Source organism: Micromonospora tarapacensis, assembly GCF_019697375.1.
GTDB lineage: Bacteria > Actinomycetota > Actinomycetes > Mycobacteriales > Micromonosporaceae > Micromonospora > Micromonospora tarapacensis.
In genome coordinates, this window is record NZ_JAHCDI010000004.1 from 1 (window position 1) to 57,671 (window position 57,671).

General features: G+C 71.6%; 42 protein-coding genes, 3 rRNA genes and 5 pseudogenes (1 of these 50 running past the window's edge). 36 read left to right on the plus strand and 14 right to left on the minus strand.

Annotated features, from left to right (window positions below; all coding sequences use genetic code 11):
• The 3 genes from KIF24_RS06080 to rrf all read left to right on the plus strand — a co-directional run.
• Positions 1-1,435: ribosomal RNA gene (locus KIF24_RS06080) — 16S ribosomal RNA — on the plus strand; the annotation flags it as partial.
• Positions 1,436-1,821: 386 nt separating this feature from the next.
• A 23S ribosomal RNA gene (locus KIF24_RS06085) occupies positions 1,822-4,933 on the plus strand.
• A gap of 92 nt (positions 4,934-5,025) precedes the next feature.
• A 5S ribosomal RNA gene (gene rrf, locus KIF24_RS06090) occupies positions 5,026-5,142 on the plus strand.
• A gap of 168 nt (positions 5,143-5,310) precedes the next feature.
• Here rrf and KIF24_RS06095 read toward each other — a convergent pair.
• On the minus strand, positions 5,311-5,994 hold the full coding sequence (locus KIF24_RS06095; RefSeq protein WP_221083206.1) for a hypothetical protein: 684 nt from the start codon (positions 5,992-5,994) through the stop codon (positions 5,311-5,313).
• Between the two features lie 70 nt (positions 5,995-6,064).
• Here KIF24_RS06095 and KIF24_RS06100 point away from each other — a divergent pair, with 70 nt between their 5' ends.
• From KIF24_RS06100 to KIF24_RS06110, 3 genes are all read left to right on the plus strand, one after another.
• Positions 6,065-8,683, plus strand: a complete 2,619-nt coding sequence (locus KIF24_RS06100) for a valine--tRNA ligase (RefSeq protein ID WP_221083207.1) — start codon at positions 6,065-6,067, stop codon at positions 8,681-8,683.
• Positions 8,684-8,790: 107 nt separating this feature from the next.
• Complete coding sequence (locus KIF24_RS06105) at positions 8,791-10,062, plus strand: bifunctional folylpolyglutamate synthase/dihydrofolate synthase (protein WP_230416024.1); 1,272 nt, start codon at positions 8,791-8,793, stop codon at positions 10,060-10,062.
• Positions 10,059-10,460, plus strand: a complete 402-nt coding sequence (locus KIF24_RS06110; RefSeq protein WP_221083208.1) for a DUF4233 domain-containing protein — start codon at positions 10,059-10,061, stop codon at positions 10,458-10,460. The genes KIF24_RS06105 and KIF24_RS06110 overlap by 4 nt, the downstream gene beginning before the upstream one ends.
• Positions 10,461-10,481: 21 nt before the next feature.
• On the opposite strand, the pseudogene KIF24_RS06115 reads toward KIF24_RS06110, so the two are convergent.
• Positions 10,482-11,908, minus strand: a pseudogene (locus KIF24_RS06115) (VOC family protein).
• Between the two features lie 142 nt (positions 11,909-12,050).
• Here KIF24_RS06115 and ndk point away from each other — a divergent pair.
• The gene (gene ndk / locus KIF24_RS06120; RefSeq protein ID WP_221083209.1) at positions 12,051-12,476 is read left to right on the plus strand and encodes a nucleoside-diphosphate kinase; all 426 of its coding nucleotides are present in this window, start codon (positions 12,051-12,053) and stop codon (positions 12,474-12,476) included.
• A gap of 44 nt (positions 12,477-12,520) precedes the next feature.
• Here the strand turns inward: ndk and sigJ are convergent, their stop codons facing one another.
• Positions 12,521-13,447: an RNA polymerase sigma factor SigJ gene (gene sigJ, locus KIF24_RS06125; RefSeq protein ID WP_331461018.1), complete on the minus strand. Its 927-nt coding sequence runs from the start codon at positions 13,445-13,447 to the stop codon at positions 12,521-12,523.
• 172 nt (positions 13,448-13,619) lie between these two features.
• Here sigJ and KIF24_RS06130 point away from each other — a divergent pair, with 172 nt between their 5' ends.
• The 3 genes from KIF24_RS06130 to KIF24_RS06140 all read left to right on the plus strand — a co-directional run bounded on the left by KIF24_RS06130 (position 13,620) and on the right by KIF24_RS06140 (position 19,497).
• Positions 13,620-15,170 carry an alkaline phosphatase D family protein gene (locus KIF24_RS06130; protein WP_221083210.1) on the plus strand — a complete coding sequence of 517 codons (1,551 nt, stop codon included), beginning with the start codon at positions 13,620-13,622 and terminating at the stop codon, positions 15,168-15,170.
• Positions 15,171-15,529: 359 nt separating this feature from the next.
• On the plus strand, positions 15,530-18,703 hold the full coding sequence (gene ileS, locus KIF24_RS06135; RefSeq protein ID WP_221083211.1) for an isoleucine--tRNA ligase: 3,174 nt from the start codon (positions 15,530-15,532) through the stop codon (positions 18,701-18,703).
• Between the two features lie 95 nt (positions 18,704-18,798).
• Positions 18,799-19,497 (plus strand): lysophospholipid acyltransferase family protein, encoded by a 699-nt coding sequence (locus KIF24_RS06140; protein WP_221087204.1) that lies wholly within the window; start codon positions 18,799-18,801, stop codon positions 19,495-19,497.
• Here the strand turns inward: KIF24_RS06140 and KIF24_RS06145 are convergent.
• From KIF24_RS06145 to KIF24_RS06155, 3 genes are all read right to left on the minus strand, one after another.
• The gene (locus KIF24_RS06145) at positions 19,418-20,161 is read right to left on the minus strand and encodes a cryptochrome/photolyase family protein (RefSeq protein WP_331461019.1); all 744 of its coding nucleotides are present in this window, start codon (positions 20,159-20,161) and stop codon (positions 19,418-19,420) included. The two genes, KIF24_RS06140 and KIF24_RS06145, sit on opposite strands and share 80 nt — an antisense overlap.
• A gap of 189 nt (positions 20,162-20,350) precedes the next feature.
• On the minus strand, positions 20,351-20,878 hold the full coding sequence (locus KIF24_RS06150; protein ID WP_221083212.1) for a hypothetical protein: 528 nt from the start codon (positions 20,876-20,878) through the stop codon (positions 20,351-20,353).
• A 454-nt stretch (positions 20,879-21,332) separates the two neighbouring features.
• Positions 21,333-21,713 (minus strand): hypothetical protein, encoded by a 381-nt coding sequence (locus KIF24_RS06155; RefSeq protein ID WP_221083213.1) that lies wholly within the window; start codon positions 21,711-21,713, stop codon positions 21,333-21,335.
• A gap of 560 nt (positions 21,714-22,273) precedes the next feature.
• On the opposite strand from KIF24_RS06155, the gene KIF24_RS06160 reads away from it, so the two are divergent.
• The 8 genes and pseudogenes from KIF24_RS06160 to KIF24_RS06195 all read left to right on the plus strand — a co-directional run bounded on the left by KIF24_RS06160 (position 22,274) and on the right by KIF24_RS06195 (position 31,423).
• The gene (locus tag KIF24_RS06160) at positions 22,274-24,259 is read left to right on the plus strand and encodes a TIGR03960 family B12-binding radical SAM protein (RefSeq protein WP_221083214.1); all 1,986 of its coding nucleotides are present in this window, start codon (positions 22,274-22,276) and stop codon (positions 24,257-24,259) included.
• Positions 24,260-24,358: 99 nt separating this feature from the next.
• Complete coding sequence (locus tag KIF24_RS06165; RefSeq protein ID WP_221087205.1) at positions 24,359-25,078, plus strand: TIGR03936 family radical SAM-associated protein; 720 nt, start codon at positions 24,359-24,361, stop codon at positions 25,076-25,078.
• A gap of 131 nt (positions 25,079-25,209) precedes the next feature.
• Positions 25,210-28,182, plus strand: a pseudogene (locus tag KIF24_RS34325) (Rne/Rng family ribonuclease).
• 441 nt (positions 28,183-28,623) lie between these two features.
• Positions 28,624-28,890, plus strand: coding sequence for a hypothetical protein (locus KIF24_RS06175; RefSeq protein ID WP_221083215.1), 267 nt, complete (start codon positions 28,624-28,626; stop codon positions 28,888-28,890).
• Between the two features lie 165 nt (positions 28,891-29,055).
• Positions 29,056-29,370: a 50S ribosomal protein L21 gene (gene rplU / locus KIF24_RS06180; RefSeq protein ID WP_221083216.1), complete on the plus strand. Its 315-nt coding sequence runs from the start codon at positions 29,056-29,058 to the stop codon at positions 29,368-29,370.
• Between the two features lie 11 nt (positions 29,371-29,381).
• Positions 29,382-29,636 (plus strand): 50S ribosomal protein L27, encoded by a 255-nt coding sequence (gene rpmA / locus KIF24_RS06185; protein WP_221083217.1) that lies wholly within the window; start codon positions 29,382-29,384, stop codon positions 29,634-29,636.
• A gap of 94 nt (positions 29,637-29,730) precedes the next feature.
• Positions 29,731-31,181: pseudogene (obgE, locus tag KIF24_RS06190) on the plus strand (GTPase ObgE).
• A 32-nt stretch (positions 31,182-31,213) separates the two neighbouring features.
• Entirely contained in the window at positions 31,214-31,423 is a 210-nt protein-coding gene (locus tag KIF24_RS06195; protein WP_221083218.1) for a hypothetical protein, read from the plus strand.
• A 26-nt stretch (positions 31,424-31,449) separates the two neighbouring features.
• On the opposite strand, the gene KIF24_RS06200 is transcribed toward KIF24_RS06195, so the two are convergent.
• A complete protein-coding gene (locus tag KIF24_RS06200) occupies positions 31,450-32,694 on the minus strand; it encodes a cytochrome P450 (RefSeq protein ID WP_221083219.1) in 1,245 nt (414 codons plus the stop codon).
• 294 nt (positions 32,695-32,988) lie between these two features.
• Between KIF24_RS06200 and KIF24_RS06205 the strand changes: the two genes are divergently transcribed.
• The gene (locus KIF24_RS06205; RefSeq protein WP_221083220.1) at positions 32,989-33,372 is read left to right on the plus strand and encodes a hypothetical protein; all 384 of its coding nucleotides are present in this window, start codon (positions 32,989-32,991) and stop codon (positions 33,370-33,372) included.
• Between the two features lie 14 nt (positions 33,373-33,386).
• Here the strand turns inward: KIF24_RS06205 and KIF24_RS06210 are convergent, their stop codons facing one another.
• Entirely contained in the window at positions 33,387-33,605 is a 219-nt protein-coding gene (locus KIF24_RS06210) for a DUF397 domain-containing protein (protein ID WP_221083221.1), read from the minus strand.
• 70 nt (positions 33,606-33,675) lie between these two features.
• On the opposite strand from KIF24_RS06210, the pseudogene pepN reads away from it, so the two are divergent.
• The 10 genes and pseudogenes from pepN to KIF24_RS06260 all read left to right on the plus strand — a co-directional run bounded on the left by pepN (position 33,676) and on the right by KIF24_RS06260 (position 45,161).
• Positions 33,676-36,241, plus strand: a pseudogene (gene pepN, locus KIF24_RS06215) (aminopeptidase N).
• Between the two features lie 73 nt (positions 36,242-36,314).
• Entirely contained in the window at positions 36,315-36,911 is a 597-nt protein-coding gene (gene nadD / locus KIF24_RS06220; protein WP_221083222.1) for a nicotinate-nucleotide adenylyltransferase, read from the plus strand.
• A 110-nt stretch (positions 36,912-37,021) separates the two neighbouring features.
• Positions 37,022-37,426 (plus strand): ribosome silencing factor, encoded by a 405-nt coding sequence (gene rsfS, locus KIF24_RS06225; protein ID WP_221083223.1) that lies wholly within the window; start codon positions 37,022-37,024, stop codon positions 37,424-37,426.
• Entirely contained in the window at positions 37,423-38,088 is a 666-nt protein-coding gene (locus KIF24_RS06230) for a histidine phosphatase family protein (RefSeq protein ID WP_221083224.1), read from the plus strand. Before rsfS ends, KIF24_RS06230 begins: the two co-directional genes overlap by 4 nt.
• A 47-nt stretch (positions 38,089-38,135) precedes the next feature.
• Entirely contained in the window at positions 38,136-39,149 is a 1,014-nt protein-coding gene (locus KIF24_RS06235) for a DegV family protein (RefSeq protein WP_221083225.1), read from the plus strand.
• A gap of 73 nt (positions 39,150-39,222) precedes the next feature.
• Entirely contained in the window at positions 39,223-39,942 is a 720-nt protein-coding gene (locus KIF24_RS06240; protein ID WP_221083226.1) for an SDR family NAD(P)-dependent oxidoreductase, read from the plus strand.
• A gap of 364 nt (positions 39,943-40,306) precedes the next feature.
• Complete coding sequence (locus KIF24_RS06245; RefSeq protein ID WP_221083227.1) at positions 40,307-41,068, plus strand: ComEA family DNA-binding protein; 762 nt, start codon at positions 40,307-40,309, stop codon at positions 41,066-41,068.
• A 110-nt stretch (positions 41,069-41,178) separates the two neighbouring features.
• Positions 41,179-43,560, plus strand: a complete 2,382-nt coding sequence (locus tag KIF24_RS06250) for a ComEC/Rec2 family competence protein (protein WP_221087206.1) — start codon at positions 41,179-41,181, stop codon at positions 43,558-43,560.
• A gap of 120 nt (positions 43,561-43,680) precedes the next feature.
• Complete coding sequence (gene holA, locus KIF24_RS06255) at positions 43,681-44,661, plus strand: DNA polymerase III subunit delta (protein ID WP_221083228.1); 981 nt, start codon at positions 43,681-43,683, stop codon at positions 44,659-44,661.
• The gene (locus KIF24_RS06260; RefSeq protein WP_331461020.1) at positions 44,658-45,161 is read left to right on the plus strand and encodes a hypothetical protein; all 504 of its coding nucleotides are present in this window, start codon (positions 44,658-44,660) and stop codon (positions 45,159-45,161) included. The genes holA and KIF24_RS06260 overlap by 4 nt, the downstream gene beginning before the upstream one ends.
• Before the next feature lie 205 nt (positions 45,162-45,366).
• Here KIF24_RS06260 and rpsT read toward each other — a convergent pair whose 3' ends face one another.
• Both rpsT and KIF24_RS06270 read right to left on the minus strand, forming a co-directional pair.
• The gene (gene rpsT / locus KIF24_RS06265) at positions 45,367-45,633 is read right to left on the minus strand and encodes a 30S ribosomal protein S20 (RefSeq protein WP_221083229.1); all 267 of its coding nucleotides are present in this window, start codon (positions 45,631-45,633) and stop codon (positions 45,367-45,369) included.
• A 272-nt stretch (positions 45,634-45,905) separates the two neighbouring features.
• Positions 45,906-46,889, minus strand: coding sequence for a phosphotransferase family protein (locus KIF24_RS06270; RefSeq protein WP_221083230.1), 984 nt, complete (start codon positions 46,887-46,889; stop codon positions 45,906-45,908).
• 89 nt (positions 46,890-46,978) lie between these two features.
• On the opposite strand from KIF24_RS06270, the gene KIF24_RS06275 reads away from it, so the two are divergent.
• From KIF24_RS06275 to KIF24_RS06290, 4 genes are all read left to right on the plus strand, one after another.
• Positions 46,979-47,512, plus strand: coding sequence for a DUF4240 domain-containing protein (locus KIF24_RS06275; RefSeq protein ID WP_221083231.1), 534 nt, complete (start codon positions 46,979-46,981; stop codon positions 47,510-47,512).
• 108 nt (positions 47,513-47,620) lie between these two features.
• A complete protein-coding gene (lepA, locus tag KIF24_RS06280) occupies positions 47,621-49,498 on the plus strand; it encodes a translation elongation factor 4 (RefSeq protein WP_221083232.1) in 1,878 nt (625 codons plus the stop codon).
• 164 nt (positions 49,499-49,662) lie between these two features.
• Entirely contained in the window at positions 49,663-49,950 is a 288-nt protein-coding gene (locus tag KIF24_RS06285; protein ID WP_221083233.1) for a GlsB/YeaQ/YmgE family stress response membrane protein, read from the plus strand.
• A gap of 181 nt (positions 49,951-50,131) precedes the next feature.
• Positions 50,132-50,776 carry an MOSC domain-containing protein gene (locus KIF24_RS06290; protein WP_221083234.1) on the plus strand — a complete coding sequence of 215 codons (645 nt, stop codon included), beginning with the start codon at positions 50,132-50,134 and terminating at the stop codon, positions 50,774-50,776.
• A 104-nt stretch (positions 50,777-50,880) separates the two neighbouring features.
• On the opposite strand, the gene KIF24_RS06295 is transcribed toward KIF24_RS06290, so the two are convergent.
• The 3 genes from KIF24_RS06295 to KIF24_RS06305 form a co-directional block, all read right to left on the minus strand.
• Positions 50,881-51,816, minus strand: a complete 936-nt coding sequence (locus KIF24_RS06295; RefSeq protein ID WP_221083235.1) for a phytanoyl-CoA dioxygenase family protein — start codon at positions 51,814-51,816, stop codon at positions 50,881-50,883.
• 189 nt (positions 51,817-52,005) lie between these two features.
• Entirely contained in the window at positions 52,006-52,905 is a 900-nt protein-coding gene (locus KIF24_RS06300) for a hypothetical protein (protein ID WP_230415314.1), read from the minus strand.
• A 78-nt stretch (positions 52,906-52,983) separates the two neighbouring features.
• Complete coding sequence (locus KIF24_RS06305; protein WP_221083236.1) at positions 52,984-53,772, minus strand: enoyl-CoA hydratase-related protein; 789 nt, start codon at positions 53,770-53,772, stop codon at positions 52,984-52,986.
• Positions 53,773-53,792: 20 nt separating this feature from the next.
• Between KIF24_RS06305 and hemW the strand changes: the two genes are divergently transcribed.
• Positions 53,793-55,016, plus strand: coding sequence for a radical SAM family heme chaperone HemW (gene hemW, locus KIF24_RS06310; RefSeq protein ID WP_221083237.1), 1,224 nt, complete (start codon positions 53,793-53,795; stop codon positions 55,014-55,016).
• Between the two features lie 23 nt (positions 55,017-55,039).
• Here the strand turns inward: hemW and KIF24_RS06315 are convergent, their stop codons facing one another.
• Entirely contained in the window at positions 55,040-55,636 is a 597-nt protein-coding gene (locus KIF24_RS06315; RefSeq protein WP_221083238.1) for a DUF4870 domain-containing protein, read from the minus strand.
• A gap of 209 nt (positions 55,637-55,845) precedes the next feature.
• Between KIF24_RS06315 and hrcA the strand changes: the two genes are divergently transcribed.
• Positions 55,846-56,868, plus strand: coding sequence for a heat-inducible transcriptional repressor HrcA (hrcA, locus tag KIF24_RS06320; RefSeq protein ID WP_221083239.1), 1,023 nt, complete (start codon positions 55,846-55,848; stop codon positions 56,866-56,868).
• A gap of 73 nt (positions 56,869-56,941) precedes the next feature.
• A pseudogene (dnaJ, locus tag KIF24_RS06325) lies at positions 56,942-57,671 on the plus strand (molecular chaperone DnaJ) (it continues 415 nt past the right edge of the window).

A 57,671-nucleotide genomic window follows, 5' to 3' on the forward strand; every position in this document is an offset into this window, starting at 1 on the left:
GTACTCGAGCGGCGAACGGGTGAGTAACACGTGAGCAACCTGCCCTAGGCTTTGGGATAACCCCGGGAAACCGGGGCTAATACCGAATATTCACTGTTGGCCGCATGGTTGGTGGTGGAAAGTTTTTCGGCTTGGGATGGGCTCGCGGCCTATCAGCTTGTTGGTGGGGTGATGGCCTACCAAGGCGACGACGGGTAGCCGGCCTGAGAGGGCGACCGGCCACACTGGGACTGAGACACGGCCCAGACTCCTACGGGAGGCAGCAGTGGGGAATATTGCACAATGGGCGGAAGCCTGATGCAGCGACGCCGCGTGAGGGATGACGGCCTTCGGGTTGTAAACCTCTTTCAGCAGGGACGAAGCGTGAGTGACGGTACCTGCAGAAGAAGCGCCGGCCAACTACGTGCCAGCAGCCGCGGTAAGACGTAGGGCGCGAGCGTTGTCCGGATTTATTGGGCGTAAAGAGCTCGTAGGCGGCTTGTCGCGTCGACTGTGAAAACCCGTGGCTCAACTGCGGGCTTGCAGTCGATACGGGCAGGCTAGAGTTCGGTAGGGGAGACTGGAATTCCTGGTGTAGCGGTGAAATGCGCAGATATCAGGAGGAACACCGGTGGCGAAGGCGGGTCTCTGGGCCGATACTGACGCTGAGGAGCGAAAGCGTGGGGAGCGAACAGGATTAGATACCCTGGTAGTCCACGCTGTAAACGTTGGGCGCTAGGTGTGGGGGGCCTCTCCGGTTCTCTGTGCCGCAGCTAACGCATTAAGCGCCCCGCCTGGGGAGTACGGCCGCAAGGCTAAAACTCAAAGGAATTGACGGGGGCCCGCACAAGCGGCGGAGCATGCGGATTAATTCGATGCAACGCGAAGAACCTTACCTGGGTTTGACATCGCCGGAAATCCTGCAGAGATGTGGGGTCCTTCGGGGCCGGTGACAGGTGGTGCATGGCTGTCGTCAGCTCGTGTCGTGAGATGTTGGGTTAAGTCCCGCAACGAGCGCAACCCTCGTTCGATGTTGCCAGCGCGTTATGGCGGGGACTCATCGAAGACTGCCGGGGTCAACTCGGAGGAAGGTGGGGATGACGTCAAGTCATCATGCCCCTTATGTCCAGGGCTTCACGCATGCTACAATGGCCGGTACAATGGGCTGCGATACCGTGAGGTGGAGCGAATCCCAAAAAGCCGGTCTCAGTTCGGATCGGGGTCTGCAACTCGACCCCGTGAAGTCGGAGTCGCTAGTAATCGCAGATCAGCAACGCTGCGGTGAATACGTTCCCGGGCCTTGTACACACCGCCCGTCACGTCACGAAAGTCGGCAACACCCGAAGCCGGTGGCCCAACCCCTTGTGGGAGGGAGCCGTCGAAGGTGGGGCTGGCGATTGGGACGAAGTCGTAACAAGGTAGCCGTACCGGAAGGTGCGGCTGGATCACCTCCTTTCTAAGGAGCACCATCCGGCGAAAGCTGGTATGGGGCCCGCGGCCTGCGGATGTTGGGTCGGGGTGCTCGGATGGCGGAGACACTGGTGAGTTTTTCTTCGGCAACGGCCGGGTTCTTCTAGTACTGCTGATCTTTCGGGGTTGGTGTGGAACGGGGGGTTTGGTGCGGCTGGGGATGGCGGAGAGCACCCTGTTGGGTCCTGAAGGAACAATCCTGTGGGGTTGGTTTCTTCGGAACCGATGCTGAGGCCCTTTTTGTGGTTTTGGTGTGGTTGCCAGGCATGGCCTTGTCTCGCATACCGCCGGCGGTTGTCGGGCTGGTGTGGGGTGGTGGGTTGTGGGTTGGTTGTTTGTTGAGAATTGCACAGTGGACGCGAGCATCTTTGTGGTCAAGTTGTCAAGGGCGAACGGTGGATGCCTTGGCACCAGGAGCCGATGAAGGACGTGGGAGGCCGCGATAGGCCTGGGGGAGCTGTCAACCGAGCTGTGATCCCAGGGTGTCCGAATGGGGTAACCCGGCATCAGTCATGTGGTGTCACCTGCACCTGAACTCATAGGGTGTGTGGAGGGAACGCGGGGAAGTGAAACATCTCAGTACCCGTAGGAAGAGAAAACAAATAGTGATTCCGTGAGTAGTGGCGAGCGAAAGCGGATTGAGGCTAAACCGGTTGCGTGTGATACCTGTCAGGGGTTGCGTGGTCGGGGTTGTGGGACCCTGCGACACGGGCTGACACTCGTGTGAGGAGTGATAAAGCCAGTTGTTAGCTGAATGGTCTGGAATGGCTGACCGTAGACGGTGATAGTCCGGTAGGTTAAAGCAGCTGGTCTTCTGTGGGTGTTCCCGAGTAGCGGCGGACTCCTGAAATCTGCCGTGAATCTGCCAGGACCACCTGGTAAGCCTAAATACTTCCTGGTGACCGATAGCGGACGAGTACCGTGAGGGAATGGTGAAAAGTACCCCGGGAGGGGAGTGAAATAGTACCTGAAACCGTTCGCCTACAATCCGTCGGAGCCTTGCGGGGTGACGGCGTGCCTTTTGAAGAATGAGCCTGCGAGTTAGTGGCATGTGGCGAGGTTAACCCGTGTGGGGGAGCCGTAGCGAAAGCGAGTCTGAAGAGGGCGTTTGAGTCGCATGTTCTAGACCCGAAGCGGAGTGATCTAGCCATGGGCAGGCTGAAGCGCGGGTAAGACCGTGTGGAGGGCCGAACCCACCAACGTTGAAAAGTTGGGGGATGACCTGTGGTTAGGGGTGAAAGGCCAATCAAACTCCGTGATAGCTGGTTCTCCCCGAAATGCATTTAGGTGCAGCGTCGTGTGTTTCTTGCCGGAGGTAGAGCACTGGATGGTCTAGGGGGCCTACAAGCTTACCGAAATCAGCCAAACTCCGAATGCCGGTAAGTGAGAGCGCGGCAGTGAGACTGCGGGGGATAAGCTTCGTAGTCGAGAGGGAAACAGCCCAGATCACCAGCTAAGGCCCCTAAGCGTGTGCTAAGTGGAAAAGGATGTGGGGTCGCATAGACAACCAGGAGGTTGGCTTAGAAGCAGCCATCCTTTAAAGAGTGCGTAATAGCTCACTGGTCAAGTGGTTCCGCGCCGACAATGTAGCGGGGCTCAAGCACACCGCCGAAGCTGTGGCATTCACATGTGACTTGGTGTGTCTCTTTGGGGGCGCATCCAGGTGTGTGGGTGGGTAGGGGAGCGTCGTGCCGGGGGTGAAGCAGCGGGGTGACCCAGTTGTGGACGCGGCACGAGTGAGAATGCAGGCATGAGTAGCGAAAGAAGGGTGAGAAACCCTTCCGCCGGATGACCAAGGGTTCCAGGGCCAGGTTAATCCGCCCTGGGTGAGTCGGGACCTAAGGCGAGGCCGAGAGGCGTAGTCGATGGACAACGGGTTGATATTCCCGTACCCGCGAAGGAGCGCCCGTGATGAACTTCGTTGTGCTAACCATCCGAACTGTCCAAGGCCTTCGGGTTGAGGGTGGGGAGCGTGGGAACCTGGCGGGTAGTAGTCAAGCGATGGGGTGACGCAGGAAGGTAGCTGAGCCCGGCCGGTGGTTGTGCCGGGGTAAGCGTGTAGGCCGCATCATAGGCAAATCCGTGGTGCATGAAGGCTGAGACGTGATGCCGAGCCGATTCAGGTGAAGTCAGTGATCCTATGCTGCCGAGAAAAGCCTCTAGCGAGTTCTGAGCGGCCCGTACCCCAAACCGACACAGGTGGTCAGGTAGAGAATACCGAGGCGATCGGGCGAACTGTGGTTAAGGAACTCGGCAAATTGCCCCCGTAACTTAGGGAGAAGGGGGGCCGGAGACGTGAAGCCCCGTGCGGGTGGAGCGTTGTATGGCCGCAGAGAGCAGGGGGAAGCGACTGTTTACTAAAAACACAGGTCCATGCGAAGAAGTAATTCGATGTATATGGACTGACGCCTGCCCGGTGCTGGAACGTTAAGGGGACCTGTTAGTTCTTTCGGGGGCGAAGCGGAGAACTTAAGCGCCAGTAAACGGCGGTGGTAACTATAACCATCCTAAGGTAGCGAAATTCCTTGTCGGGTAAGTTCCGACCTGCACGAATGGCGTAACGACTTCCCCACTGTCTCAACCACAGGCCCGGCGAAATTGCAGTACGAGTAAAGATGCTCGTTACGCGCGGCAGGACGGAAAGACCCCGGGACCTTTACTATAGCTTGACATTGGTATCTGAGTTAGCTTGTGTAGGATAGGTGGGAGCCGGTGAAGTGCATACGCCAGTATGTGTGGAGGCAATCTTGAAATACCACTCTGGTTGATTCGGGTTTCTAACTTCGGACCGTTATCCGGTTCAGGGACAGTGTCTGGTGGGTAGTTTAACTGGGGCGGTTGCCTCCTAAAAGGTAACGGAGGCGCCCAAAGGTTCCCTCAGCCTGGTTGGCAATCAGGTGTTGAGTGCAAGTACACAAGGGAGCTTGACTGTGAGACTGACGGGTCGAGCAGGGACGAAAGTCGGGACTAGTGATCCGGCACTTGCGTGTGGAAGCGGTGTCGCTCAACGGATAAAAGGTACCCCGGGGATAACAGGCTGATCTTCCCCAAGAGTCCATATCGACGGGATGGTTTGGCACCTCGATGTCGGCTCGTCGCATCCTGGGGCTGTAGCAGGTCCCAAGGGTTGGGCTGTTCGCCCATTAAAGCGGTACGCGAGCTGGGTTTAGAACGTCGTGAGACAGTTCGGTCCCTATCCGCCGTGCGCGTAGGATACTTGAGAAGGGCTGTCCCTAGTACGAGAGGACCGGGACGGACGAACCTCTGGTGTGCCAGTTGTCCCGCCAGGGGCACGGCTGGTTAGCTACGTTCGGAAGGGATAACCGCTGAAAGCATCTAAGCGGGAAGCCTGCTTCAAGATGAGGTATCCCACCCACCTTTGGTGGGGTAAGGCCCCAGCTAGACGACTGGGTTGATAGGCCGGAAATGTAAGCCCGGTAACGGGTTCAGTTGACCGGTACTAATAGGCCGAGGACTTGCTCACGAAGATTCTGCTCGCGTCCACTGTGTAACTCACAACAAACAAACAAACCCGCCGGCAGGTTGGTGTGGTGTTGTTTGACATGTTGATAAGGTTACGGCGGTCATGGCGGAGGGGAAACGCCCGGTCACATTCCGAACCCGGAAGCTAAGCCCTCCAGCGCCGATGGTACTGCACCCGGGAGGGTGTGGGAGAGTAGGACACCGCCGGACACACTTCCCGTTCAGGGCCACCCCACCAAAGGGGTGGCCCTGAACGCATTCCCACACAAAATACCGGAACACCAAACGAGCGGAACGAGCGGAACGAGCGGAACGAGCGGCTGGTGCCGGGAGTTGCCACCCGACCGCGGCGCCCTGACCACACCACCACCGACGCCGTCAGTCGCGGGTCTGCACCGCCGCGCGGATCTCCCGCAGCAGCCCGGCGGCGTCGTCGACGGACCGGCCGGGGAACATGGCCATCACCACACTGCCGTGGTCGGCCCAGCCGCAGACCGCGAAGTCGCCGCCCTCGCCGCTGGTGCTGCCGCACTTCATCACGCCGCCCAGCGGACCCGGCGGCACGCCGCGCAGGCCGGTCACCGCCGCGGTCTCGTCGGCCATCAGCTCGAACAGGCTCTCCAGATCACGTTCCGGCTGCCACAGCAGGGTCGTCCCGCCGAAGAACAGTACCGACCGCCGGGCGTCCGCCGGATCCTGGTAGACCGCGCCGAAGCTGCTGTCCAGCCGGATGTCGGCGGCGAGACCGCTGCGCAGGTAGTCCGCGGTGCTCGACGCCCGGTCGCTGTCGTCCAGGCGGAGGCCGGCGACCTGGTCGGGCGTGGTGATCCGGGTGTCCTTCTGCTGGAAGATCCGCCACCCCCAGGTGCCGAACGCCCCGGTGCCGGCCAGCGCGAGGAGCGCCAGCAGTGCGACCACCACCCGCCGGCGGCGAGTCCGGGTCGCCGCCGGGTCGCCGCCGTCCGCCGGCTCGCGGTCGCCCAGCTCGATCGGCTCGCCGGTCAGGTTGACCAGCGGTGCGCCGTCGTCGAGCTGACGGGCGGTGAGATGTGCGTCGGACATAGCCGACACCGTACGCGAACCACCGGTGGCGCACGTCGGCTCCGTCGAAGCGCTCCGTAGACTTTCTTAGGTGACCGAGAGACTGGATGCCCGACGCCCCGACGCCCCGACCCTCGCCGGCCAGTACCAGCCCGGCGAGGTAGAAGAGCGGCGGTACGAGCAGTGGGTAGCCGACGGTCGGTTCCGGGCGTCGGCGGACAGCGACCGGGAGCCCTTCACCATCGTCATCCCGCCGCCGAACGTGACCGGCTCGCTGCACATGGGCCACGCCCTCGACCACACGGTCCAGGACGCCCTGGTGCGGCGCCGGCGGATGCAGGGCTTCGAGGCGCTCTGGTTGCCGGGCATGGACCACGCCGGCATCGCCACCCAGAACGTGGTCGAGCGGCAGCTGGCCGCGCAGGGCCTGTCCCGCCACGACCTCGGCCGGGATAAGTTCGTCGAGCGGGTGTGGCAGTGGAAGGCCACCTCCGGCGGCGCGATCCTCGGCCAGATGCGCCGCCTCGGCGACTCGGTGGACTGGGACCGCGAGCGCTTCACCATGGACGAGGGCCTGTCGCGCGCCGTGCAGACCATGTTCAAGAAGCTGTACGACGACGGTCTCATCTACCGCGCGAACCGGATCATCAACTGGTGCCCGCGCTGCCTGACCGCGCTGTCCGACATCGAGGTGGAACACACCGACGACGACGGCGAACTGGTGTCGATCCGCTACAGCGACGACGTGGTGGTGGCCACCACCCGGGCCGAAACGATGCTGGGCGACACGGCGGTGGCGGTGCACCCGGACGACGAACGGTACCGGCATCTGATCGGCACCGAGGTCGAACTGCCGCTGACGGGTCGGCGGATCCCGATCGTGGGTGATCCGCACGTCGACCCGGCCTTCGGCACGGGCATGGTGAAGGTGACCCCGGCGCACGACCCGAACGACTTCGAGATCGGCCAGCGGCACGACCTGCCGGCGTTGACGGTCATGGACGAGCGGGGTGTCATCACCGCGCCCGGCCCGTTCGAAGGGCTGGATCGCTTCGAGGCCCGCCCGGCGATCGTCGCGGCGTTGCGCGCCGAGGGGCGCATCGTCGCGGAGAAGCGGCCGTACGTGCATGCCGTGGGGCACTGCTCGCGGTGCCGGACCACGGTCGAGCCCCGGCTCTCCCTGCAGTGGTTCGTCAACACCTCTCCGCTGGCGAAGGCGGCCGGCGACGCGGTGCGCGACGGTCGGGTCCGCATCGAGCCGGCCGAGTTGGCCAAGCGCTACTTCGCCTGGGTCGACAACATGCACGACTGGTGCATCTCCCGGCAGCTGTGGTGGGGGCACCGCATCCCGGTCTGGTACGGCCCGGACGGCGAGGTCGTCTGCGTCGGCCCGGACGACGAGCCGCCGGCCGGAGCGGGCTGGCATCAGGACGAGGACGTCCTGGACACCTGGTTCTCCAGCGGGCTCTGGCCGTTCTCCACCCTCGGCTGGCCCGAGCAGACTCCGGACCTCGCCAAGTTCTATCCGACCAGTGTGCTGGTCACCGGGTACGACATCCTCTTCTTCTGGGTCGCCCGGATGATGATGTTCGGGCTGTACGCGATGGACGGCAGGCAGCCGTTCGACGTGATCGCACTGCACGGCATGGTCCGCGACGAGCACGGCAAGAAGATGTCCAAGTCGTTCGGCAACGTCGTCGACCCGCTGGACTGGATCGACCGCTACGGTGCCGACGCGACCCGGTTCACCCTGGCCCGGGGCGCCAACCCCGGTGGCGACGTGCCGGTCAGCGAGGAGTGGTGCCAGGGGTCGCGCAACTTCTGCAACAAGCTGTGGAACGCCACCCGGTTCGCGCTGATCAACGGCGCGCACACCGGCGGCCCGCTGCCGTCCGCCGACCGGCTCTCGACCGTGGACCGGTGGATCCTGTCCCGGCTGGCCCACGTCACCGCGGAGGTCGACGAGCAGTTCGAGACGTACGAGTTCGCCAAGGTCTGCGACCTGTTGTACCACTTCGCCTGGGACGACGTCTGCGACTGGTATGTCGAGCTGAGCAAGCCGGTCCTCGCCGGCGGTGGCGAGCCGGCCGAGGTCAGCCGCCGGGTTCTCGGCCACGTGCTGGACCAGTTGCTGCGGCTGCTGCACCCGGTGATCCCGTTCGTCACCGAGGAACTGTGGACCGCCCTGACCGGCGGCGAGACGGTGCTGACCGCGCCCTGGCCCACCAGCGACCGGGCGCTGATCGACGACGCCGCCGAGGCGGAGGTGGCCACCCTGCAGCGGGTCGTCACCGAGGTCCGCCGATTCCGCTCCGACCAGGGGCTGCGCCCGACCCAGCGGGTCGCCGCCCGGCTCGACGGGCTGGCCGGCGCCGGTGTCGCAGCGCACGAGCCGCTGATCCGGTCCCTCGCGCGGCTCGATCCGGCCGGCGACGACTTCCAGGCCAGCGCGACGCTGGCCATGCCCGGTGAGGTCAGCGTGGCCCTGGACACCCGTGGCTCGATCGACGTGGCCGCCGAACGCGCCCGGCTCGCCAAGGACCGCGCGGCGGCGGAGAAGGAGGCCGGGCAGGCCCGGGCGAAGCTGGACAACCCGGCCTTCGTCGGCAAGGCCCCCGAACACGTCGTCGTCAAGATCCGCGAGCGGCTGGCCGTCGCCGAGGCCGACCTGGCCCGCATCGACGCCGCCTTGGAGGCGCTTTCCTCGTGACCGACCGCCCAGACCGCGCCCGCGGGGACGCGGACCGCACCAACCGTGCCGAGCATGCCGCCTTCGTCGAGGTCGAGGCCGAACTGGCCGCGCGCGGCTTCACCCGGATGGTCTTCGAGCTGGACCGCATCTCGTCCCTGCTCGACCTGCTGGGCAGCCCGCAGCGGGCGTACCCGTCGATCCACCTGACCGGGACCAACGGCAAGACCTCCACCGCCCGCATGATCGACTCGCTGCTGCGGGCCTTCGGGTTGCACACCGGGCGGTACACCAGCCCGCACCTGGAGACCGTCCGGGAGCGGATCAGTCTCGACGGCGAGCCGGTGGACGAGGCCCGCTTCACCACGGTGTACCAGGAGCTGAAGCCGTTGGCCGAGCTGGTCGACGACCGCTCAGCCGAACCGTTGACCTACTTCGACCTGACCACCGCGCTGGCGTTCGCCACCTTCGCCGACGCCCCGGTGGACGTGGCCGTGGTCGAGGTCGGCCTCGGCGGTGCCGAGGACGCCACGAACGTGATCCAGGCCGGGGTGTGCGTACTGACTCCGATCGGGCTGGACCACACCGAGTGGCTCGGCGACACCCTCCAGGACATCGCGGTCGCCAAGTCCGGGATCATCCACCCCGGCGCGACGGTCATCTGCGCCGCGCAGGAGGAGGAGGCCGCCCGGCCGATCCTGCAACGCTGCGCCGAGGTGGGCGCGACCGTTGCCCGTGAGGGGTCGGAGTTCGGCGTGCTCGGCCGGGCCGTCGCCGTCGGCGGGCAGGTGCTCAGCCTGCAGGGCCTGGGCGGGGTGTACGAAGACGTGTTCCTTCCGCTGCACGGCGCTCACCAGGCACAGAACGCAGCGGTGGCGCTCGCCGCCGTCGAGGCGTTCCTGGGTGCCGGCGCCCGGCGGCAACTCGACGTGGAGGCGGTGCGGGAGGGCTTCGCCGCCACCAGTTCCCCCGGCCGGCTGGAGCGGGTCCGTAGCGCCCCGACGATCCTGCTCGACGGCGCGCACAACCCGCAGGGGATGGCGGCGACCGTCACCGCCCTGCAGGAGGAGTTCGCGTTCAGCAAGCTGGTCGCCGTGCTGGCCACGCTGGCCGACAAGGACGCCGTCGGCATGCTGGAGCTGTTGGAGCCGGTGGTCGATCAGCTGGTGGTGACCCGGAACAGCTCACCCCGGGCGCTGCCGGCGAAGGAACTGGCCGCGCTCGCCGCGGAGGTCTTCGGCGCGGACCGGGTCGAGATCGCCGAGGAGATGCCGGACGCGATCGAGGCGGCGGTGGTGCTCGCCGAGGAGGACGTGCCCGGCGAACTGGCCGGGGTAGGTGTGCTGATCACCGGCTCGGTGGTGACCGTGGCCGACGCCCGCCGGCTGCTGAAACGATGACCGCACAACAGCCGGAGCGCGGCGGCGCATCCGGCCCTTCGGCCGACGACCCGCAGCCGCGCCGGTCGGGCCTGCGTGACCCGGTGCGGGCCGTACGCGGGCTCGGCGCGGGCGCCCTCACCCTGGAGGCGCTGGTGCTGCTGCTGGCGATCCAGCCGATCCGGTTGGTCGGCGGTGAGTTCGGCGGCGCCGCGATCGCGGTGGTCGTGGCGCTGGCCGTGGCCGCCGCGGTACTGGCCGGCATGATGCGTCGGCCGTGGGCGTGGCATGCCGGCACCGTGTTGCAGGGACTGCTGCTGCTCTCCGGGCTGCTGCACTGGTCGCTGTTCGCGTTGGGTGTCACGTTCGCTCTGGTGTGGGCGTACGCGTCGCATGTGCGCCGGGTGGTCCTGGGCTGAGTCGCCGGGTCACGGCGGTCCTCACGCGTCGGCGCGTTCCCGCCACTGGGTCAGCGCGATGCCGTGCCCGTCGGGATCGCGGAACGCCGCCGCCCACACCTCCAGCTTGCTGCCCCGGTTGACGATCCGGGGAGCGTAGGTGAACCGGACGCCGGAGTCGCGCAACCGCTCGTAGGCCGACTGGATGTCGTCCACGTCGAGGTTCACGTGCACCAGCCGCCGACTGATCGGCTGGGCGCCGGTCACCTCCCGGAGCACCAGCCGGGTCGCCCCGGAGGCGAGGACGGCGTTGCCCGACCCCCGGTCGACCTCGGTGAAGCCGAGCCGGTCCCGGTAGAACTCCAGGGAGCGGGGCAGCTCGGTGACCAGCAGGGTGATCCCGACCCCGCTGATCGGCGCGGCCGGATCGGCAGCGGCCGGGTCGGTGGTCTCGGGGTCGAAGCCGAAGATCGCCTCGTCCAGTTCTCTCGCACCGACCGCCGCCTCGCCGTCCCCGGCGGGCCGGTCGGCGGTGGGGCGCGGCTCCGGGTCGTCCAGCGGCAGGTCGAGCGGGTCGAGTGGGCCGAGTGGATCCGGCGGAGCACTCGCGCCCGGCGGGGCGGCGCTCGGGGCGGCCGGCCGGTCGGCGCGTCGCCCGGCCTGTTGCGGTTCCGTGAACGGCCCGTCGGGCGCGTCCGCGGCAGTGGTCGGCGCCGCGGCGAATCGTTCCTCGGCCGGCGTGCGGGGCGCGGGTGTGGCCCGGCGGGGAGCGGCCGGTCGGTGGAGCGTTCGACCACGGTCCCCTCGAGCACGACCGGCCGGCCCGGGCGTTGGCGTACCCGCACCGTCTCGCGTTGCTCGACGGGCTCCGTGGGGGCCTCGTGCGGCGGGCCGCCCGGCGGGTCGCCCAGCGGGTCGTGGAAGTCGTCCTCGGGCGCCCGGTCGGCCCACGGCGGCGCCTTCTGCCCGATCAGCACCTCGTCGGGCGGTGCCGGGCTGGTGAACTCGGGGGGCAGGTCGGCGGTGTTGCCGGCCTCGGTGTGGGTGGGCACCTCGTCCCAGAGCACCCGGACGTGTCGCGGGTCGTCCAATGCCACCCGGATCGGCAGGGTCTGCCCCAACGACGGCCATTTCGAGACCGGCACCCGCGGCTCGATGATCTTTTTCGAGCGGGGCGGCAGCCCCGGTGCGTCGATGACCAGTTGGAGTTCGCAGCGCCCGAAGGCGTACTGGGTCGGGGGCTCGGAGGCGCTGTGCACGTGCCCGGCACCGATGACCCAGGTGCGACCGCCGCCGCGCACGGTGGCCAGCGCGATCGCCAGCGCCAGCAGGGCGACCCCGAGCGCCACGATGGCCCAGCTGGTCATGCCCAGGCCGAAGAGGATCACGAAGGTGGCCACGGTGCCGAGCACCGCAGCGATCAACTTGCGTACCGGCGCGATGGGTCGGTTCCCGCCACCATTCGCCACAGTGGACCTCCCGGGGGTCAGGGCCAGGCTAGGCCGGATCGGAGGTCGGGGGAAGGACCGACCACCGCGCCGGCGCCGGGACCGGGTCGCTAGGCTGACCGTACCCAGCCCGACCGGCTTCCGCTCTGAGGAGGAACCCAGCGTGTCCAGCAGCAGCCCGGACGAACGGACGCTCGTACTGATCAAGCCCGACGCGGTCCGCCGAGGGCTGGTAGGCGAGATCATTTCTCGTTTCGAGCGCAAAGGGCTGCGGATCGACGCGATGCTGTCCCGGACGATGGACCCCGCGCTGGCCGACGAGCACTACGCCGAGCACGTCGACAAGCCGTTCTACCCGCCGCTGAAGGCGTTCATGACCGGCGGCCCGCTGGTCGCGCTGGTGCTCTCCGGTGACGAGGTCATCGACGTGGTACGCGGCCTGATCGGCGCCACCGACGGGCGCCGGGCAGCGGCCGGCACCATCCGGGGTGACCTCTCCCTGTCCAACCGGGAGAACCTGGTGCACGCCTCCGACTCGGCGGACAGCGCCAAGCGCGAACTCGCCCTCTGGTTTCCCGACCTGGGCTGATCCTCACCGGTCTCGGCCAGGCCACCCGCCCGCCGACCGGTGCCCTATGTCGCCCAGGTCAGCTTCTCCGGGTTGGCCACCACGAAGATGCCGGTGATCCGGCCGCCGGCGGTGCACAGGGTGACCGCGTGCCGCTGGCCGTCCGCCGTCATCACCAGGGCGGCCGGCTGGCCGTTGAGTTCCGTGCGGTGCACCGTCAGCGGCCACCCCCGGTCCCGGATGCCCAGGATGAACCGGGCCACCCGGTCGGCCCCGGTCACCGGGTTGCGGGCGGCCTTCACCCGGCCGCCGCCGTCGCTCCACGCGGTCGCGTCCGCGGCGACCAGATCGGTCAGCGCGGCCAGGTCACCCTCGTGCGAGGCGGCGATGAACGCCTCCAGCAGCCGCTCCTGCTCGGCCCGGTCGGCGGTGAACCGGCGCTGGTCGCGCCCGATCCGCAGGCTCGCCCGGTGGTGCAACTGCCGGCAGTCCTCGGCGGACCGGTCCAGCACCTCGGCGATCTCGGTGTACGGCAGCTCGAAAGCGGTGTGCAGCACGTAGACCGCGCGCTCCGGCGGGGTGAGCCGCTCCAGCAGATGCAGCAGCGCGGTGGAGAGCGAGTCACGCAGTTCGGCGCGTTCCAGCGGGCCGAACGGCGACGGCACGGTCGGAACCGGCTCCGGCAACCACGGACCGGCGTACGCCTCCCGGGCGGCCTGCCGGGCCCGCAGCCGGTCCATCGACAGGTGGGTCACCACCCGGGACAGGTAGCGGCGCGGCTCGGCCACCCCGGCGCGGTCGACCCGGACCCACCGCAGATAGGCATCCTGCAGCACGTCCTCGGCGTCGTGCCGGCTGCCCAGCAACCGGTAGGCCAGCCCGAGCAGCATCGGCCGGTGCGCGTCGAGCGCGTCGGCCGCCTCGGCCGCGTCGACCGGGCTCACCCGCCCCTCGGCAGATCGCTGCGGACGGTCGCCGTGATTCGGTTCCACCCGTTGATTGTGGCAATCGCCGGGACCAGGTCGGCGCGGGCGGTCCGTTCGCGACAGGTGCGTGCTGTGACGCCGGTCATGCGCCGTTCCGGCGGCGGTCACCGGGATCGCCGTCGACGGTCACGTCCGGCCGGTAGACCGAAGCGGTCAGTCCCCTCACCCAGGAGGAACGATGACCGAGATCGATCGACGTACCCTGCTGCGGGCCGGCGTGGTGGCCGGCGCCGGCGTCGCCGGCGGCGTGTTGCTCGGCGGGGCCGGCGCGTCCGCCGGACCGGCCTGGCGGCCCGGTGGGCGGCCGGTGCTGACCCACGGTGTGCAGAGCGGCGATGCGGCGGCGGACTCCGCGGTGGTCTGGACCCGCGCGGACCGCCCGGGTCGGATGCTGGTGGAGGTGAGCCGCCGGCCCGACTTCCGGGGCGCCCGCAAGGTGCGCGGACCGGTGCTGCACCCGGGCTCGGACTTCACCGGCAAGGTGCGGCTGGGCGGGCTGCCCAGTGCCGAGCGGCTGCACTACCGGGTGCGGGTGGAGAGCCTGGACCGGCCCGGCCTGGCCAGCGCGCCGTTGACCGGTGCGCTGACCACGGCCCCGGCCACGCACAGCCGCCGTGACGTGCGCTTCGTCTGGACCGGTGACATCGCCGGGCAGGGCTGGGGCATCGCACCCGACTTCGGCGGCATGTCGATCTTCCGGGCGATGCGGGCGCGGCGGCCGGACTTCTTCCTGTGCAGCGGCGACACCGTGTACGCCGACAACCCGCTCACCGAGTCGGTCGCGCTGCCCGACGGGCGGGTCTGGCGCAACCTGGTCGTCCCGGAGAAGTCCAAGGTCGCCGAGACGCTGGCCGAGTTCCGTGGGCAGTTCGCGTACAACCTGCTCGACGAACACCTGCGGGCGTTCGCCGCGGAGGTGCCGCAGGTCAACCAGTGGGACGACCATGAGGTGACCAACAACTGGTACCCGGGGGAGGTGCTGACCGACGACCGCTACACCGAACGCCGGGTGGACGTGCTCGCCGCTCGGGCGCGGCGCGCGTTCGACGAGTGGCTGCCGACGCCCCCGCGCGGACCGCTGTACCGCAGGTTGGCCTACGGCCCGCTGCTGGACCTGTTCGTGCTGGACATGCGGACCTACAAGGACCCCAACGACGGCAACACGTACGCCGACCCGGGTCGCGGGTTGCTCGGTGCCGAACAGCGGGCCTGGCTGATCCGGGAACTGACCCGGTCCCGGGCCACCTGGAAGGTGATCGCCATCGACCTGCCGCTGGGGCTGGTGGTGCCGGACGGCGCGGCTGCCCAGGAGGGCGTGGCACAGGGCGACCCGGGCGTCCCGGCCGGGCGGGAACTGGAGTTCGCCGGGGTGCTCGGTGCGGCCCACCGGGCCGGGGTGACCGGGATCGTCTTCCTCACCGCCGACGTGCACTACACCGCCGCGCACCACTACGACCCGGCCCGCGCGGCGGTCGCCGACTTCACCCCGTTCTGGGAGTTCGTCTCCGGCCCGGCGCACGCGGGCGCGTTCGGCCCGAACGCCCTGGACGGCACCTTCGGCCCGCAGGCGGTGTTCGTGAACGCCCCGCCCCGCGCCAACACCTCCCCGGCCGAGGGCTTCCAGCACTTCGGCGAGGTTCACATCGACGCGCACTCCCGTGCCCTCACCGTCCACCTCCGCGACCGCGACGGCCGTTCCCTCTGGACCACCACCCTCCCCGCCCCCTGACCCCCACCCCGGCCGTGTCGATCATGCAGTTGTGGCTCCCGAATCACACCGAAAGGCCCCTTTCGAAGGGTGCCACAACTGCAAGATCGCGGGGGCGGGGGTGGGGTGGGGCGGGTATGATCGGGGGTGGCGATGATCCGGCTATCACCGGGGAGTCTCCGGAAGAACGGCCGGGTGACCGGCTCAGTAGAACCGGACGGGTCCGGCCCGTCACAGCCGGCCAACGAGCGGGCGGTCGATCCTGGCCGTCAAGCGGGGTGGTACCGCGGGTCCGACCCGAGGCGCCGGTGACGGCGTACCGGAGCGGGCTCGTCCTCGCAGACCCACGACAGTGAGCGTCAGCGAGGAGAACGACCCCGATGGCCTATCCGTTGCACGACCCGAACGCCGGCGGCGTCCCGGCGAGCCCGGACCTGCCCGCGGTCGAGCGCCGGGTGCTGGAGCACTGGACGGCCGACAAGACCTTCCATGCCTCCGTGGACGCCCGTGACCCGGGCGAGGACGGAAACAACGAGTACGTCTTCTACGACGGGCCGCCGTTCGCCAACGGCCTGCCGCACTACGGCCACCTGTTCACCGGGTACGTCAAGGACGTGGTGCCCCGCTACCAGACCATGCGCGGCCGGCGGGTGGAGCGGCGCTTCGGCTGGGACTGCCACGGCCTGCCCGCCGAGGTGGTCGCCGAGAAGCAGCTCGGCATCACCAGCAAGGCCGAGATCCTCGACCTGGGCGTGGCCCGGTTCAACGAGGCGTGCCGCGCCTCGGTGCTGGAGTTCACCCAGGACTGGGAGCGGTACGTCACCCGGCAGGCCCGCTGGGTCGACTTCGCCAACGACTACAAGACCCTCGACCTGGACTACATGGAAAGCGTCATGTGGGCCTTCAAGACCCTGCACGACAAGGGTCTGGTCTACGAGGGCTTCCGGGTGCTGGCGTACTGCTGGCGCTGCGAGACGCCGCTGTCGAACACCGAGACCCGGATGGACGACGTCTACCGGGACCGGCACGACCCGACCCTGACCGTGTGGTTCGAGCTGACCGCCGACGAGTCCGCGCCGGAACTGGTGCGCGGGCCGGTCCGGCTCGGCGTCTGGACGACCACCCCGTGGACGCTGCCGTCCAACCTCGCGCTCGCCGTCGGCCCGGACATCGAGTACGCGGTGCTGGAGCGCGACGGCGTCCGTCACCTGGTGGGCGCGGCCCGGCTGGCGGCGTACGCCAAGGAACTGGAGGGGTACGAGCAGGTCGGCACGGTACGCGGCGCGGACCTGGTGGGACGCCGGTACACGCCGCTGTTCGACTTCCTGGTGGAGCAGGCCGGGCCGAATGCCTACCAGGTGCTCGGCGCGGAGTTCGTCACCACCGAGGACGGCACCGGGATCGTGCACCTGGCCCCGGCCTTCGGTGAGGACGACCAGAACGCCTGCAACGCCGCCGGCATCCCGACCGTCGTCACGGTAGACGACCACACCCGGTTCACCGCGCTGGTCCCGCCGTTCGAGGGCGAGCAGGTCTTCGACGTCAACAAGCCGGTGATCCGCCAGCTCAAGGAGCGGGGGGTGGTGCTCAGGCAGGACACCTACACCCACTCGTACCCGCACTGCTGGCGCTGCGACACGCCCCTGGTCTACAAGGCGGTGTCGTCCTGGTTCGTGGCGGTGACGAAGTTCAAGGACCGGATGGTCGAGCTCAACCAGCAGATCAACTGGACACCGGGGCACATCAGGGACGGCTCGTTCGGCAAGTGGCTGGCCAACGCCCGGGACTGGTCGATCAGCCGGAACCGGTTCTGGGGTTCGCCCATCCCGGTGTGGCGCTCCGACGACCCGAACCACCCCCGGGTGGACGTGTACGGGTCGCTCGCCGAGATCGAGCGGGACTTCGGCGTACGCCTGACCGACCTGCACCGGCCGGCGGTGGACGAGTTGGTGCGCCCCAACCCGGACGACCCGACCGGCCGCTCGACGATGCGCCGGGTGCCGGAGGTGCTGGACTGCTGGTTCGAGTCCGGCTCGATGCCGTTCGCCCAGGTGCACTACCCGTTCGAGAACGCCGACTGGTTCGAGCACCACTACCCGGGCGACTTCATCGTCGAGTACATCGGGCAGACCCGGGGCTGGTTCTACACCATGCACGTGCTGGCCACCGCGCTGTTCGACCGGCCGGCGTTCCGCAACTGCCTCAGCCACGGCATCCTGCTCGGCTCGGACGGGCGCAAGATGTCCAAGAGCCTGAGCAACTATCCGGACGTGTACCACGTCTTCGACTCGTACGGCTCGGACGCGATGCGCTGGATGCTGATGTCCTCGCCGGTGCTGCGGGGCGGGGACATGCCGGTCACCGAGTCGAGCGTGCGGGACGCCGTCCGGCAGGTGCTGCTGCCGCTCTGGAACGTCTGGTACTTCTTCTCGCTCTACGCCAACGCGGACGGGTACCAGGCCAGGCGGAGGACGGCGGCGACGCCGGCCGGCGGCGGCGACGCCGCCGGCAACCTGCTCGACCGGTATGTGCTGGCGAAGACGAACGAGCTGGTGGCCACGGCCGGCGCGCAGCTGGACGCGTACGACATCTCGGGCGCCTGCGCCACCGTCCGGTCCTACCTGGACGCGTTGACCAACTGGTACGTGCGGCGCTCGCGGGACCGGTTCTGGGCCGGTGACGAGGAGGCGTTCGACACCCTGTGGACGGTGCTGGAGACGCTCTGCCGGGTGGTGGCGCCGCTGGCGCCGCTGACCGCGGAGGAGATCTGGCGCGGGCTGACCGGCGAGCGGTCGGTGCACCTGACCGACTGGCCGCAGGCCACGGAGTTCCCGGCCGACCACGACCTGGTCGCCGCGATGGACTCCGTCCGCTCGGTCGCCTCGGCGGCGCTGTCGCTGCGCAAGGCCAAGGGGCTGCGGGTCCGGCTGCCGCTGTCGAAGCTGACCGTGGCCACACCGGTGGCCGAGCAGCTGCGTCCCTTCGCCGACCTGGTCGCCGACGAGGTCAACGTCAAGGAGGTGGAGTTCACCGGCGCGCTGTCCGCGCACTGCCGGCAGGTGCTCACCGTGGTGCCCCGGGCGCTCGGGCCGCGGGTCGGCAAGCAGGTGCAGCAGGTGATCAAGGCGGTCAAGGCGGGCCAGTGGGAGCTGGTCGACGGTGCCCCGGTCGCCGCCGGCGTCACCCTCGCCGACGGCGAGTACGAGCTGCGCCTGGTCGCGGTCGACGCCGAGCACTCGGCGCCGTTGCCGGGCGGCGAGGGGGTGGTGGTGCTGGACACCATGGTCAGTCCCGAACTCGCCGCGGAGGGGTTGGCCCGGGACTTCGTCCGGGTGGTGCAGCAGGCCCGCCGGGACGCCGACCTGGACGTCTCCGATCGGATCGTGGTCTCGGCGTCGGCCTCCGAGGGGGTCCGGGCTGCGGTGTCCGGGTACCGCGACTTCGTGGCCCGGGAGGTGCTGGCCGACAGCGTCGACTTCGCCGACGGGCTCGACGGCTTCGTCGGTGAGGTCGGTGAGGGCGAGCGGGTCACCGTCGTCGTCCGCCGGGTCTGAGACCCGGCGGACGTGCCCCACCTCACGACTGCCGTCGTGGGGTGGTCCGCTACGGTGACACCGCCGCTTACCTGACTCGATTCGCCGGAGGACCAGTGCCGCTGCTCTACACCATCGGCAAGCTCACCGTGGGCCCCGCGATGCGGCTGGCGTTCCGTCCGACGGTGGAGGGGCTGGAGCACGTCCCGGCAAGCGGCGGCGCGATCTTCGCCGGCAACCACCTGTCGGTGGCCGACGAACTGCTGCTCGGCACCGTGGTGCCCCGGCACCTGGCTTTCTGGGCGAAGTCGGACTACTACAAGGGCACCGGAGCGAAGGGCGCGTTTCAACGGTTCGTGCTCAACGGTCTCGGGGCGATCCCGGTCGAGCGGGCCGGCGGTCGGGCGGCGTTGACCGCCTTCGACGCGGCGATCCCGGCACTGAAGGGCGGCGACCTGGTCGCCGTCTACCCGGAGGGAACGCGGTCCCCGGACGGGCGGCTCTACCGGGGTCGTACCGGTACCGCCCGGCTGGCCCTCGCGGCGGGCGTGCCGGTCATCCCCGTCGGCATGGTCGGCACTGACAAGGCCCAGCCGATCGGTGCCCGGCTGCCCCGCCCGGGCCGCGCGAAGATCATCGTGCGGTTCGGCAAGCCGCTGGACTTCACCGGGCGCCCCAACGACCGGACGTCGCTGCGGCAGATGACCGACGAACTGATGGCCGAGATCCAGAAGCTCACCGGCCAGGAGTACGTCCCGCGTTACGCGCCGCCACGCGCCCACCCGCCGGTCGCCGACGGGCCCGAGGCCGGCTGACCGACGTCACGGTGGGCTGACGGAGCGCCTTTCCTCCTGGGCGCGTACCGCGTCGATGTCGCCGAGCCGGTCGAGCTGGGCCATGGTGCGGGCCATCCGGGCGTTGCCCGGGATCCGCTCCCGGTTGCGGGACAGGAACGCCCAGTAGCCGGCGGCGCTGGTAGCCGGGCTCGAAGTACCAGTCCAGGTGCCAGACGAAGTCCCGCCAGCCGAGGATCTGCCGGATGAAGCCTTCCACGCTGGGCAGCGGCGCACCGTGGCGGCGGTACGCCTGCTCCGCGCCCCGGACCGCCGCCATCGGGTCGAGCAGGCCCAGGTTGAACGAGGATGAGAGCAGGCTGTGCGCCAGCCAGGGGTCGCCGGCGAGCATCGCGTCCTCGTACGGGCCGAACCGGGGCAGCCGGTGCTTGAGGAAGTGCCGCAACCGGGCCTGCGCCTCACGGGTGATGACCGGGAAGCGACGCGGGCCGTCCCGCCCGACGAACCGGATGCCCTCCCGCTCCCACCGGTCGAGATCGGCCCGGACCTCGGCGTCGATCTCGTCCTCCCGGGGCATCGGCGGGGGCGGCACGTCGAGGCGGTCGACACCCTTCGGTGGGGGTTGACGGTTGTCGGAGTCGAAGCTCCACCGTCCGCCGGCCGGTTCGTCGCCGTCGACCAGCACCCGGTGGTGCTCCCGGGTAAAGCGGTGCGCAGGAAGATCGCCTGACCGCCTTCGACTCGATCAGCAGCACCGGCTGGCGGCGGTTGTCGAGAAAGTGCGGCCCCAACTGGTCGGCGAAGAGCCAACGCCGCGGCATGGCTCCGATTGTCCCCCGTCGGGCGCCGCGGCGGGTGAGAAGGGCTCAGCCGGTCAACCGTCCGTGGTGACGATCTGCTCGCGCAGGGTGCCGAGGAGTCGAGCACTGTCGTCCACGGAGAGCCCGGTGAAGACGGCGCTGGTCATGCTGCCGTGGTCGACCGAGGTGCACACCACCACCCCGACCCCGTCGGCGCGACCCACGGCGCAGCGTTCGTGTCGGCCCCGGACGCCGGTCTCCACGACCTGTGCCTCGCCGAGGGCGTACTGGCCGGTGAGCCGGTCGATCTCGGCGTCGGCGTCCGCCGACGGCGTGAACCGGAAGCCGGTGCCGCCGAAGACGGTCACCCGCTTGCCGGTGCTGGTGGTGTAGATCCCGGCGAACGTGTCCTCGGCGAGCCAGTGCGCCTGCCGCATCTGCGTCTCCAACCGCCGGGCGTCGCGGGTGCTGCGCGGGTCCTCGCGCAGTCGCAGATCGGCCACCTGCCCCGGCAACGTGGCGTTCGCCGGGTACTGACTGGCCATCGGCATGCCGTAGTAGGCCGGGCAGCCGCAGCAGCAGGCCAGGGTAAACAGCAGCACCCAGGGCCAGCGGCGCCGCCTGCGGACCGGGACCGGGACGTACCCCGGGGCGCCTGCCAGCCGGGCGGCGGCGCGACGGGTCGTGCCTTCTTCCTGTCCCGCCGCCGGCTCGGTGGCGACGCGGTCGGTGGCCCGGCCGGTGTCGGCAGCCGCCCGGCCGGAGAGACCGGTGGAGCCGGCGGGGCGCCGTGCCCGGCCGGCGGGCGGGCGACCGGCGGCGGGTACGCCGGCTGTACCGGATAGGGACCGGGCTGCTGCGGTGCCGGGGAGATCGGAGGTGCCGGGGAGATCGGAGGTGCCGGTGGCCCGGAGTACGGCCGGGTCGGCGGCGGGGCCGGGTAGGACAGCGTCGGCGGCAGGGCGGGGAAGTCGGTCGAGGGCAGGTTCCAGCCGCTCGTGTCGACGCCGGCCCAGGGGTCGACCGGGGTCTGGTGCTCCGGCTGGGGCGCCGGCGTCACCGGCGCGGGGTGGGTTCGCTCGACTCGCCCCAGCCGTGGCGGCGCGCCGGCGCCGGCGGCACCGCGGCCGAGCCGCTCCAGCGCGGCGCCGGTGCCTCGTGCGGGGCGTCGGGCAGCACGCGGGTGCCCTGCGGGCCGACCGGTGGCTGCGGGCCGACCGGTGGCTGCGGCGCCGGGTCGGCGGGCTGCTCGTCGTCCGGCCTGGTGTCGTCCGGCCGGGTGTCGTCCGATCTGGTGTCGTCCGGCCGAATCGGCTGGTCACGCGCCTCGGCTGGGTCGGTCGGCAGTTCGTGAGTGACCGCCGGCTCACCGTCCCGCTGTGGCTCTGGACGGCTCCCGTCGACCGGCCGGTCTGCTCCCGGCTGCGGCTCCGGCATCGCGGCAATCTCCTCTCGCGCCGGTCCGAGGTTAGTACCGGTGTGCCACCGGGGCCGAATCGGCTGCCCGCCGGCCGCGGTCCCGGTCCTCGCGGCCGTTCCCGGTCCTCGCGGGCCGCGGGCCGCGGGCCCCGGGCGCCGTGGCCGGGGACGAGGGGTTCGGGCCCTGTCGAGCTGAACCGCTTGTGCTATCACCAGCAGAGCCCCGGCTCGTCGCGGCCGTCGGCGCTTCGGACGTCCGGGATGGCCGTTTGGTTCGGCCCGGTTGGTCCGCTGATCCGTCGGTGCTATCAGCTCGACAGGGCCGGCAGAGCGGGCCTGCGCCGGGCCTGGGCCGGGCTCGCATCGGGTTTGGGCCGGGCTGGGCGGGGTGCCCGGGCGACCGCTGCGAAGTCCGCTCCTTGGGCCGATCGGCGGGCACGAGCGGCGAGCAGCAGGCCGCGGCGGACGCCCGACCAGTTCGAGGGCGTGCTGGCCGGCCCACCGGGGACTGCGGGTAGGAAAGGCGGCTGCCAGGTGTGGCGCGGTGGACGGTGGGTGGGCGCGTACTCTTGGGCAGCATGAGCGTCCCGTCCACCACACCGCGTCCGGTCGCGGCCAACTCCGTGTGGCCCCGCCTGGAGCCGCTGCTGCCCCAGGTGACCAAGCCCATCCAGTACGTCGGTGGCGAGTTGGGTGCGGTGGTCAAGGACTGGGACGCGGCGATCGTCCGCTGGGCGCTGATGTACCCGGACGCGTACGAGGTCGGCCTGCCCAACCAGGGCGTGCAGATCCTCTACGAGGTGCTCAACGAACTGCCGGACACGCTCGCCGAGCGGACGTACGCGGTCTGGCCGGACCTGGAGAACCTGATGCGCGTCCACGGCGTGCCGCAGTTCACCGTCGACGCCCACCGACCGGTCCGTGACTTCGACCTCTTTGGCGTGTCGTTCGCCACCGAGCTGGGCTACACCAACCTGCTCACCGCGATCGACCTGGCCGGTATCCCGCTGCTCGCGGCCGACCGCACCGACGCCGACCCGGTGATCGTCGCAGGCGGGCACGCCGCGTTCAATCCCGAACCGATCGCCGACTTCGTCGACGCCGCCGTGCTCGGCGACGGCGAGGAGGCGGTCCTGGAGATCACCGCGATCGTCCGGGAGTGGAAGGCCGAGGGCTGCCCGGGTGGCCGGGACGAACTGCTGCTGCGGCTGGCGCGTACCGAGAGTGTCTACGTGCCGCGCTTCTACGACGTGGACTACCTGCCCGACGGCCGGATCCAGCGGGTCGTGCCCAACCGGGCCGACGTGCCGTTCCGGGTGCACAAGCGCACGACCATGGACCTGGACGCCTGGCCGTACCCGCGCAAGCCCCTCGTCCCGCTGGCCGAGACGGTGCACGAGCGGTACGCGGTGGAGATCTTCCGGGGTTGCACCCGGGGGTGCCGGTTCTGCCAGGCCGGCATGATCACCCGTCCGGTCCGCGAGCGGTCCATCACCACGGTCGGGCAGATGGTGCAGCAGGGACTCGAGTTCTCCGGCTTCCACGAGGTTGGCCTGCTGTCGCTGTCCTCGGCGGACCACTCCGAGATCGGCGACATGTGCTCCGGCCTGGCCGAGCAGTACCAGGGCACCAACGTCTCGCTCTCGCTGCCCTCGACCCGGGTGGACGCGTTCAACATCGAGCTGGCCCAGGAGCTGTCCCGTAACGGCCGGCGGACCGGTCTGACCTTCGCACCGGAGGGCGGGTCGGAGCGGATCCGCAAGGTGATCAACAAGATGGTGTCGAAGGACGACCTCATCCGCACCGTGGTGACCGCGTACACGAACGGTTGGCGGCAGGTGAAGCTGTACTTCATGTGCGGCCTGCCGACCGAGACCGACGCCGACGTCCTGGAGATCGCGGACATGGCGCACGAGGTCATCCGGGCCGGTCGGGCCGCCACGGGCTCCAAGGACATCCGCTGCACGGTCTCGATCGGCGGGTTCGTGCCGAAGCCGCACACTCCGTTCCAGTGGGCCGCGATGGATCGGCCGGAGGTCATCGACCACCGGCTCAGGTTGCTCAAGCAGGCCATCAACGCGGACCGTTCGCTGGGCCGAGCGATCGGCTACCGCTATCACGACGGCGAGCCCTCGCTGATCGAGGGCCTGCTGTCCCGGGGTGACCGCCGGGTCGGCGCGGTGATCCGCCGGGTCTGGGAGAACGGCGGCCGGTTCGACGGCTGGAGCGAGCACTTCTCGTACCAGCGCTGGGTGGACGCCGCCGGCGAGGTGCTGCCCGGCTTCGGGGTGGACCTCGACTGGTACACCACCCGGGAGCGCGACGAGCTGGAGGTCCTGCCCTGGGACCATCTGGACTCGGGCCTGGACAAGGACTGGCTCTGGCAGGACTGGCAGGACGCGCACAGCGAGTACGAGCAGGACGACTGCCGGTGGACGCCGTGCTTCGACTGCGGCGTCTGCCCGACCATGGACACCGAGATCCAGATCGGCCCGACCGGCCGGAAGCTGCTCCCGCTGACCCCGGTCAACGGGTCGAAGCTCGCTGCCGGCACCCAGCAGTGAACCCGGGGCCGCGGGTGGGGCCCGACACCGAGGAGCGCGACCATCAGTAGGAAACCACAGCCCGAAGGCGGCCAGGCGCCGGTCGTCCAGCGCATCCGGATCCGGTACGCCAAGCGTGGCCCGCTGCGGTTCACGTCGCACCGCGACTTCGCCCGGGCCTTCGAGCGGGCCCTGCGCCGGGCCGGCGTGCCGGTGGCATTCTCCCAGGGCTTCACCCCGCATCCGAAGATCTCGTACGCCAGCGCCGCGCCTACCGGAGTGGCGAGCGAGGCGGAGTACCTGGAGATCGGCCTGCGCGAGCCGGTCGAGCCGGAGCAGCTGCGCGCCGCGCTGGACGCCGCGCTCTCGCCCGGTCTCGACGTGCTCGACGCCGTGGTGGCCAGCGGCACCGGCCTGGCGGACCGGATCGAGGCCTCCCACTGGCGGATCGAGCTGCCTCAGCTGGATCCCGACGGGGTGGCGAAGGCCGTCGAGGTCTTCACCGCCGCCGACGAGGTGCTGGTCGAGCGGATGACCAAGCAGGGACGGCGGACCTTCGACGCGCGGGCGGCAGTCATAAGCATCGATGCCCTTGTGCCGACGGCGACGCCTTCCGGGGACCCGGCCGTACCGTGTGCGATACTCGAACTGGTCGTGCGGCAGGTCACCCCGTCCGTACGGCCCGATGACGTCCTTTCCGGCCTCCGCGTGGTGGCCGGCCTGGAGCCGCCGGTGGCCCCGAAGGTGATCCGGCTGGCTCAGGGCACGCTGACCGCGCAGGGTGCGATCGTGGATCCGTTGGACGCGGACCGCGACTGGGCAACCATCGGCGGGCGCTGACCGACGGTCGGCGTCCAGACAGGCAGACTTCGCCGGTCGCGCACCCTGTGCGCGCCGGGGAAACACCTTTGCGGCAACCCTGCGTGGCAGCGCTCACCCGCGCCCGGGGAAGCCAGAACTGGAGAACGTCCATGCTCGAGAACGAGCCCGAGGGCGGCGAACGCACCGGCGCGAACCTGGCCGGCGAGACCGCCGAGAACAACACCACCGGTGCGGCCGGTGCAGCGAGCGGGGCCGAGACGCCCCGGGTGCTGCCGGCGCCGTGAGTGGCGCCGCCGACCTGGAGGCCGCGTCGACCGCCGAGCCCGCCCCCGTCGCCGGGCGACCCGTCGCCGGGCCGCCCCGGTAAGCCGGCCGGAGCAGACCGAAGCCCCGGTGGAGGCGCCCGGCGTCGCGGCGGCCGGCAGCGGGGAAGCCCCGCAGGCCGAGGTGTTCGCGCCGGTCTCCGGCGACCTCGACCCCGCGGCGAAGACCCCGAGACGGCGCCGCAAGGCCACCACCAGCCAGAAGGACACCGAGGAACCGCTGGCCGCGGCGCAGGCCGAGGCCGCCGACGGCGACGTGGTGCCGCCGGTCAAGGTGACCCGCACCCGCCGCAAGAAGGCGGCGTCCGCGGCGGCCGAGCCGCCCGCCGACGCCCCGACCGCGCAGCCGCTGGTCGCCGAGGCGCCGCCGAGCGGGAGCCCGACGCCGCACCCGCGGCCGGCACCGACTTCGGCTCCGCCGCGTTGCCGGCCGAGGGCGCCGCCGAGCCGGTGGACGCGGACACCGCCAGTGGCACCGGCGGGCCGGCCCAGGAGGCCGCCGGGCAACCCGCTCCGGAGACCCGCTCGCGGCGCCGCAAGGCCGCGCTCGCCGCGCCGACGGTGCTGTTCATGGCCCCGGAAGAGGTCGTCGCCCGTGCCGCCGCGGCCGAGGCCGCCGCCGCCGAGGAGACCGCCGAGGAACCGGCAGAGCCGACGCGGCGCCGGCGTCGCGGCCGACGCGAGGTCGAGCCCGTGGTGACGGTCGAGGTCGAGGAGGAAGAGACCGCCACGGAGGGCGAAGAGGCCGCCGAGGAGGATGACGACGAGGAGACCGCCGCCGCGCGGCGCCGCCGCCGGCGTGGTCGCCGGGGCCGGGGCCGGGGCAAGGGCGGCACCGACGACGTCGAGGACGCCGAGGAGGGCGAGGCCGAGGAGGCCGTCCAGGCCGAGTCGGACGAGACCGAGGCGGACGGCGACGACGCCGAGGGCGGCGACGGGATGACCCGCCGCCGCCGCCGGCGCCGCCGCCGGGGGCCGGCGACACCGACGGCACCGCCGATGACGGCGTCCCCACCGTGGTGAAGATCAGGGAGCCGCGCCGGACGGTCGACGAGGTGCAGGGCGTCTCCGGCTCGACCCGGCTGGAGGCCAAGCGGCAGCGCCGCCGGGACGGGCGCGAGCAGCGCCGGACCCGCCCGCCGATCCTCAGCGAGTCCGAGTTTCTGGCCCGCCGCGAGGCGGTCGACCGGGTGATGGCGGTACGCCAGCGGGGTGACCGCACCCAGATCGCCGTGCTCGAGGACGGCGTCCTGGTCGAGCACTACGTCACCCGCAACTCGGCCGGCACCATGGCCGGCAACGTCTACCTGGGCAAGGTGCAGAACGTGCTGCCCAGCATGGAGGCGGCCTTCGTCGACATCGGCCGGGGGCGCAACGCGGTCCTGTACGCCGGCGAGGTCAACTGGGACACCACCGGTCTGGAGGGACGGGCCCGCTCGATCGAGCAGGCCCTCCGGTCCGGCGACTCCGTGCTGGTGCAGGTGACCAAGGACCCGATCGGGCACAAGGGGGCCCGGTTGACCAGCCACATCGCGCTCTCCGGCCGGCACCTGGTCTACGTGCCCGGCGGCAACGCCTCCGGGATCAGCCGCAAGCTGCCGGACACCGAGCGCAAGCGGCTGCGCGACGTGCTGAAGAAGCTGGTCCCGGACGGCGCCGGGGTGATCGTCCGGACCGCGGCCGAGGGGGCCAGCGAGGACGAGTTGGAGCGGGACGTCAAGCGACTCCAGGCGCAGTGGGACGACATCCAGGACAAGGCCGCCGAGGGCGGCGCTCCGGTGCTGCTCTACGAGGAGCCGGATCTGGTGATCCGGGTGGTCCGTGACCTGTTCAACGAGGACTTCCGCGACCTGGTGGTCGAGGGCGACGAGGCGTACGACATGGTCGACTCGTACCTGTCGCACGTGTCGCCGGACCTGGTCGAGCGGCTGCGGCGGCATGTCGGCACCGCGGACGTCTTCGCCGAGTACCGGATCGACGAGCAGATCCTCAAGGGGCTCGACCGCAAGGTCTTCCTGCCCTCCGGCGGTCACCTGGTGATCGACCGGACCGAGGCGATGACCGTGGTCGACGTCAACACCGGCAAGTACACCGGTGCCGGGGGCAACCTGGAGGAGACGGTCACCCGCAACAACCTGGAGGCGGCCGAGGAGATGGTCCGGCAGCTGCGGCTGCGGGACATCGGCGGCATCGTGGTGATCGACTTCATCGACATGGTGCTGGAGTCGAACCGGGAGCTGGTGCTGCGCCGGCTGACCGAGTGCCTGGGGCGGGATCGCACCAAGCACCAGGTCACCGAGATCACGTCGCTGGGCCTGGTGCAGATGACCCGTAAGCGGATCGGTGCCGGGCTGCTGGAGGCGTTCAGCGAGACCTGCGACTGCTGCAAGGGCCGGGGGTTGATCATCCACACCGAGCCGGTGCCGGAGAAGCCGCGCTCCGGTGGCGCCGAGAAGGTCAAGGCGGTCGCCTCGGTGGGCGTCCCGGCGACCGAGCAGCCGACCGGCTCGTCCCGGCGCCGGGCCCGCAAGAACGCCCCGGCCGAGCGGACCGTGGTGGAGGTCACCGAGACCGACACGACGAGCACCACCGACGCCGACCTGGACGACACGATGGGCTACGACCTGTCCCGCTACGAGACCGACACCGCGGCCGCCCCGGACGTCGCCGACAGCCAGCGGGGAGTCCGCCCGGCTGGCCGCGCCGGACGACCCGGACGCGCTCGGCGAGGACGAGGAGGGCGGCACCGGCCGGCGTCGGTCCCGTCGTGGCGGAGCGCGCCGGCGTACCCGGCCCTGACCGGCTGACCCGGCTAGCCGGCAGGCGGGCCCCGGACGACCGGGGCCGGGCTGGTGGGTCGCGGGGAGCAGGGCCCTCGCGGCGGCGACGTCCGCCGGGAGGGGCCTTCCCGTATGGTCGACAGCGGCGACGGCCGGCGCCTGACCCGCAGGTGCCGGGCGGGCCGCTGCCCGTCGCCAGGGAGGCAACGATGACGCGCCGTCTGCTCGCGGTGACCGCGGTCGCCGCCGTGCTGCTCGCCGGAGCCGGCTGTTCCGCCGAGCGGCGGGAGGCGGGCGATCCGACGGTGACGACCACGACGCGCATCGAGGCCACCCTCGCCCCGGCGAGGCCCACCCCGACGCCCCGGTCGCGACACCGGCGCCGGGCGCGGCGGGCGGCAACGCCCTGGCGGTCTGCGCCGCCGCCCAGCAGGCCAGCGGCGACGCGGGGAAGAAATACGTGGAGCAACTCGGTGCCATGCTCGCGGCGACCGGTGCGGGTGACCCGGCGGCTGCCACGGCGGCCGGCGAGCGGGCCGAGGCGGCGTTGGCCGGCTGGGGCAGAGCGCTCCGCGAGCAGTCGAGCCGTGCCGACGATCCGCAGCTCAAGACGCTGTTGACCGACCTGGCGGCCGAGGTCGGCCGGCTCGGCACCGACATCGAAGCACTTGAGGACACCTCGCTCGACCAGCTCCAGCAGCGCCTCGACCAGCTCTGCGCCCGCTGACCGGCCGGCCCGGTTTGGGTTCCACCCCGACCATGCCGTACGCTGGCCTGCGGCGCACTTTGGTGTGCCGAGTTCTCGCGTGCCCGCGCCGCCGTGCTTCTGCTACCCGGCGAGCCGCCGCGGGGACGACCGCCAGCAGCCTCAACGACAGGGAGTCCGCCTCCGATGTACGCGATCGTCAAGACCGGCGGCAAGCAGTACAAGGTCGCCGAAGGCGACGTGATCGAGGTCGAGAAGCTCGCCGGCACCCCCGGCGACGCGGTGAAGCTCGCCGCGGTGCTCCTCGTCGACGGTGACGACCTGGTGACCGACGCGGCGAAGCTCGCTCAGGTCGAGGTGTCCGGTGAGATCGCCGCGCACACCAAGGGCCCGAAGATCCGGATCCACAAGTTCAAGAACAAGACCGGCTACCACAAGCGCCAGGGTCACCGCCAGCCGCTGACCCAGGTCAAGGTGACCGGCATCTCCAGCGGGAAGTAGGTCGTCCTCAGATGGCTCACAAAAAGGGTGCGTCCAGCTCGCGTAACGGCCGTGACTCCGCGGCACAGCGGCTCGGCGTGAAGCGCTTCGGTGGTCAGGTCGTCGGCGCGGGCGAGATCATCGTCCGGCAGCGCGGCACCAAGTTCCACCCCGGTGACCAGGTAGGCCGCGGCAGCGACGACACGCTCTTCGCGCTGGCCGCCGGTGCGGTCCAGTTCGGCACCAAGCGCGGTCGCAAGACCGTCAGCATCGTGCCGCAGCAGTAACTCACTTCGGCGAAGCGGGCCGCGGACCTGGTGTCCCGGCCCGCTTCGCCTTTTCTCACGCGGGGGCTCGTCCTCGCTGGAAGGATTGACGTCCGTGGCGACGTTCGTTGACCGGGTCGTCCTGCACCTGCAGGCCGGCGATGGGGGGCACGGCTGTGTCTCGATCCACCGGGAGAAGTTCAAGCCGTTCGGCGGGCCCGACGGCGGCAACGGCGGGCACGGCGGCAGCGTGTCCCTGATGGTGGACCCGCAGGTGACCACCCTGCTCGACTTCCACTTCCGGCCGCATGTCAAGGCGGACAACGGCAAGGGCGGCGCGGGGTCGAACCGGGACGGCGCGAACGGCCAGAACCTGGTGCTCAAGGTGCCCGACGGCACCGTGGTGCAGACTGCCGACGGCACCGTGCTGGCCGACATGGTCGGCGCCGGCACCACCTTCGAGGTGGCCCGGGGCGGGCGAGGCGGCCGGGGCAACGCGTCGCTGGCCAACGCCCGCCGCAAGGCCCCCGGCTTCGCCGAGCTGGGCGAGCCGGGCGAGCAGCTGGACGTGGTGCTGGAGCTGAAGAGTGTCGCCGACGTCGGCCTGGTAGGCTTCCCCTCGGCCGGTAAGTCGTCGCTGATCTCGGTGATCTCCGCGGCCAAGCCGAAGATCGCGGACTACCCGTTCACCACCCTGGTGCCGAACCTGGGCGTGGTCCGGGCCGACAACCACACCTTCACCGTCGCCGACGTGCCGGGCCTGATCCCGGGTGCGGCCACCGGCAGGGGACTGGGACTGGAATTCCTCCGGCACGTCGAACGCTGCACGGTGCTGGTGCACGTGATCGACACCGCCACCCTGGAGCCCGGCCGGGATCCGCTCGCCGACATCGACACCATCGAGGCGGAGCTGGCCGCGTACGGCGGTCTGGCCGACCGGCCCCGGTTGGTCGCGCTGAACAAGGTCGACGTGCCCGACGGACGCGATCTCGCCGAGCTGGTCCGGCCCGACCTTGAGGCGCGTGGCCTGCGGGTCTTCGAGGTGTCGGCGGCCACCAGGGAAGGTCTCAAGGAGCTCGGCTTCGCGATGGCCGAGCTGGTGGAGCAGGCGCGGGCGGGGACGCCGACGGCCGAACCGACGCGGATCGTGATCCGGCCGAAGGCGGTCGACGACGCCGGTTTCACCATCGAGACGGCGGCGGACGGCTCGTACACCGTGCACGGTGTACGACCGGAGCGATGGGTGCGCCAGACGAACTTCGACAACGACGAGGCGGTCGGCTACCTCGCCGACCGGCTGGCCCGGCTGGGTGTCGAGGAGCAGCTGGCCAGGGCGGGCGCCCAGCCCGGCGACCTGGTCCGCATCGCCGAGCGGGAGTTCGACTGGCGGCCGACCCTCTACGCCGGCGCCGAGTTCGTTCCGGGTGCCCGGGGCCGCGACGTCCGGCTGGAGGAACAGCCGACCCGTGCGGGCGCGGCCGAGCGGCTGGCGGCCCGCAGGCCCGCCGGCAGCGGCCGGCGGACGAGGTCGAGCGGGTGCCCGACGACGGAGACGACGCCGAATAGCTCGGTGCGCTCCGAAATGGGGACGACTGACGGTGGTGGTCGGTGGCCGGGCGGTGGCCTGCGGGGGGGTCGAGGAGACGGCCGGCGGGGAGGGCGAGCTTTCGGTCGAGACCGGGACGTATGCTCCGGCCGCTGTCCGGCTGTACCGATCCTGCGGCTACGAGCCGGTCTCGGCGTACCGCGACCAGGTCGGTGGCTTCGACCGGGTCCGCCTCGTCAAGCGGCTGCCGGTCGCGGCCTGACGGCTCGGCCGAAGGCCGCGCGGCGCTCAGCGGATGCGGCGCACGTCGGTGATGACGAACCCGCTGGCCGGCAGCGCCGGCATCCGGCTCAGGTCGACCGCCAGGTCCTGCGGCGGTACGTCGTACCGCATGGCGCCGGTCAGCAGCGTCACCGCCCGCTTCATCAGCTCGATGGTGATCCACTCACCGGCGCAGCGGTGCCCGGTGAGGTGGCCCCCGCCGCCCTGCGGGACCAGCGTGAACGGGTCCTCCCGCCAACCGGCGAAGCGCTCCGGCCGGAACAGCTCCGGCTGCGGCCACAGCGCGGGATGGTGATCGGTGCCGTAGAGATCCAGCAGCACCCGGCGACCTTCGGGGAAGTGGAAGCCCTCCCAGTCGAAGGCGCGCCGGACCCGGGCCGCGGTCACCGGGAAGAACGGGTAGCAACGGCGTACCTCCTGCACGAACTGCTCGGTGGCGTCGTCGTCGCCGCGTACCCGCTGCCGCCAGGCGGGGTGGTCGTGCAGGGCGAGGGCGGCGAAGACCACGAACCGGGCCACCGCCGCCGTCGGGCGGAGCACGTTGAGCAACTCGACGGCGGCGACCCGGCGGGGCAGCGGGCTGCCGTCGTAGCGGTGCTCGGCGATCACCCGCAGGGCACTGCCCTCGGGCGCGGTCAGCGTGCCGCCGCGTACCCGTTCGACGATTTCGCCGGCCCAGCGTTCGCCGCGCAGGCGGCCCAGCCGGCCGCGCCAGTGCCGGGGACCGACCGCCGCCGCGCTGTCGATCATGGCTTGCAGGTCCGTGGAACGCCGGTCCAATTCGTCGGCGCCGAGCGGGACGCCGGCCCAGGCGCAGACCGCCCGGGTCAGCATCAGGGCGATCTGGGCGTGCAGGGTGATGGATCCGGCCGCCTCCCAGGCGGGGAGCCGGGCCTGCCACTCGTCGGCGAACAGCCGCCCGAGGCGCTGGACCGCGGTCGGGGTCATCAGCGACATGAGCATCGCCTTGCGGTCGTGGTGGGCTTCGTCGTCGAGGCCCTGCACCCCGCCCACCCCGGTCAGCGTCCGCTGCCCACGAACGGGCATGGCGCCCGCCCGTACGAACCGGTCGGCGTCGTAGAAGAGTTCGGCGGCGGCCCGGCCGCGCAGGCAGATCGTCGGTTTCAGCAGCAGCCGGGTCTGGAAGATGTCGCTGCCGTACCGTTCGCACCGCTCGCCGATGAACCGGTAGCCGGCCCGCAGGAACGCCAGCGTGCTGTCCGGGATGCGGTCCGTCGGGATGGTCGCCATCGGCCCCCCTGCTGTCGGGCGCGGCCGTCACCGGCCGGCCGGCTTGTCCGCTGCTGGTTGCTTCTACCCAGGTCAGGGCGGGTGGAACCCTCGTCCGGCCGGAGGAGCGGCGGAGTCGGCCCGATGCGGTGGTGTCGGGTACGCCGGCTGGCCCCTCCCAGGCCCGCGTGAACCTGGTTTGCTGTCTTCCAGCAGCCCCGCAACCGGGTCCGGGCGGTGTCCCGGGCGCTCCGGCTCGATCACGGGCCGGCGCGTGGTGCGGCGGGCGGCCCGGTGCGCAACGGGGGAGGACGGATGCGGGACAACAGGCCGGCGTACTGGCGGCGGTGGATGGCCGGGGCGTCCAACGGCGACGACCCGCCGTTGGTGGCGCCGCCGTGTCGGCCGTCCCGGCCGGATCGCTACTTCACCGCACATCTCGGCTTCACCGCCGCCGACCTCGTCGCCGCTCGCGAGGTCGCGGTCGGGTACGCCGAGGCGTTGAGCCTGCTGCGCCCCGAGCTGGCGATCGGCGCGTCCGCGCTGTCGCCGGCCGACGCCTGGCAGCGCGCGGAGCGGCTGTTCTGCGGGGCGCTCGGGCCCGACGGTGAGCGCTGCGTCGACGTCACCGGTCATCCCGGCTTCCATCACGCACCCGGGCCAGGTGGTCTCGGCTGGGGCGACGGTGATCGGGGCTAGCGGGGCGGCGGCGCTCAGTCCAGGTCGAACTCCCCGTCCTGGGCACCCGCCACGAAGGCGTCCCACTCTGCCTGGGTGAACACCAGCACGGGGCCGTCCGGCTCGGCGGAGTTGCGCATGCCGATGAGGTCGTCGACGAAGGCGACCTCCACCGCCGCATCCGAGGTGTCGCCCTCGGCCCGCTGCCAGACCGCCCGGGAGAGGTCGAAGTCACCCTTGGGGTGCGCTGTCATGGTCCAGTCCTCCAGATGCCAGGGGGAAATGGGGAAGCCGGTTCGTTCCCTCATCGGGCAGGATAAGCGGATGCCGAGCCTGAGCCGTGCAGAGTCGACCGCGCGTGGCGCGTCGATCACCGTCACGTCCTACCAGGTGGATCTTGACCTGACCGGCGGCGGTGAGCGATTTCGTTCGCACGTCACGATCCGGTTCCGGGCCACCGCCACGCAGACCTTCGTCGAGGTCAAGCCCGCGAGACTACTGGCGGTACGGCTCAACGGCGCCGACCTCGACCCGGCCGCGCTGGACGACAACCGGCTGCCGCTGACCGGGCTGGCCGAGGAGAACACGCTGACCGTCGACGCGGAGATGGCGTACACGAACACCGGCGAGGGGATGCACCGCTTCGTCGACCCCGCCGACGGGGAGACCTACCTGTACGCGATGTCCTTCCTGGACGACGTGCAGCGCCTCTTCGCCGCCTTCGACCAGCCCGACCTGAAGGCGCCGGTGACCCTCTCGGTCACCGCGCCGGAGCCGTGGACGGTGGCCGCCAACGCCGAACTGGCCGCCAGCCCGGCCCCGGGGCGCTGGGAGTTCGCCCCCACCGTGCCGATCGCGACCTACTTCTTCACGCTGATCGCCGGCCCCTGGCACGTACGCCGGGACAACCACGACGGGATCCCGCTCGGGGTGTACTGCCGGCGCTCGCTCGCCGAGCACCTGGACGCCGACGCGGAGGAGATCTTCACCGTCACCCGACAGTGCCTCGACCGGTTCCACCAGTTGTTCGACGAGCGCTACCCGTTCGGCAAGTACGACCAGGCGTTCGTGCCCGAGTTCAACGCCGGCGCGATGGAGAATCCGGGCCTGGTCACCTTCCGCGACGACTACGTCTTCCGGTCGGCGGTCACCGACAGCCAACGCGAGCTTCGGGCCACCACCATCGCCCACGAGATGGCGCACATGTGGTTCGGTGACCTGGTCACCATGCGCTGGTGGGAGGACCTGTGGCTGAACGAGTCGTTCGCGGAGTACCTGGGCACCCGGGTCACCGCCGAGGCGACCCGGTTCGACCGGGCGTGGACGACCTTCGCGCTGCGCCGCAAGGCGTGGGGGTACGCGGCCGATCAGCGCCCCTCCACCCATCCGGTGGCACCGGAGCGGGTGGCCGACGCCGCCGAGGCGCTGCTCAACTTCGACGGCATCTCGTACGCCAAGGGCGCCGGCGTGCTGCGGCAGTTGGTGGCGTGGCTCGGCGACGAGGTGTTCCTGGCCGGCCTCAACGACCACTTCGCCCGGCACCGCTTCGGCAACGCCACCCTCGCCGACCTCCTCGACAGCCTGGGCGCCGCGAGCGCGAGGGGTGAGCTTGCGAGCCCCGCAGTCGCGAGCCAAGGTAGCGCCGCGGGCGGCCGGGAGTTGAGCGACTGGGCGGCGGCCTGGTTGCGTACCGCGCAGGTCAACACGCTGCGGGCCGAGGTGGCCGTGGACGCCGAGGGCCGTTACACCGAGGCCGCCATCGCGCAGACCGCGCCCGCGACGCACCCGGTGCTGCGCCCGCACCGCATCGGCGTGGGGCGTTATGCCCTGGACGGCGCCGCCGACCGCTTCGAGGTCGACCTCGAACCGAAGACCGACGGTGGCCGCACGCCGCTCGTCGGGCTGGCCGGTGAGCCGGCGGCGGCGGTCCTGCTGCCCAACGACGGTGACCTGACCTTCGCCAAGATCCGCCTCGACGCCGCCTCGGCCGACGCGGTGTCGCTGTTGCTGCCCCGCCTGGCCGACCCGCTGACCCGCGCCCTGCTCTGGGGCGAGGCGTTGGACGCGGCCACCGACGGTGAGCGGCCGGTCGCGGGGGTGGTGGACCTGATCGTCGCGGCGCTACCGGTCGAGACTGAGGTGATCATCATCGAGGATGTGTTGGTCCTGAGCCGTTCGCTGGTCGATCGCTACCTCGACCCGCTGGCGCGGCAGGGCGCCCTGGCCCGGCTGGCGGAGTCCTGTCGCCGGCTCCTCGACGACGCCGCACCGGGGCAGTCGCGGCAACTGGCCGCGGCGCGGGACTGATCGCCGCGACCACCGACGCCGACCTGCTCGTCGGCTGGCTCGCCGGCCGGGACGTGCCACCCGGGCTGGCCGTCGACACCGAACTCCGGTGGGCGATCCTCGGCCGGTTGGTGGTGCTGGGCGGGGCCGGGAGCCCGACATCGCGGCGGAGGCGACCGCCGACCCGAGCGCCGCCGGTGCGCAGCGCGCCGCCCGCTGCCGGGCCGCGCTGCCGGATCCGGCCGCAAAGCAGGCCGCATGGGAGATCATCGTGTCCAACACGGAGTTGTCCAACCGGCTGATCGAGGCGACGGCGGAGGGCTTCTGGCATCCGGAGCAGGTGGAGCTGACCGCCGGCTACGTGGCGCGCTACTTCGCTGACATGCCGGCCGCCGCGCGGCTACGTACGCCCTGGGTGGCCGACGAGGTCGCCAAGCTCGCCTTCCCCCGCCACGCCGTCTCCCAGCCGACCCGGGAGGCGGCCGCGGCGCTGTTGGCCCGCGACGACCTCACGCCCGGCCTTCGCCGGGTGGTCACCGACGCCGACGACGACCTGCGGCGGGCCCTGGTGGCGCGGACGGCGGTGGCCGCCACGACCGCCTGAGGCGCGGTGGTCGCCCGGCCGCGGAGGGTGGCGGCCCGGCCCGCGCGCGGCAGACCGGGATTAGGATCATGTGGTGGAGGAAGACATCCGGCGGATCGGGATCATGGGCGGCACGTTCGATCCGATCCACCAGGGGCACCTCGTGGCGGCGAGCGAGGTGGCGGACCGCTTCGGGCTCGACGAAGTGATCTTCGTGCCGACGGGGCGGCCGTGGCAGAAGGCGGACGTCCCGGTCAGCTCGGCCGAGGACCGGTACCTCATGACGGTGATCGCCACCGCGTCGAACCCTCGGTTTCAGGTCAGTCGGGTGGACATCGACCGGGGCGGCCCCACCTACACCGTCGACACGTTGCGCGACCTGCGCGCCCGGTACGGTCCGAAGGCACAGTTGTTCTTCATCACCGGTGCGGACGCCCTGGAACGGATCCTGAGCTGGAAGGACCTCGACGAGATCTTCGAGCTGGCCCACTTCATCGGGGTCACCCGACCGGGCTTCGAGCTGACCGACGCCCACCTGCCCGCCGACACGGTCAGCCTGGTGCAGGTGCCGGCGATGGCGATCTCGTCCACCGACTGCCGGGAGCGGGTCGCCCGGGGCGAGCCGATCTGGTACCTGGTGCCGGACGGTGTGGTGCAGTACATCGCGAAGCGGCAGCTCTACCGGGAGTGATCTGGGCCGCCGTGGGATGGTTCATGCCTGTTATCGACTGAAACTGGCAAGTCGGGATTCCGGGGCGTGTGAGAGGCTGGAGGCATCGCACGGTTGATCGAAGGAGAACGGTGACAGTTTCCGAACGCGCGCACGAACTGGCGACTGCCGCCGCCCAGGCCGCGGCCGACAAGAAGGCTCAGGACATCGTCATCATCGACGTGGGCGACCGGCTCGCCATCACCGACGCGTTCCTGCTCGCCGCGGCCCCGAACGAGCGTCAGGTGCAGGCCATCGTCGACGCCATCGAGGATGCCCTGCTCGACCTGCCCGAGAAGGCGAAGCCGGTCCGGCGCGAGGGCGAGCGCGGGGGGCGTTGGGTGCTCCTCGACTACGTCGACATCGTGGTGCACGTCCAGCACGCCGAGGAACGCGAGTTCTACGCCCTCGACCGGCTCTGGAAGGACTGCCCCACCATTCCGTTCGTCGACCGCGACCTCGCCCGCGCCGAGGCCGCCGCCGGATCGGGCGAGTGACCCGGCTGATCATCTGGCGGCACGGCAACACCGACTGGAACGCCGCCAGCAGGGTTCAGGGGCAGACCGACGTGTCGCTGAACGACCTCGGCCGGGAGCAGGCGCGGACCGCCGCGCCACTGCTGGCCGCGCTGCGCCCGGACGCCCTCGTCGCCAGCGACCTGAGCCGCGCGGCGGAGACGGCGGGCGCACTGGCCGCGCTGACCGGCCTGCCGGTGCGCTCCGACGCCAGGTTGCGGGAACGCCACTTCGGCAGCTGGCAGGGGCTGCTGCTCACCCAGGCGGCCGAGCGGTTCCCCGAGGAGTACGCCCGCTGGCGGGCCGGTGACCCCGACCCGGGCGCGGACATCGAACCGCTGGACGTGTTGGGCAAGCGGATCGGCACGGCGCTGCAGGAGGCCGCCGACGAGGTTGCCGGTGGGACGGTGGTGATCGCCACCCACGGTGGCGCGGCCCGCCAGGGCTGCGGGCAACTGCTCGGCTGGGATCATGCGGTGCTGCGCACCATCGGCTCGTTGCGCAACTGTCACTGGACCGAACTGCGTCACGACTCCCTTCGCGGGTGGCACCTGCGCACCCACAACGTGGGCCCGATGGACGTTCCCGCCGTCCCGTCCGGCACCGCCACACCCGCCGCCCCGGTCTCCGCCGAGCCGGTCTGACGACGGGACAGGGCAGGCGCCCAGCTTGATCGGCTACCGTGCCGGACATGCCCGTCGCGGTCGTGACCGACTCCACCGCCTACCTTCCAGCCGAACTGGTGTGGGCGCACCAGCTGACCGTGGTGCCGCTGACCGTGGTGCTGGGCGGCGTCGAAGGTCTGGAGGGGGTGGAGACCTTCCCGGCGGACGCCACCCGTGCACTGCGCGCGCGGCGGGTCTCGGTGAGCACGTCCCGCGCCTCGCCGGAGCAGTTCGCCCGGACCTACCGCGCACTGCTGGACGCCGGGGCGGACGGCATCGTCTCGGTGCACCTGTCGGCCGGGCTCTCCGGCACGGTGGACGCCGCCGAGCTGGCCGCCGGGCAGCTGGGTGACCGGGTCCAGGTGGTGGACAGCCGCTCCTGCGGCATGGGCCTCGGCTTTCCGGCGATCGTCGCGGCGCGGGCCGCCGAGCGGGGCGCCGACCTGGCCGGCGTACGCGCCGCGGCTGTCGAGGCCGTCGGGCGGACCAGCATCTACTTCTACGTCGACACGCTGGAGTTCCTGCGCAGGGGCGGCCGGATCAACGCCGCCGAGGCCCTGCTCGGCACCGCGCTCTCGGTCAAGCCGATCCTGCACATGCCGGACGGCGGCATCGTGCTGCGGGACAAGGTGCGCACCGCCAGCCGGGGTGTGGCCCGCCTGGTCGATCTCGCGGCCGAGGCGGCCGGCGACGCACGGGTGGATCTGGCCGTGCATCATCTCGACGCGCCGCGACGAGCCGAGGATCTGCTCGGCGCGCTGACCGCCCGGCTCGGTGCCCGCCTGCACGCCGCATACGTGACCGAGGCCGGCGCCGCCGTCGCCGCCCACGTCGGCCCCGGCCTAGCCTGCGCAGTCATCCACCGCCACCCCTCCCGTTCCCCCTCCCCCTCCCGTCGATCATGCAGTTGTGGCTGGGGATTCGTCCGGTTAGGACCGTTGTGCGGGTGCCCACGACTGCATGATCGACGACGGTCGGTGTGTGCCCGGTGGGATCAGCGGGGGTGGGGAAGGATGGGTTGGGGTGATGGGCCGGGGTGAGGTGACAGGGCGGGAGGGGCGCGGGGGTGTCTTGTGTGGTTACCGGGGGCGGGCGGGGCGTCGGGCGGGGATCGTGGAGCGATTGCTCGCCGGGGGCGAGACCGTCGTGGTGATCGAGCGCGATCCGGGCGCGGTGTCCTGGGTGGAGCGGCATGCCGAGGCCGGCCGGCTGGCGACGGTGGTCGGTGACGCGGCCGACGAGGGTGTCGCCGGCCGCGCCGCCGACCTCGCGGAACGCGCGGGACCGCTCGCCGGCTGGGTGAACAACGCCGCCGTGTTCCGGGACGCCTCCGTGCACGACGCCCCGGTCGGCGAGGTCGTCGATCTGATCAGCCGCAATCTGCGCCCCGCCGTGGTCGGTGCCGCCATCGCGGTACGCCGCTTCCTCGCCGCCGGTACCGCCGGCGCCGTCGTCAACGTCTCCTCCCACCAGGCCAGCCGGCCGGTGCCGGGCTGCCTGCCGTACGCCACCGCCAAGGCCGCCATAGAGGGACTGACCAGGGCGTTGGCCGTCGAGTACGGCCGGCACGGCATCCGGGCCAACGCCGTCGCCCTCGGCTCGGTGGCCACCGAGCGGCACGAGGCGCTGCTCGCCGGGGCGGAACCGGACCAGGCGCGGCGGATCGAGGCGGAACTGGCCCGGCTGCATCCGGTGGGCCGGATCGGCCGGCCGCAGGACGTGGCCGAGGCGGTGGCGTACCTGCTCTCGCCGGCGGCCAGCTTCGTCAACGGGGTCATTCTGCCGGTCGACGGCGGGCGTGCCGCCCTCGGCCTCGACCCGGAATCCCACTGACGGGGCTGGTGGGGTCACCGGCCTGACCCTCGGGCACGCGGTCTAACACAGTCTGTCCATGATCAGGGCGTTGTCCACAGTGACCCGGCTGTCCACAGCCGGGCTCCGCTCGCCGCACGGCACCCGGCCTCGCCGTCCTAGCCTCGCGCCGTGTCCAACGACGAGGAGACGGTGGTCCGGCAGCGCCTGTGGCGACTGATGGCCGGTGCGTCGGTCGGCGGGCTCGACATGCCGCCGGTGCCGGGCCATGACGTGATGCCGCCCGCCCGGACCGCGCCGTCCGCGACGGACTGGCCGACCGCGCTGCTGCCCATGCACGGCCCGGCCGACGTCGAGCCGGCGGCATCGATCCCGGCCGGGTCCGATGGTGCTGCCGGTCGCGTCAAGGCTGCCGATTCCGTCCGGGCTGCCGGGTCGGTGCGGCCCGCGCGGCGGGCGCCGAGCGGGAGCAGGTGGCCGACGAGGCGCCGCCGGTGTCCCGATTGCCGGGTCCGGGGCGTTCGACCCGGGCCGGCGGGGAGTCCGGGCGCTCGCGGTCGTCGCCGTCCTGGTGGTGCTCGGCGCGGGCGTCTGGGCCTGGCGGTCGCGGCCACAGGTGGAGCCGGTCGTCGCCGTGACGGGCACCGTCGCGCCGCCGGGGCCGGCCGGCACGCCCGCCGACGAGCCGAGCGAGGCGCCCGCCGGTGAGCTGGTCGTCGCGGTCGCGGGGAAGGTCCGCCGGCCCGGCCTGGTGCGCCTGTCGATCGGGGCGCGGGTCGCCGACGCCATCGACGCCGCCGGGGGCGTCCTGCCGGGGGTGGACGTGGCGATGTTGAACCCGGCCCGCAAGGTCAGCGACGGCGAGCTGATCCTGGTCGGCGTACCGGCACCCACCCCGCCGGCGGGAGTTCCGCCCGCCGGCGGCCCGGCAGCGAACGGCGCGCTCGGCATCGGCGGGCGGATCAACCTGAACACCGCGACGCCGGCGCAGCTCGAAGCGCTGCCCGGAGTGGGACCGGTGCTCGCCCAGCGGATCATCGAGCACCGCGACCGGCACGGCGGCTTCCGGTCCGTCGGCGATCTGCGCCAGGTCAACGGCATTGGCGACGCACGGTATGAGCAGCTCAAGGACTTGGTGACGGTGTGACCGGCGGGCCATCCGAGTCAGCGCCGGCGCGGGCGGCCGACGGTGCCGGCCGGGTCGACGGTGCCGGCCGGGAGAGTCCGGCCGCCCCGGCCCTTCCGTGGGCCGGGGCGATCGCCGTTACCGCCGACGCGGCCGTCCCCGATCTCCGGCTGGCCGGACTGGCCGCGGCCGCCTGGCTCACCGCGCTGGCCGGGCTGCACCTCGACGCCCGGCGGGGATTGCTGGTGGCCGCGGTCGCGGCCGTCCTCGCCGGGCTGGGAGCAGCGCACCTGCTCGGGCTCGCCGGTCGTCCCGGCCCGGTCGTCCGGCGCTCCGGCTGGATCGTCGTGGCGGTGTTGATCGGCGTGGTCTGCGGCGGTGCGGCCACTTCGGCCCGGCTGGCCGTACGGGACGCGCAGCCACTCCAGGCGCTGATCGACGAGCGCGCCCGGGTCACCGCCGAACTGGTCGTGCGGGAAGACCCCAGGGCGGTACGCGGCGGCGTCGTGGGCCGTCCACCTGTCCTGCTCGTGCCGGCCAGGCTGGTGACCGTCACCGGCCCGGCGGGTCAGCGGGTCAGCGTGCCGGCACGCGTCCTGGTGCTCGCCGACGACCCGGCCTGGCGGGGCCTGCTGCCCGGGCAACGGCTCACGGCCGAGGGGCGCCTGGCCGAGCCGCGCGGTGGTGACCTCACCGGGGCGGTGCTCATGGCCGGCGGGCCGCCCGTCCGGCTCGGATCGTCGTCGGCCCTGCAACGGGCGGCCGGTCGGCTCCGGGCCGGCCTGCAGCGGGCGTGTGCCCCGTTGCCCGACGATCCGGGTGGCCTGCTGCCCGGCCTGGTCGTCGGGGACACCAGCCAACTGCCCGACGCGGTGGAGGACGACTTCCGCGCGACCGGGATGACACATCTCAACGCGGTGTCCGGTTCCAACGTCGCGATAGTCGTGGGGGCGGTGCTGCTGCTGGCCCGCTGGGCCCGCGCCGGCCCGGCCCTGGCCGCCGGGCTCTGCGGGCTGACCCTGGTGGGCTTCGTGATCCTGGTCCGGCCGTCGCCGAGCGTGGTGCGCGCGGCCACCATGGGCGCGGTCGGGCTCGCCGCGCTGGCCGCCGGCCGGCCGAGGGCGGCGGTTCCCGCGCTGGCCGCCGCCGTGGCGGTGCTGGTGCTGGTCGATCCCGAGCTGGCCGGGGATGCCGGCTTCGCGCTGTCCGTCCTGGCCACGGGCGGCCTGCTGCTGCTCGCCCCGGGCTGGCGGGACGGACTGCGCCGGCGGGGCGTACCGCCGGGGGCGGCCGAGGCGCTGGCGGTGCCGGCTGCCGCGCAACTCGCGTGCTCACCGGTGATCGCGGGCCTGACCGGCACGGTCAGCCTGGTCGCGGTGCCGGCCAACCTCCTCGCGGTGCCGGCGATCGCGCCGGCCACGGTGCTCGGCGTGGTGGCGGCGATCGTGTCGCCGGTCTGGCCGGCCGGCGCGGAGGCCGTTGCCTGGTTGGCGCACTGGCCGGCGTGGTGGCTGGTGCTGGTCGCCCGCTGCGGTGCCCGGCTGCCGGCGGGCAACCTGCCCTGGCCGGGCGGGGTTTCCGGGGCACTGCTGCTGGCGGCTCTGGCCGTCGCACTGCTGGTCGCCGCCCGGCGGCCGGTGGTGCGACGCCTGGTGGCGGTGTGCACGGTCGCGGTCATGGTCGGCACCCTGCCGGTGCGGGTGATCGCCCCCGGCTGGCCGCCGGCCGGCTGGGTGATCGCGGTCTGCGAGGTCGGTCAGGGCGACCTGGTGCTGCTGCCGGTGTCGGCCGGCCGGGCAGTGGTGGTCGACGCCGGCCCGGATCCTGCGGCGGCGGACGCCTGCCTGCGCCGGTTCGGTGTACGACAGGTGCCGCTGCTGGTGGTCAGCCACTTCCACGTCGACCACAGCGGAGGGACGGCCGGGATCTTCCGGGGACGGCGGGTGGATACCGTGTTGACCCCGCAGTGGCCGGAGCCGGCGGTCGGCCGGGAGCTCGTGCAGACCAATGCCGCCGCGCACGGCACCCCGTTGGTGGCCGCCGCGGCCGGGTGGCGATATCGGGCCGGAACGGTCGACCTGGTCCTCATCGGGCCCCCCTACCCGATGCGCGGAACCCGGTCGGATCCGAACAACAACTCCGTGGTGCTGCTCGTCACGGTCGCCGGGGTGCGGATCCTGCTGACCGGTGACGCCGAGACCGAGGAACAGCGGGCACTGCGGGAGCGACTGCCGTCACCGGCGCTTCGGGCCGACGTGCTCAAGGTCGCCCACCACGGCAGCGCGTACCAGGATCCGGCCTTTCTGGACGCGGTCCGCCCGGCGGTCGCCCTGGTGCCGGTCGGCGCGGGCAACACCTACGGACACCCCAACGGGGCGGTGCTGGCCCGACTGGCCAGGGGCGGGGCGCGCGTGCTGCGCACCGACACCGACGGGGACGTGGCGGTGGTCCGGGCGCCGGACGGGCTCGCAGTGGCGACGGGCGGCGCCGACCAGGGCCTGCGTACGCCATGAGTCGGCTCCGGTTCGCACCGAAAGTGGAGAATAAGTTGAATGTCTGGATTTGCGCTGAGTGCGGGGGCTGGCGGCGCAGTACCGACGAGCAGGCTGGACCAGACAGCCGAGCATGCGAATATGGGCGGCGTGACCGCCGCCAGCGCCGCTCCTATTGTGCTCGTCCTCGGCGACGAGGAGTTGCTCGCCACGCGTGCGGTGACCGAAACCATCGCCGCAGCCCGGGCCGCCGAGCCGGGTGTCGACGTGCGCGAGTACCAGGCCGGCCAGCTCACCGTCGGCGAGATCGACGAGATGCTCAGCCCGTCGCTGTTCGGCGGTCGCCGGGTGCTGGTGCTCCGGTCCGGTCAGGACGCCCGCAAGGACCTGGTCACCGCCCTTCTGGCGTACGCGCGACACCCCGACCCGGACGTGCAGCTCGTCGTCGCGCACCTCGGCGGGGCGAAGGGCAAGGCGTTCGCCGACGGGCTGAGGTCGGCCGGTGCCGAGGTCGTGCCGGCCGCCAGGCTCAAGGGGCATCGCGAGCGGGTGGCCTTCGTCCGCGGCGAGATCCGCCGAGCCGGCGGGCGATGCACCGACGACGCCGCCGAGGCCCTGATCGCGGCGGTCGGCAACGACCTGCGCGAGCTCGCGGCGGCCTGCTCCCAGCTGATGGCCGACACCGACGGCCGGATCGGCGTCGACACCGTCGCCCGTTACTACCGGGGCCGGGTTGAGGTGAGCGGCTTCACCGTCGCCGACGCCACGATGGTCGGCGACGTGCCGGCGGCACTGGAGGCGCTGCGCTGGGCACTGCACGTCGGCGTTGACCCGGTGCCGATCGCCGACGCCCTCGCCGACGGGATCCGTACGGTCGCCCGGGTCGCCTCGGCCGGGCGGGGCAACCCGTACCAACTCGCCAGCAGCCTGGGCATGCCGCCGTGGAAGGTCGAACGGGCCCAACGACAGGCCCGTGGCTGGACGCCCGACGGGCTGGTCCGGGCCATGCGGGCGGCGGCCCAGTGCAACGCGGCGGTCAAGGGCGGCTCCGACGACCGGGCGTACGCACTGGAGAAGGCGGTCTTCTCGGTCGCCGCCGCGCGGCAGGGCGTCGCCAGGTGAGCAGAGCCGTTCGTGGCTCGTGGGCCACGATCCCGGCCGACGAGGAGCGGCACCGGCCGCTCTACGCCCGGGTGCTCGGGCTGCGGTTCGTCAATCCGGGTGGGGTGCTCTGTTTCGTCTTCTTCGAGGGGGCGATCGCGCTGGCGGCCCTGCTCGCGCTCGCCGAACTGGTGAGCTGGTGGGCGGTGCTGGTGCTGCCCGCGGCGGTGGCCGTCATGGTCAAGCTCAACGACGTGGTGGCCGCCGTGGTGGTCCGTTCCGCCGCCGCCGTGCCCGAGCAGGAACGTGACCGGTTCCGGCGGCAGGTGGAGCCGGTCGTCGGGCGGGCCCGGGTCGACTGGCTGCGGCACAGCGTGCCCGGTGCGGTGGTCCGTGGGGAGCCGGTGGCAGGCGAAAATCCCGGCACGGACGGGCCCGGCACGGGCGAGCCCGGTGCAAACGGCTCCGGTCCCGGGCCGAAGGCGGCGCGGCGGCAGGGCACTGCCGAGCCGGGATCCTGATCAAACCGGACTCAGACCGATTGGGCAGGCGCCGCAGGGGTGGCTCAGCGGGCTCAGGCTGCGGAGCCGAGTCGACCCGGACACGCCTCAGCTCGACGAGGGCTCTGCCGCACGTCGAGGGGACCGTCGGTATCGGCACGGCGGTGGACGTGTGGAAGCCCCGGGGGTGCGCCCCCGGGGCTTCCGTCAGGTCTGGGCCGCCGGCTCAGGAGGCAAGCGACGCGGCGCGCTTGGCGATCGCGGACTTGCGGTTCGCGGCCTGGTTGCCGTGGATGACGCCCTTGCTGGCCGCCTTGTCCAGCTTGCGCGAGGCATCCTGCATGAGGGCGGCGGCCTTCTCGGCGTCACCGGACTCAGCGGCCTCGTGGAACTTGCGGATGGCGGTCTTCAGCGACGACTTGACCGACTTGTTGCGCAGCCGGCGCTTCTCGTTCTGCCGGTTGCGCTTGATCTGGGACTTGATGTTCGCCACGCGACAGCCTCGTCTTGATAGCTCGGGTTGGTCAGCTTGTGCGCGCGACGAGCATGCGTCATCGCTGCGCGAAGGGCCAGGCTACCAGGTCGGTCCGGGCCCGGCCAAAACGGCACCGGAACGGCGCCGCGTCACCCCACGCCGCAAACGCCCGTGTGCAGGTCGGCCGTCGATCGTGCTCGATCGGGGGTCGAGTGCGATCACCGTTGGGTCAGACCGGCGTCGGCAGCGGTCAGACCGGCGTCCGGCAGCGGCCAGGCCGCCGGCAGCGGTCAGGTCCAGCCCTGGCGGCGGGCCAGCCAGCCCAGTGCCTGCTCGCCGGTCCACCGCTGGTGTGCCGGCAGGTGTGTCGACGCGGTTGGTGGCGCCGACGCGGCCGCGGTGAGGTGGTACCCGGCCAGCGCGGCCAGGGTGACGTCGAGCGCGTCGTCGGGCGCGCCGGCGGCGGCCGGGTGCGCGGCGAAGAGCGGATCGACGTCCAGCCCGCCGGCGTACCCGGTGATCAGGAGCCCGGCCAGGTCGAACCAGGCCGGCCCGTGACACAGCCAGGGCCAGTCGCAGAACCAGGCGGCACCGGCGCGGTCGATCAGCACGTTGTCCACCCGCAGGTCACCGTGGGTCAGCCCGGTGGCGCCGGCCGCGTACCCGGGCAACCTCGACTCCAGCGTGACCAGTTCGGCCAGCCGTCCCCGGGCGGCGGGCACTGGCGGCAGTGGTTCCCGGCCGGCGGCGACCTCGCCCCACCAGAGGATGTCGTCGCGGGCGAGGTCGGCCAACCGGGGCAGCCCGAGGGCGGCCAGCTCGGCGGGCGGGCCGGCGAGCGCCGCGGCGACGTCGGCGAAGCCGCTGAGGGTGGCGGTCAGCTCGCTCGGGTCCCAGGGCAACCGGGGGGTGTGGCCGTCGACCGGGTCGAGGCAGAGCGCGTACCAGCCCGCCTGCCACAGCGTCCACCGCAGGCGCGGCACCGGCAGCCCGGCGGGCAGCCGGGCGAGCACGGCCGCCTCCCGGGCGTACCAGTCGACCAGGTGCGGCTGCTCGGCGTGCGCCGCGGCCTTGACGAACGCGCTACCTCCGTCGACGGTGCGCAGCACCGCGGCGAACCCGCGGGTGAACCCGGCACCGGCGACGCGGGCCTCGACCACCGGGGCGCCCAGTCGCCCCGCCACCGCGGCCCGTACCTGCGCGGGCAGCGCCTCCCACCCGGGTCGCTGGGCCGTGCGGTGGTAGGCCGGGGGCGGCGGGGACGGAGTGTTCACCCGACCATGCTGCCCCGGTGCCGTACCGTCCGGCGAGACGTGGCGTGGAGTCAGGTGCCGCCGGGCGGCGTCTGCCAGACTGCCAGGCCATGAGGACCGAGGACTTCTGGCAGTTGGTCGACCGCGCCCGCACCGGTGGGGCGGAACCGGCCGCCATCGCCGCCCGGGCCGTGGCGCTGCTCGCCGCCCGGGCTCCCGAGGAGATCGTCGGGTATGCCCACCACCAGCAGCGGGTCCTCGCCGCGTCGTACCGGGTCGACCTCTGGGGCGCCGCGTACCTGATCAACGGGGGTGCCTCCGACGACGGCTTCGAGTCCTTCCGTGGTTGGCTGATGACCCAGGGGCGGGAGGTCTTCGCCCGCGCCGTCGCCGAGCCGGACTCGCTGGCCGACCTGCCGCAGGTCCGGGCCGCCTCGCTCAGTGGTGCGGAGTTCGAGTGTGCGGACATGCTCGCCGTGCCGTGGGACGCGTACCGCAAGGCGACCGCGACCGACCTCCCGGCGGACCGCGGTGCGGCGCGCGAGCCGGACCTGAACGAATTCTGGGACTTCGACGACCCCGACGAGGCCCGGCGCCGGCTGCCCCGGCTCGCCACCCTCTTCGTCGAGCCACCTCAGGAGTGAGCGGGCGGGGTTCGCCCGCGCGGCGGCTGCCCGCCGGGGACGTGGGAGCATAGAGGGGGGGCTGGCGGGTGCCGGCCCGCTCACGTCAGCCGACCAGAACGGACCGCTGTGCCACCGACGCTCGATCCCGGCGCGAACGCTCCTGGTGCCACCGACCCGGCGCGGATCAGGAACTTCTGCATCATCGCCCACATCGACCACGGAAAGTCGACCCTGGCCGACCGGATGTTGCAGCTCACCGGCGTGGTCGACCCCCGGCAGATGCGTGCCCAGTACCTCGACCGGATGGACATCGAGCGCGAGCGCGGCATCACCATCAAGAGCCAGGCCGTCCGGATGCCGTGGACCATCGCCGACGGTGAGCGGGCCGGCGAGCAGGCCGTGCTCAACATGATCGACACCCCGGGTCACGTCGACTTCACCTACGAGGTGTCCCGGTCACTGGCCGCCTGCGAGGGCGCGATCCTGCTTGTCGACGCCGCGCAGGGCATCGAGGCGCAGACGCTGGCGAACCTCTACCTGGCGCTCGAGAACGACCTGCGCATCATCCCGGTGCTCAACAAGATCGACCTGCCGGCCGCGCAGCCCGAGAAGTACGCCGAGGAACTGGCCCACCTGATCGGCGGCGACCCGGCGGACTGCATCAGGGTCTCCGGCAAGACCGGCGAGGGGGTGCCGTACCTGCTCGACGAGATCGTCCGGCAGTTCGTTCCGCCGGTCGGTGACGCCGACGCCCCGGCCCGCGCGATGATCTTCGACTCGGTGTACGACGTCTACCGGGGCGTGGTCACCTACGTCCGGGTCATCGACGGGCGGATCAGTGCCCGGGACCGGATCAAGATGATGTCCACCGCCGCGGTCCACGAACTGCTGGAGATCGGGGTGATCTCCCCGGAGATGGTCAAGGCCGACGCGCTCGGCGTCGGCGAGGTCGGTTACCTGATCACCGGCGTGAAGGACGTCCGCCAGTCCCGGGTGGGTGACACGATCACCATCAACTCCCGGCCGGCAAAGGCGGCCCTGGGCGGCTACAAGGACCCGAAGCCGATGGTGTACTCCGGGCTCTACCCGATCGACGGCTCGGACTATCCGAACCTCCGCGAGGCGCTGGACAAGCTCAAGCTCAACGACGCCGCGCTCGACTACGAGCCGGAGACCTCCGGTGCGCTCGGCTTCGGCTTCCGCTGCGGCTTCCTCGGCCTGCTGCACATGGAGATCATCCGAGAGCGGCTGGAGCGCGAGTACAACCTCGACCTGATCTCCACCGCCCCGAACGTGGTCTACCGGGCCATCACCGAGGACGGCCAGGAGCTGGTGGTCACCAACCCCAGCGAGTACCCCACCGGCAAGATCGCCGAGGTGTACGAGCCGGTCGTCCGCGCCACCGTGCTCACCCCGAACGACTACGTCGGTGCGGTGATGGAGCTGTGCCAGGGCCGCCGGGGCAGCCTGCTCGGCATGGACTACCTCTCCGCCGACCGGGTGGAGTTGCGGTACACACTGCCCCTCGCAGAGATCATCTTCGACTTCTTCGACCAGTTGAAGAGCCGGACCAAGGGCTACGCCTCGCTGGACTACGAACCCTCCGACGAGCAGGCGTCCGAGTTGGTGAAGGTCGACATCCTGCTGCACGGCGAACCGGTGGACGCGTTCAGCGCCATCGTGCACAAGGACAAGGCGTACGCCTACGGCACCACGATCGCCGCCAAGCTGCGCAACCTGATCCCGCGCCAGCAGTTCGAGGTGCCGATCCAGGCCGCCATCGGCAGCCGGGTCATCGCCCGGGAGACGATCCGGGCGATCCGCAAGGACGTGCTCGCCAAGTGCTACGGCGGTGACATCAGCCGTAAGCGCAAGCTGCTGGAGAAGCAGAAGGAGGGCAAGAAGCGGATGAAGATGGTGGGCCGGGTGGAGGTCCCGCAGGAGGCCTTCATCGCCGCGCTCTCCTCCGACTCCGGCGACGGCAAGGCGTCCGGGAAGAAGTGACCGCCGGCCCGATCGCGTCGTCTCGCGTTCGCCGCGATCTGTCGTGACCATCGTGGACTCTTCCGCCAGAAAGGGCGGTTTGGGATCTTCGCGGGTCGGGCATTAGGCGGTTCACGACAGGAACGCCACACGACGTGGAACGTCTTTTGTGAAGGAGTGCGATCATGGAGTTCACCGTCTGGGGCATCATCACCGCGCTGATCGTCGGTCTGATCATCGGCGCGTTGGGCCGACTGGTGGTGCCGGGCCGGCAGCCCATGCCGATCTGGCTGCACATGCTCATCGGTGTCGGTGCCGCGCTGCTCGGCACGGTGATCGCCCGCGCGTCCGGCTTCGCCGAGACCGCCGGCCTCGACTGGCGGGAGCTGATGCTCCAGGTGCTGCTGGCCGCCGTGGCCGTCGCGCTGGTCGCCGGGGTGGGCAGCCGCCGCCGGGGAGTCACCCACCGGTAACAGTCGATCCGAAAGGCGCCCGACCATCGAGGTCGGGCGCCTTTCGTGCGGGTACGCCGTGGTGCGCGGGCGATGCCGGCGAACCCGCCGCGTGGCACCCGGACCGAGCTGCCGGAGACGGCCGGCGGGTGGGAGACCTTCCCTTCGCCGGCTCGCCCGGAGAGGGGTTAGGCTGTCGATCATGACGGGCAGGGTGGCATCGGTGAACGTCGGCATCGTGACCGAGGCGGAATGGGCGGGCGACGCGAGCGGTCGCAGCGGCATCGACAAGCGGCCCGTCGACGTGCCGGTGCTCTTCCACCCCGACGGGGTCACCGGCGACTTCATCGGCGAGCGGGCCCACCACGGTGGCCCCGACAAGGCGGTGTACGCCTACGCCGAGGAGGACGCCGCGTGGTGGGCGGCCGAACTCGGCCGCACCATCCGTCCCGGTGGCTTCGGCGAGAACCTCACCACGTACGCGGTGGACGTGACCGGCGCCGTGATCGGGGAACGGTGGTCCGTCGGCCAGGCGGTGCTCCAGGTGACGATGCCGCGCACACCGTGCACCACGTTCGCCGGTTTCTGGGGGGTACCGGATTTGATCAGGCGCTTCACCGTGCGGGCGGCGCCCGGGGCGTACCTGCGGGTGCTGCGGGAGGGCGACGTGGACGCCGGTGACCCGGTGGAGGTCGTGCACCGGCCGGCGCACGGTGTCACCGTCGGCGAGGTGTTCCGGGCGACCAGCCTGGAGCCGGCGCTGCTGCCCCGGCTGCTGGCGGCGGTGGACCTGCCGGAGCCGATCCGGGACCGGGCGCGCCGCCGGCTCGCCGGCCCGGCGAGCTGACGGCCCGGCGAGCTGACGGGTCGGCGCGTGCGGGTGTGCGGACGGGCCCCGGCCACAACGTCCAGCGTCCGTTGTGGCCTGGGCCCGTCCTGCCGCCGCGCGGGTCAGCGGAGCCAGGGGATGCTGCGGTCGAGCAGGCCGCGCTCCTTGAGCTCCTTGCGCAGCGGGATCTCGTCGTCGATGTAGCCGTCCCAGTTGATGCCCCAGTAGTTCGCCGTGTGGGTGCCCTCACCGAGAAGCTGGCGCTGCACCGGCGTGCGGTTGCGGTACCACTCGCCGTCCCTGTCGGGGTGCAGCTCGTCCAGCGGCCTGATCCACCGGTAGGTGTAGCCGACGAAGAGCATCTTGCGGGTGATGTCGGACAGGTTGGTCGACCGGGAGTGCCACTGGCGGCGGTCGAAGATGAAGGCATCGCCCGGGTTGGCGGTGATCTCGACGGTGCCCTCCGGATCCGGGTTGTGCACGCTGAGGTCCGCCGGCCGGGGCAGCGAGTTCCGCAGGTGGCTGCCGGGGATGACCTTGGTCGCGCCGCGGCCCTTCTCCGACAGGTCGGAGAGGACGTAGGCGACCTTCAGCGAGAACATCGGCCGCGGCAGGTTCGGGTCCATCGTCTCCGGGTCGGAGTTCTGCCGGTACCCGTCCTGGTGCCAACCCCAGTACGGCTTCTCCGGCTCCAGCGCCGGCGGGGTGACGTCGAGGTGGTTGTGGTGGGTGTAGATGTTCCACCCGGCCAGGCCCCACATGTAGGGGAACGCGATCGGGTGGGTGAGCAGCTGGCCGAAGAGTTCGTCGCGCTCGAGGAAGCCGAGCAGGTGCAGGGTGCCGTCCTTGGTGGTGTTGCCCTTGGCCTTCTCCTCCTCGTACACCCGGTCGACCGCGGCCTCGAGCGCGGCCCGGTGTTCCTCGGTCAGGACGTTGCGCAGCAGGAGGAAGCCCTGCTCATGGAACTCCTTGCGGTCGACGTCACTGATCGGTTCATAGCCGGTCCGGTCGCCGTAGTCGAACGCCACGTCGTACCCCTCCCCAAGAGGTGAAACCATTTCTGGGCACAGGCCGCCGATCGTAACGCGCGCACGCGCGTCCTGCGGGGTGCCCTGGGGTGATCCCACCGGGATGGCCACCGGTGGCGGTGGCATGACTACTGCGAGCTGTGTAGGGCGAGTCTGCTGGGGGGATATAAGGTGAAAAGTCGGATTGTGCGGTGACTGCCGGTAGGGAGATCGGGGTCGTTACGCGTCCGCGAAGACCTCGGCGACGACCTCCGCGGCCCCCGTGGAGCCTTCGTCGACCCGGCTCCACGAGCCACCCCGGTTGGTCCACTCCAGGTCACCGAAGCGGACGCGCCTGACCCCGTGATCGTTGGCGTGCGAGACCAGCCAGTGCGCGTACCGCCAGCCCGCGCGCTCGTCCGTCGCCGCGACCGTGAGGCCGGTCAGGCTCGCCGCCGTGGCCGCCGAGGTGAGCCCCCAGTCGAGGGCGAGACCCCGGGTCAGCGCCGTGGCGGCGGCCTGGCCGCGCATCGCCGGATCCCCGCCGAAGGTGCAGACCACCGCCCCGGTGGCGTGACCGAGCAGGGCGCGGGTCAGCACCTCCGACTCGTCGGCCCACTTCTCGTACGCCTCCGGGAAGGCCGAGCGCTGCACCTTCTGCGCGGCGTCCGTGACCCGCATGTCCTGCCAGCCGCGCACCTTCTTCAGGGCGACGTAGAACCGGTCGGCAGCGTACCGGGGGTCACGGATCTCGGTCGGGGTGCCCCAACCCTGGCTCGGCCGCTGCTGGAACAACCCCACCGAGTCGCGGTCGCCGCCGGCCAGGTTGCGCAGCCCGGACTCCTGGTACGCGGTGGCCAGCGCCACCACCACGGCCCGGTCGGGCAGCTCGTGCTGGATGCCGATGGCCGCGATCGTGGCCGCGTTGGCCATCTGGTGCGAATCCAGGGCGACCTTCCCGTCGGCCCGCACCGTGCAGCTCCGGCTGGTCAACGGCAGCCGGAGCCGCTCGCCGACCTGCCGCATCCCGAGGATGATCCCGATCGCGGCGATCAGCACGAGAACCACGAAACCGGCCACGACTGTCCGAGCCCGCACCCACACCTCCCGTACGACGTCCGCCAAGGGTACGTCCCCCATCGGCCCGTCCGGGTCGTCCGACCGGTTACGCCGGCCGCGGCCCCGCACGCTGCGGAGATTCCCCGCCGCGGCCGGGCCTCACCTGTCGAGTTCCGCCACCCAGCGCGGCGACCGCCTCTCCCGGAACGCGGTCACCCCCTCGACCCCGTCCGCGGACAGGAAGTAGCCGGTGGAGAGGGCGGCCAGCTCCGCCAGCTCGGCCGGCAGGTCGGCGCCGGGCCGGCGGCGCAGCAACCGCTTCGCGCCGGCCAGCGCCGCCGGGGCGCCGCGCACCAGCGAATCGAGGTACCGCGCCACCGCGGCGTCCAGGTCACCGGCCGGCACCGCGGCGGTGACCAGGCCGATCTCGGCCGCCCGCCGCCCGTCGAAGGTGTCGCCGGTGAGGTACAGCTCGGCCGAGGCCCGGTGATGCAGCCGGGGCAGCACCGTCGCGGAGATCACCGCCGGGATCACCCCGATCCGCACCTCGGTGAAGGCGAACGTGGCCTCGGCCGCGCAGACCGCCAGGTCGGCGGCCGCGATCAGACCCAGCCCGCCGGCCCGGGCCGGGCCGGCGACCTTCGCGAGCACCGGTTTCGGGCACTCCCAGACGGCCGCGAGCACGTCGCCCAGCATCCCGGCGGGCACCGTCCCGCTGGCGTACGCCGCCGCCGTCTCCTTCAGGTCCGCCCCCGAACAGAAGACCGGGCCGGTGTGGTCCAGCACGATCACCCGGACGGTGTCGTCGGCGACCGCGGCGTCCAGCGCGGCGAGCAGTTCGGTCATCAGCGGCGTGGAGAGCGCGTTGCGGTTGTGCGGGCTGTCCAGGGTGAGGGTGGTCACCCCACGGGCCGTGGCGACCCGCACGAACACGTCGGGAGAGGTCATGTGAGGGCACACTAGTGGCCATGCCCGGCGTCCTTCCAGCAGGCGAACCCGTCCCCGCCGACGGGTCGCTGCCCGCCTGCGCCCGCGAGTCCGTCGGTGCGCGCGGCTTCGGGGTGTACGTGCACGTCCCGTTCTGCGCCAGCCGCTGCGGCTACTGCGACTTCAACACGTATACGGCGGACGAGCTGGGCGGCGGAGCGAGCCGGGACGGTTACGCCGACACCGTGCTGGCCGAACTGGCGCTCGCCGCCCGGGTGCTGGGTGATGCCCCGCCGCCCCGGGTGGACACCGTCTTCGTCGGCGGCGGCACGCCCACCCTGCTGCCCGCCGACGACCTGGCCCGGATCCTCGACGCGATCGACCGGACCTGGGGGCTGGCCGCCGACGCGGAGGTGACCACCGAGGCCAACCCGGAGTCGGTGACGCCCGCGTCGCTGAAGGAACTGCGGGCGGCCGGATACACCCGGATCTCGCTGGGCATGCAGTCGGCCGCGCCCGGGGTGCTCGCCGTCCTCGACCGCCGGCACAGCGCGGGCCGGGCCACCGCCGCCGCACTGGAGGCCCGCGACGCCGGGTTCGACCACGTCAACCTCGACCTGATCTACGGCACGCCGGGGGAGCGGGCCGAGGACTTCGCCGCCTCGCTGGACCAGGTCGTGGCGGCGGGGGTGGACCACGTCAGCGCGTACGCCCTGATCGTCGAGGACGGCACCCGGCTGGCCGCCCGGATGCGGCGCGGCGAGTTGCCGTACCCCGACGAGGACGTGGCCGCGGACCGTTACCTGGCCGCTGAGGCCGCCCTCGACGCGGCCGGTTTCTCCTGGTACGAGGTCTCCAACTGGGCCCGTACGCCGGCCGCCCGGTGCCGGCACAACCTGCTCTACTGGACCGGCGGGGACTGGTGGGGCCTCGGGCCGGGGGCGCACAGCCACGTCGGCGGCGTGCGCTGGTGGAACGTCAAGCACCCCGCCGGGTACGCGCAACGCCTCGCCGCCGGAGGGTCACCCGGGCTGGCCCGGGAGGTGCTCACCGGCGACGAGGCGCACATGGAGGACGTCATGCTCCGGCTGCGGCTGGCCACCGGGCTGCCGCTGGACGTCCTGGGCGACGCCGGTCGGGCGGCCGCGGCGCGGGCGGCGGTGCGGGGCCTGCTCGACGAGCCCGCCCACGCCGCCGGCCGCGCCGTGCTCACCCTGCGCGGCCGGCTGCTCGCCGACGCCGTGGTGCGGGATCTGCTGCCCTGACCGTCAGCGCTTCACGAAGGCGGTCAGCGCTTCACGAAGGCGTAGGTCATCGGGTACTGGTAGAGCACGCCGTCGTTGGCCTTGACCCCGCCGATGATGCCGAAGATCACCGGCACGATCGCGACGATGAACGGGACGAAGAACAGCAGGCCGCAGGTGATCGTGGCGAGCACCCAGCTCAGCACGCCGGCGACGGCCCAGGTGAGCTGGAAGTTCAGGGCGGCCACCGAGTGCGCGCGGGCGACGGGGGACTGCTGCCCCCGGGTCATCATCGCGATCAGCGGCGCCACCCAGCCGAACAGGCCGCCACCGACGATCACGCCCAGCGGGCCGCCGAAGTGGGCGATCAGGACCCAGGTCTTGTCCTCGTTGCTGGCGTAGCCGCCACCCGGGGCGCCGTAGCCGCCGGTCGGGTAGCCGACACCGGGCGCGCCGCCCGGCGGCGGGTAGCCACCGGGCGGTGGGTAGCCACCGGGTGGGGGATACCCGGCCGGCGGCGGCTGGTCGCCGCCGGGCGGCGGATAGCCCCCGGGCGGGGGATACCCGGCCTGGCCGGGCGACCCGGAAAGTGGAGTCGTGGGTTCGTCGCCGGAGTCTGGGGGGCGAGGTGGTTCAGTCATGGAGGTCACGGTAGGTGCCATCGGCAACGGTGCACCATAGCGACACCGGCGAGTGTCAACCCACCGATCGGTTTGCGTACGGACCGATGTCTTGATCATCGCGCTGGCGGGGGCACCGACGTAGACTGGCACTCGCTACAGTCGAGTGCCAGAGTATTCCTCTGGTGGCCGTGCCGCTGACGGTTGACCTGCGACAGGAGGTGGGGAGGATGGGTCTGGACGAGCGCAAGCTCGCCGTGCTCCGGGCAATCGTCGAGGACTACGTCGCCACCCAGGAGCCGGTCGGCAGCAAGGCGCTGGTCGAGCGGCACCAACTCGGCGTCTCACCGGCCACCGTCCGCAACGACATGTCCGTGCTGGAGGAGGAGGGCTACATCCGCCAGCCGCACACCAGCGCCGGGCGGGTGCCCACCGACCGTGGCTACCGACTCTTCGTCGACCGGCTGAGCCGGGTCAAGCCGCTGAGCCCGGCCGAACGCCGGGCGATCGAGCGCTTCCTGGCCGGTGCCGTCGACCTCGACGATGTGGTGCATCGCACTGTGCGGCTGCTGGCGCAGCTGACCCGGCAGGTCGCCGTCGTGCAGTACCCGAGCCTGGCCCGTTCCCGGGTGCGTCACCTGGAGCTGGTGCCGATCTCCACCACCCGGCTGATGCTGGTGATGATCGCCGACACGGGCCGGGTCGAGCAGCGGCTGGTCGAGTTGCCCGCGCCGATCCTCGCCGACGACGTCATCGACCTGCGCCGCCTGGCGAACGACAAGCTGGTCGGTGCCCGCCTGTCGGACACCCCGCCGCTGGTGCAGTCACTCATCGACGAGTCCCTGCCGCACCTGCGTCCGGCCATGACGACGCTGTCCACGGTGCTGCTGGAGACGCTGGTCGAGCGGCACGAGGAGCGACTGGCGCTGGCCGGCACCGCCAACCTCACCCGGGGCGGCCTGCTCGACTTCCAGGGTTCGTTGCGCCCCATCCTCGAAGCGCTCGAAGAGGAGGTCGTCCTGCTCAAGCTCATCGGGGAGGTGGAGCCGAGCACGCTGCGGGTCCGCATCGGCGACGAGAACGAGATCGACAACCTGCGGGCGGCCTCCGTGGTCAGCACCGGGTACGGCCCGGGGGCGACCATCGTCGGGGGGATGGGCGTGCTGGGGCCGACCCGGATGGACTACCCCGGAACCATCGCCACGGTGAGGGCCGTGGCACGCTACGTGGGCGAGCTGCTGGCCCAGAACTGACCAGTCAGGGCCGACGGCAGGCTGCCGCCACCGACCGGCGTAACGCGAGACGAACACGAGGACACGGAACGCAGTGGCCAGGGACTACTACGGAATTCTCGGCGTGAGCCGGGGTGCCTCCGACGACGAGATCAAGCGCGCCTACCGCAAGTTGGCGCGGCAGTATCACCCGGACGTGAATCCGGATCCGGAGGCGCAGGAGAAGTTCAAGGAGATCAACGCCGCGTACGAGGTCCTCTCGGACGACCGGAAGCGGCAGATCGTCGACCTCGGCGGCGACCCGCTCGCGCCGGGCGGCGGGGTGCCGGCGGGCCGGGCGGGCCCGGCGGCGCGGGCCCCTTCGTCGGGTTCCAGGACATCATGGACGCGTTCTTCGGCGGCGCCACCGGTGCCGGGCGGGGTCCGCGGCCGCGGACCCGGCAGGGGGCCGACGCGATCCTGCGGCTGGAGCTGGACCTGCAGGAGACCGCCTTCGGCGTCGAGGCGCCGATCACGGTCGACACGGCGGTGCTCTGCACCACCTGCGCCGGCGCCGGCACCGCCGCCGGCACCCATCTGGCCACCTGCGAGGCGTGCGGTGGCCGGGGCGAGGTGCAGTCGGTGCAGCGGACGTTCCTCGGTCAGGTGGTCTCCGCCCGGCCGTGCGTGGCCTGCCAGGGCTACGGCACCACCATCCCGCACCCCTGCCCGACCTGCGCCGGTGACGGCCGGGTGCGGACCCGACGCTCGCTGACCGTCAAGATCCCCCCCGGGGTGGAGGACGGCATGCGCATCCGGCTGGCCCAGCAGGGCGAGGTCGGCCC

What these genes read in the sequence shown, in the direction of transcription:
- hemW (WP_221083237.1), top strand. Translation starts at nt 53,793, where the DNA reads ATGCCCGGCGTCCTTCCAGCAGGCGAACCCGTCCCCGCCGACGGGTCG.
- KIF24_RS06160 (WP_221083214.1), top strand. Translation starts at nt 22,274, where the DNA reads ATGAGCGTCCCGTCCACCACACCGCGTCCGGTCGCGGCCAACTCCGTG.
- rplU (WP_221083216.1), top strand. Translation starts at nt 29,056, where the DNA reads ATGTACGCGATCGTCAAGACCGGCGGCAAGCAGTACAAGGTCGCCGAA.
- KIF24_RS06285 (WP_221083233.1), top strand. Translation starts at nt 49,663, where the DNA reads ATGGAGTTCACCGTCTGGGGCATCATCACCGCGCTGATCGTCGGTCTG.
- KIF24_RS06095 (WP_221083206.1), bottom strand. Translation starts at nt 5,994, where the DNA reads ATGTCCGACGCACATCTCACCGCCCGTCAGCTCGACGACGGCGCACCG.
- KIF24_RS06245 (WP_221083227.1), top strand. Translation starts at nt 40,307, where the DNA reads ATGGTGCTGCCGGTCGCGTCAAGGCTGCCGATTCCGTCCGGGCTGCCG.
- KIF24_RS06200 (WP_221083219.1), bottom strand. Translation starts at nt 32,694, where the DNA reads ATGGCGACCATCCCGACGGACCGCATCCCGGACAGCACGCTGGCGTTC.
- KIF24_RS06105 (WP_230416024.1), top strand. Translation starts at nt 8,791, where the DNA reads ATGGTCTTCGAGCTGGACCGCATCTCGTCCCTGCTCGACCTGCTGGGC.
- KIF24_RS06110 (WP_221083208.1), top strand. Translation starts at nt 10,059, where the DNA reads ATGACCGCACAACAGCCGGAGCGCGGCGGCGCATCCGGCCCTTCGGCC.
- KIF24_RS06235 (WP_221083225.1), top strand. Translation starts at nt 38,136, where the DNA reads ATGCCCGTCGCGGTCGTGACCGACTCCACCGCCTACCTTCCAGCCGAA.
- KIF24_RS06315 (WP_221083238.1), bottom strand. Translation starts at nt 55,636, where the DNA reads ATGACTGAACCACCTCGCCCCCCAGACTCCGGCGACGAACCCACGACT.
- KIF24_RS06290 (WP_221083234.1), top strand. Translation starts at nt 50,132, where the DNA reads ATGACGGGCAGGGTGGCATCGGTGAACGTCGGCATCGTGACCGAGGCG.
- KIF24_RS06300 (WP_230415314.1), bottom strand. Translation starts at nt 52,905, where the DNA reads ATGGGGGACGTACCCTTGGCGGACGTCGTACGGGAGGTGTGGGTGCGG.
- KIF24_RS06155 (WP_221083213.1), bottom strand. Translation starts at nt 21,713, where the DNA reads ATGCCGGAGCCGCAGCCGGGAGCAGACCGGCCGGTCGACGGGAGCCGT.
- holA (WP_221083228.1), top strand. Translation starts at nt 43,681, where the DNA reads ATGGGCGGCGTGACCGCCGCCAGCGCCGCTCCTATTGTGCTCGTCCTC.
- KIF24_RS06275 (WP_221083231.1), top strand. Translation starts at nt 46,979, where the DNA reads ATGAGGACCGAGGACTTCTGGCAGTTGGTCGACCGCGCCCGCACCGGT.
- KIF24_RS06305 (WP_221083236.1), bottom strand. Translation starts at nt 53,772, where the DNA reads ATGACCTCTCCCGACGTGTTCGTGCGGGTCGCCACGGCCCGTGGGGTG.
- KIF24_RS06210 (WP_221083221.1), bottom strand. Translation starts at nt 33,605, where the DNA reads ATGACAGCGCACCCCAAGGGTGACTTCGACCTCTCCCGGGCGGTCTGG.
- rpmA (WP_221083217.1), top strand. Translation starts at nt 29,382, where the DNA reads ATGGCTCACAAAAAGGGTGCGTCCAGCTCGCGTAACGGCCGTGACTCC.
- ileS (WP_221083211.1), top strand. Translation starts at nt 15,530, where the DNA reads ATGGCCTATCCGTTGCACGACCCGAACGCCGGCGGCGTCCCGGCGAGC.
- KIF24_RS06295 (WP_221083235.1), bottom strand. Translation starts at nt 51,816, where the DNA reads ATGGTTTCACCTCTTGGGGAGGGGTACGACGTGGCGTTCGACTACGGC.
- KIF24_RS06205 (WP_221083220.1), top strand. Translation starts at nt 32,989, where the DNA reads ATGCGGGACAACAGGCCGGCGTACTGGCGGCGGTGGATGGCCGGGGCG.
- KIF24_RS06130 (WP_221083210.1), top strand. Translation starts at nt 13,620, where the DNA reads ATGACCGAGATCGATCGACGTACCCTGCTGCGGGCCGGCGTGGTGGCC.
- hrcA (WP_221083239.1), top strand. Translation starts at nt 55,846, where the DNA reads ATGGGTCTGGACGAGCGCAAGCTCGCCGTGCTCCGGGCAATCGTCGAG.